Below are 57671 nucleotides of genomic sequence, written 5' to 3' on the forward strand. Positions count from 1 at the left end.
TCTGGCAGACAAGAGACTCTCCCTTGGGCGTCGTTTGTGCAAGATGCCTGAGGGAGATCCCCTCCGCTACATCACGCAAGCTGCTCAAAACGCCCCGAATTCCCATCGATTTACGTGCTCACGCTCAACGATGATCCACATCGGTGAAATCCTGAAGCTGACCGTTACCGCCGAAGGCGTGGAAACGCATGCCCAGCGCGATTTTCTGGGCACACACGGCTGCCATCTGTATCAAGGGTTTCTGTTCTCGCCGCCGCTCGCACCTCGCGACTTCGCGCGCTGGGTGCAAAAGCATCGGCCATGCTCATCGCCTCGCGAGGCGGACACGAAAGCCACCCCATTTGGAGCCACCCCTGCCTAGAAAACGACGCGAGACAACCATATCCGGGCCATGCCGATTCGACGTGACGTCATTCCGCCGATTGGGTTTCGGAATAAGGCGGCCACCCGACCGGCCGCTTACAGTAGCTTTCTAGCCGCCCGTGGCTTCAGCGACTTCACCAAGCAACGGATAGTCGTTGTAGCCCGCTTCATCGTCCGTATAGATGGTTTCCGGGTTGATCGCATTCAGCGTTGCGCCGACTCGAAACCGCTCGACCAGATCAGGATTGGCGACGAACGGACGCCCAAATGCCGCAGCGTCGCCTTCTCCGCGTTCGATGGCCTGCTCGGCGCTTTCCTTTGTCAAGCCTTCGTTGAGGATATACGCGCCATTGAAGATGCGACGCACGTCGCGCCCGATGCGCTCATCGCCGCGATCCAGCGATTCGCGCGCAAAGATGAACGCGATGTGACGCGCGTTCAATTGTTCCGCGACGTAGCGAAACAGCGCACGGGGATTCGAGTCGTGCATCGAATACGAACTTGACATCAGGTTCAGATGCACGCCGATGCGTTTGGCGGGCCATACGGTGAGCAGCGCATCAATTGCTTCGAGCAGAAAGCGTGCGCGGTTTTCAATCGAGCCGCCATAGCGATCCGTCCGTTTGTTCGAGCCGTCATGAAGGAACTGGTCGAACAGATAGCCATTCGCCGCATGCAGTTCGACGCTGTCGAAACCGCCACGTCTCGCGTTCTCCGCGCCACGCCGGAAATCTTCGACGATGCCGGGAACCTCATCCGTCTCCAGTGCGCGCGGCACCGTGTAACCGCGCATCGGGCGAATGCGCGTCACGTGACCTTCCGGTGCGATCGCGCTCGGCGCGACGGGCGCTTGCCCGTCATGGTAGACCGGGTCGGAGACACGACCGACGTGCCACAACTGCGACACGATCAGGCCGCCGTTCGCGTGAACGGCCGACGTGACCTTCTTCCAACCTTCAATCTGCTTCTCGCTCCAGATGCCCGGTGTGTTCGGATAGCCAACGCCCTGTGGTGTCACCGACGTGGCTTCCGTGATGATCAGTCCCGCGCTCGCGCGCAGCGCGTAATGCTGCGCGTTGAGCGGGCTGGGCGCGCGTTCGTCGAAAGCACGCATGCGGGTGAGCGGCGCCATGATGATGCGGTTCGGCAACTTCAGTGCGCCGATCTGGATCGGATCGAAGAGTGTGGACATTGCGTGAACCTTGTCTGGATTTTCAATGAGCGGTGGCACCGCGCGTTTGATGTGCACTACAACCTCACATGATGTAACTACATTTGTTACATCGTAGTCGAGTCGTATCGTAACGACAAGATTCAAATTTCGCAATAGAGCGATGTTCGATTGCTTGAGGGCGCCGCGAGTCCTTACCGCCAGACCAAAGTACGGAGGCGATTTCCGTTCGGAAGCAATTTGACAGGTTTGGATGTAACTAATATAGTTATATCTGAACGGATCATTGGGTTGTGATATGAGCGCGAATAGCCGCCTTACGGTGGCAACCCACATTCTGGCCTGGATGGCGCTTGCCGCACGCAATCATCCTGACGATCCTGTCACCTCAGAGCGGATCGCCGCGAGCGTGAAGACCAATCCTGTTGTTATCCGGCGGACACTTGGTGTGCTGTCCAAAGCCGGGCTCGTACAAAGCTATCGCGGCATCAATGCGGGCTGGCGTCTCGCCAGGTCAGCCGAACTGATCTCGCTGCTCGATGTCTTCGATGCGCTCGAAGAGGGCAGCCAGTTCGCGTTGCATCCAACACAACCTAGTCAGATTTGCCCCGTCGGGCGAGGTATCGGCTCGACGTTGAGCCACGTCTACGATTCGATTCAGGACACCGTGAGAACGACGCTGGCATCGAAAACGGTTGCAGCGGTACTTGAAGAGATTCTTGAATCGCAACGATCGGACGCGCGTCAAACTCACCCGTAGACCAGACTTATCAACCGCCCGCGCGTCGCGTTGCGGCAACCAGCACGTCGAGCCATTCCTGACGGCCGTTGATCATCGGATTCGGCCGCGTTTGCGCCAGTTCTTTCGCAGGCGTGCCGTTCTGCGTCTCTCGTGTGAGGATGTGCACGCGGCCGCCCGGCAGATCTTCGAACAGCCACGCGTGATGCGGGTCGAGACGCGACTGCGCGTCGCCTTCCACCCAGCCATGCCACGCCACGCGCGCGGGTGCACCGTCAGCAGGCGGTACATTTCCGGTGACTTCCGCTTCAACGGGAAAGCGAAGGTCGTGAAGCGGAAGCGCGCGCCCTCGCTGAGCTTCGGGCCTTGTGAGTTGTGAACCGCCATGCCGCCATGGAAAGCATCGCCCCCCATCGCCGAACGTCCGCAATCGCCGAGTTCTACGCAAATTTCCGGCGACGTGGATGGACGCGTACTCCCGGCCAGAAACGGTCAGTCGACATCGCAGTGTAGATAGTCGACAATCGAAGCTCAATACGTGCCGGAAGGCGGCAAATCCCTGTTATGAACCAGAGCGCTGGACGGCCGGACGAGAGGTTTAACGGCGACGATGGGGATCGCTGAAAACCGAACTCACTATCGCCATGTAATACCGAGGGGAGCATGCAAGCAGACCACGCATTTCCGATTAAAACCGCATTGCATGACTATTTAACTGCGATAGGCCTTCCTTGGAATTGCTCACGTAGTTCGTTGGAGGAGAAATTCGGAACACGACAACACGCCGCTTACAGTTGGAACGTGATTGAGATTCCCACGCCACTCCCGTTTGTGCGCGGCTTGCTTTGGCCACTTTCAGCTCAGGTTTTTCCTCAATTTTCTGCAGCGATGCCTGCTACCGAATTTTCGGGCAATACCTATTTCGGGGACGATGCTCGAGACAACCTCCAACATACCGTAGAACAACTGGTGCCAGTCCTTGGAGGGGGCAAAGCAACACGAACATCGAACACCCTGGGTCATGAGTGGAGGTTTGGTCCCGCCTCGGTGGAACTGTATGTCTGGCCGCCCGAGATGCAGCAGTTTCCCGCTACGAATCCGACCCACGTAAGGGAGCCGAGGCTAAAGGTAGCGTGCCATGTAGGCATCAAAACTGGCTATCGTCGTCCGTGCAGCGCTGAGGATAAAGTCGCGATCGAAAGCTTTGTGCCGGTAGCCCCTATCCCTGTTGATTTGTCAGAGATGACGCGCGCCCCGTGTCGACCCGCTCCTCAGAGTGAACTGGAGTTCATTCGATTACTCGATGGGGATATCGGGACCAAGCATAGATGGATCGGCCGCTCGGATGATTGTTCTGTACTGGTTTCTTTCGGTTCGGAACTCTACATAGTGCCGATGGACGATGTAGTTCAATTTGAAGTTGTGCGAGTACAACCGGCAAAAGGACCTGGTGGTTCATGGCTACAGGTGCAGTGCCGAAGTAAAACGTCGCAAAGTGAATTAAAAAATCTCACGATTTGCGAGGCGGAAGGGCCTGACGATCTGAGTGAACTCGTTGCGACGATAGCAAGCGCCGTCGGGAAGCCGTTTGCGTTGCTGCCCTACGCCTCCGACAGCTAAGCGTGCAGAAGTTACCTTCGATTGCAATTCGTGAGTGTCAGCTTTCGGGAATTGCGAACGTCTTTATGGGTCGAGAGTACGCGTTCGCTGACGCTAACTGAGTCATTCGCGGTCGTGCACGTCAGAACGACAGGAAAGCAACCTGAAGCGGACTTACAAACGGTGAGCCTGAATGTCAGCTGAGGCCGATCGGACTGATATGACTTTCCGTGTCAATCGCAATCGGTTTTCGGGTCTTGTTGCATCTGAATTTACTGAGGGCGACGTAGCAGTACGTCTCGACGGTGGGTCATACTGATATCCGCGGGTTGGTTACCGCATTACTGTGGTCCGCCCTATGAGCCTGCCGCTACCTAAAGTCGCAAGTCGCATGAGATGTGTTGCATAGTCCGATCGCGGGTTACTCGGGTGCCGGGCTACGCCGCCTTCAGGAAACTCGCCGTGTCCTGGTTCAAGTTAATGTGGTGTCAGCTTGGTCTGACATCCTTCGGTATGGCGAGGGACATCGCCAGTCTGCTGATGTCCCAGATGAACCCCGCAAGCTCTCGCGCAACGGCAACCACCCCTGTGTTCACATTCTTGCCGCGCGCTGCGAGCTTGCGATATCGCCGGCATAGTCGCAGTTGAGCATGCCATGCGCGGTCAATGATCGGCTTCGGGATTCCTTCATGGCGACGTTGTATGTCCGGGCTCACCCGAGCGGGGTATCTGTAACTCCAAGCAGCTTCCACGAGCAGCTTTCTTGCATAGCTGTTCCCGTTTTTTGTAATGCCGCCTTGACGGCGCCGGTCTCCTGAACTTTGTTCGGATGGCGTCACGCCGAGCCAGGCCATCAGCTGTCGCGGGTGCTCGAATCGCGACAGGTCGCCAAGTTCGGCGAGCATACCTACGGCCGTGGTGAACTGGATGCCGCGCATTGCCTGCAATCCCAGTACAGCCGGATAGAAGCGCCAGTTGACGACAGCCTCGCGTAGTGCCGCTTCGAGGCGGTCGCATTGTGCGAGCCTGTCTTCGATGGTACGGCGGCACTCGTCAAAGGCCAGCTGTTGCCAGTGGTTGGGGAACGCGAAGGTGCTAATCCACCTTCGATGTGCCGGCCCCCAGTTCGCGCTGCCGGTGTAACGAATACCATGAGAGAGCAGAAAGGACTTGAGCCGCTGGCGTGCGTGCTTGAGATCCGCTTTGGCGGCGGCCCATGCGCGAGCCAGGTCCCGGAACGCTTCATCTTCGACACCAGGCACGTAGACTGGCGAGAGATCACCTGCGCGCAACGAGCGCACGAGTTTGAACGCATCGCGGCGGTCGGTCTTGACACGCTCGCCCGGTTTCCTGGGAATGAGCGACGGGGCACATACCATGCAGTCGAATCCCTTCTGCACCAGTTGCCGGTATATGTTATAGCCGCATGGCCCTGCTTCGTAGACGATGCGGACGTGCGTCGCCTTGGACTGCATGCGCTGACAAAGGCGATCGATGTCCGTCTTCGAAGTGCCGATCTTGCCCAGCAATTCGACCTCGCCTATCGCAACGGCATAGGCTGCCGTGATCGATTCCTTGTCGGGTAGCAGCGACGCATCACTGCGCCGCCGCCCCCTTAGAACCGGACGTGCGGGTCGCCCCGCATCCGGCTCAAGCCATTGCTTCAGCACCATGGGGTGGCACCGGGCAACCTGGCGGAGCGTTTCGCGATTCGACGGCGGGCAAAGTAGGTATCCCATGCTGGATCAAACGGATTGGCCAGCCCGCGGATTTTGACGTGCCGCTGAATCACAACCGTCGCTGCACGGAAGAGCTGCAGACCGCAGGTGTCACCCTCGGCTGAACCCTTTGTCGCAAAATCCCAGAACCGGTATCCGTCACGCCGGAAGTACCGTTGTCTGACCCACCGGGCTCCTTTCATGGGGTGTCGACGCTTCGCCCATTTCCAGAGCCGTTGCCAGATGTGTGAGTCGATTGAGGAGAAGGTCACTTTCGACACGACGTGACAGTGATACTGGGCCCATCCCCGGATCACAGGGTTTAGCTGGCGTATCAACGCCTCCTGCGTGGCGCTCGCGTTGTCCTTGATGATGCCCCGGACCTTGTCAAGCAGCGACTTGATGCTCTTGGTCGCGGGCTTGATCAGCAGCTTACCGTCGTACTTGCGGACGTTCTGGCCGAGGAAATCGAAACCCGCCGCTATGTTCGTGATCCGGGTTTTCTCTTCCGAGAGCTCCAGACCCCGAGCCGCCATGAACTGCCTGACTGCCGGAAGCACCCGGGATTCCAGCACATCTTTCGACACGCCAGTCACCACGAGTCGAGTCACCCGAGGGAACTGCCCCCTCGGGTGCTCACGGAACCGGACGTGAACGTCTCCGCTCATCCGGCTCTTCCCACCGAAGCCTGTCCCCACAACAGCGGCCAGTGTGCAAAGAGCCGCGTGTGCTTGCGTGCAATCCGTTCGAGCCAATGGCTCGCCCGACGACGGTGCCCACGCAGCCGTTTGAATTTACGGGTCGCCCACAATACCAGCTTGCGATCGATCTGTCGTAGGGTCGGATATAGCGCCGACTTGTAGAAGGCACCATAGTAGTTGACCCACCCCCGGATCGCCGCATTGAACATGCGCGCCAGGTCATCCAAGGCCTTGTCACTGCGTAGTTGCAGGTTCCAGCTTCGGACTTCCTGACGAATCGACTTTGCAGCTTTGGCGCTAACCGCCGGACTGAAGTTGACGAAAGTCTTGCCGTGTCGATTCTTCGATAACCGTGGCCTGAACGTAAAGCCAAGGAAGTCAAAGCTCGTGTCCGGGTAATCTCCTCGTCGGTCCGCATCCTTGCAGTAAACAACCCGCGTCTTCTGCGGATGCAGTTCCAGCCCGCATTGCGCAAAGCGGTCCCGCAGCTGGTCAACAAGCATTTGGGCCCGGGCGAGGCTGTGACAGTGGCACACCGCGTCGTCGGCATACCGTTCAAATGGTATATCCTCATGATGCCGCTGCATCCACTTGTCGAAGGCATAGTGCAGAAACAGATTGGCGAGGATTGGGCTGACCACACCACCCTGGGGTGTACCGCGTGTCCGTACCTGCACCTCTCCATCTGGCATCTGCACCGGAGCCTTCAGCCAGCGCTCGATGTACATCACAACCCAGCGTTCGCTGATGTGGTGACGTACCGCCCTGAGTAGAAGTTCCCAGTCGATGTTATCAAAGAACCCTTTGATGTCGATCTCGACTACCCATGCATATTTCCAGCAGCGCTTACGCGTCTGCGCCAGCGCTTGCCGCGCCGATTTCCTCGGCCGGTAACCATAGGAATCCTCATGAAATAACGGATCCAACCCCGGCTCCACGACCTGCTTGATCACGGTCTGCGCGATTCTGTCCGACACGGCGGGCACGCCGAGCGGGCGAATCCCGCCCCCGGATTTGGGGACTTCCACACGTTTGACCGCCGGCGGCATGTAGCTGCCTGAAGCCAGCCTGTTCCAGAGTTTGTAGAGGTTGTTTCCCACGTCCTCGTCGAACTCCTCGAGCGTCTGACCATCGACACCTGCCGCACCACCTTTGGCCTTCACCAGTTTGTAGGCTTCCCATACCTGACGCTTGCTTATGGGAAGCGGCTTTGCCGTTGCCTCCGCGATCCTCCCGTGGACGTCGCCGCCCACGGTTGTCGCCTCAGCTTCAGCTCGATAGGGCAAGCCCTTCGCTCCAGACCCGTTACGATCCTTCTTAGCTACTACGGCTTGCTCCGTCCCTGTACCCCGCATCGGTACTCTGGCGCTCATGGGGCCTCCATTTGCGCGTCTCCCTTCGCATCGGGGTGACAGGTTCCCACGTTCCACATGAGAGCCTGAATCGACTTCACGCCGCCTTCATGCCGGATGCCGCGCAGGCAGTCAACAGGCCGCCCCCTGCACTTGTCCCACAGTAATGACTCCCCCGTGGTTTCGACATCGTCTATACGCTTTCGACACATCATCAGCGGTTCACTCGCGTTCGTCTCTTCGATTCGTACCTGATCGGGTCTCGCCCGACCGTTTCCCATCTCGCGCACCACCACGTCTCTTTAACGCAGCAGCAGTGGGTGGTTTGGTGCCTGCGCCTGTACGCCGACACCGAGGGGCCAGTCCTCATCTCTCATGCAGCATGGCTGCTCAGAAGAGTTACAGCTCCTTCTTCGCGCCTTCGTGGCGCACAGTCATCGGCATAGCGGACGACGTTGATCTGAGCTTTTCTGCGGACAAGTGTGGATGTTCCCACACTTGTATGGACTGCCGCTTCAAGCCCATCCAACGCCATATTCGCGATCACGGGCGAGATGACACCCCCTTGGGGTGTACCCGCCTGCGACTCGAACAGGGTTCCCTCATCGATATATCCGGCTTGAAGCCACTTGCGCAGAACCTCCTTGTCCATCGGTATGTTCTCCAGAAACCAGGAGTGACTGAAGTTGTCGAAACAGCCTCGAATGTCACCCTCCAGAATCCATTCTGGCGAAGCACGCTTGGCCAGAACGTTGAAGCACTGTTCGATGGCATCGGCGGTCGAGCGTTCGGGCCGAAAGCCGTAGGAATTGGCGTCTGCCAGGGTCTCTGCGACGGGTTCCAGAGCTAGCTTCCACAAAGCCTGCATCGCTCGGCACCGCATACACGGGATTCCTAATGGACGCTTCTTTCCGTTACTCTTGGGAATGTAGACACGCCGCAGCGGCATCGCTCGATAGCCTCGATGTCGTAGCGACAACATTCCTTTCCATCTGGCCGCCGGTGATGACCAGATCCGTCCGTCCACCCCCGGCGTTCTCTTGCCGCGATTCTCCGTCACACGCTTGACAGCGAGCATCTTGCCGTCATGCGAGCGGGTTAGCAGACGCTGCAATGCTTTCACCTTGCCCCATCGGCCGTCCCGAACTGCCTTGGCGATACGCAACTGAAGTCGTTTCACCTCTGCTTCAATGTGCGACCAGTTTGCATGGTCCCACATCTGCGCAGCGCGCGAGGGCGCACCAGCGTCAAACGCTTTCGCGTCCATTGCCGTCATCTGCTTTCCCCCGTATAACGATTTGTCAAGGTTATCTCGCCATGAATGACCACGCGGAAGTCTGCCCGCTTTCGCGTCGGGCAATGTCTCAGCCCGTATCCCGTCCATTACAGCCGGGCATTCGCTTTCTCCGCGCTCCTCTACCCACAGCGCCAACAGCGTTCCTTGCGGTTCGCCTGCCGTTGCCGGCAGCGCTATGGGCTTACCCTGTTCCGCATGAATTTCCGAGCGGGGCGGACCCTTCCTATTCGCCGGCGGCTTGTCGTCCATGGTGGCCCAGTTCACGAGGACCACTCCACACCGCGTACCGTTTTGGTCCAAGCCCGTCAGCACGTTTGGCTTGTTTCCTGGTGACGACGTTTATCGGAAGTTCACATATGTTGGTCGTACCCGCGCGTCCCTTGCTCCTCTCCACCTTCGTGCTGGCAGATTTCGCCTCTCCTCGCGGTTCGGCGTACCGGTTACCCGGCGGCTACGTTGTCCCCAGAGCTTCATACCAAGCTGTTGCCGGCTCAGCATGTCCGGGTAGGGAACGGTTGATGGAACAACCGGTTTCATCAGGTCATACCTTCTCCAGTGAAACAGAAACTCAAGCGACTTTCAGGTCGCACGTGAACATCCAGACCGACGTACACCGTGCTATCGTGTCCCATGCTGGCCTCCCTGCTGGAAATCGCCGGGTGTCGCCCTCGTGCACACCGTGCGGCTCTGGCAGCAATGCTAACCCGCGTCTGATTCCTCACGGTGGGCCAGCCGCTGGCCACGGAAAGTCATACTGCCTAAACCGCTCGCGCGGTAGGGGGCTGCGGCCCGACTCGGGGTGCCTTTGATTTTCGAGCGATTTTCCGGTCAGGGGCACCTAAGCCTGGGGCGGGTCGGCCTTGTGGCCCTGTATAAATTGTCTTTGCAATCAAGCATCTGCTGACTACCCGTTTGAGGGGCCCATATTTGCGCGGGTGGCCGTACCAACCCGATGCTCTCCTCGAAGCGCGTGATAAAAGCCGATGATGCATGGCGGGACCCGACCGTTTAGGCTCGGCGACTCGCACTCGAGGCTGGCAGATCACTCGGCACGCTCAGTCCGTCGCTGGGCGGGCTGTTCAAGCCGGGTTCCGCGGCGTGGGCCTTTGGACCGCACGCCGCTTTTCCAGGGTGGCGAAAACCGCGCGAACCTCGATCTGGCCAACGTGCAGAAGAAGATCCAGGTCGCGCAATACGAAAGGGCGATCCAGACCGCGTTCCGCGAAGTGGCTGACGGGTTTGCGGCGCGCGGCACGTACGATCAGGAGATCGAGGCCCGGCAGCATGACACGCTAGCTGAACAGCGTCGGCTCGAACTGTCGGAGCTGCGGTACCGGTGAGGCGTCAGCCATCTGTCGGTACTGACCGCTCAAAATCACCCGTACGCTTCGCGCCAGTCATTGATCACCGCGAGGATGCAGCGGCTGACGAGCCTTGTCGATCTGTATCGTGCACTCAGGTGAAGAACAGCGGCCTGCCGACGCTCCGGGCATCGGCTAAGGAGGTCAGCGGCGCCAGCGAACGTGAGCCGTGATGCGGAGACTGGAAGCCGCGTTGTGGCTAACACCATCGTTCAATTGTGCTGTGCATCGACATCAGCCTACCCTTGCTTCCTGAAAGACATTCGATGTGGCCATTTTGAGGGATGGTTAATGGCACCGTTCAATGCATTCGCATCTTTGTAAAAGTCGCGAGCGACGGAGGCGTTGCCTCGGCGGTCTGGTTGCCAATCGCGACTACTTCCGAAAAGGTGAAGCTATGACATTTCGAAATGAGGACGACATCGTGCGACGAGCGCTGATTGCTCTTTTGGCTCCGGAATCATTTGCGTCGGAGTCCACGGCGAATGCATACATCCGCAAGAAGAAGTTTCGCCGGAGCGGTCCCACGGCGACGAGGACATTTGAGCCTGTCGTTGCAGAACCGGTCCCGGCTCGAGTTTCCATTGTCGAGCAGCTTACATCGCAAACGCTCAGTGTCCGCTGGAGCGATTCGCAATCCGGACACTACGCTGATCAGGTGTGGCGGAAAGGTGTTGCACGCAGTTCGTCCTTTTGCGTGTTGACTGGCATGCGCATCTATCCCGGCGATTCCGTGTTCCGACCGCGTGCCTGCGAATCGTATGTACCCGCGAATTGCGATCGTATGATTCTCGCGGCAGTAGTGCGCGAAGATTCAGTTCCCGCGGTTGACGGTTTGACGCCTGCGGCATGCGCTATTTGACGTTGGTACTGACATGTTCCGACTCAGACTCATGAGCGTACATGACATAACCTCGGCATAGCGTTTGTCCCGCCAGTTTGACGGTGCGCGTGAGTGAGAGAGTGAGTGACGTCCACATGCGCGCCCGGGGAGATGTCACGAGTGAAGATTTCTAAACTGCCCCGATGTTTCGCTATTGGCATGACCTTCGTCTCGAACGTCACCTATGCACACGAACTCGATGCCAGTCTCGATTGTCATTTCGGCTTGCATGGGTTCAGGCGCTGGAAACGAATGGCGAAAAGCAAGGCAGTTCGGGATCGCGGCGCCGATGGCGGTGATTCGGACTGGCAATCTCAACGATGAAAGGCGCGTTGATCTGCGCTCTGAATTTTAATTGCGATCGTACGTTTGTGCGGCTCCGCTGAAAACGTGGCAACAGCTTGCCGCCGTCGATGGCGGCCTGGCCGACCCGGTTGTGGCCGGCCAGATCCCGTCTCAGTCTAGTTCTTCGACCGGACCGAAGAACTCGTACCGGCTTCTATCCTCGGGTACGCCCAGTTCGCGCAGCGACCGCTTGATGAAGGCCATGAACGGCTTCGGTCCGAGGAAATAGGCGTCGAAGTTTCGGTCGGCCGGAAGCCAGTGCCGCAACTGCTCCATGGTTGGCCGGCCTACCCCGTCCGGGGCAGGCGCTTCCCGTGCTTCGGTCGCTTCATAGACGACGTACGATTGAAAACGGGGAAAACGGGCATGCCATGCCTTGAGTACATCAGCGAAGGCATGCACCAACGCATTGCGCGCGTAGTGGATAAATATGACACCCCGTTCGCTGCGGTGCAAAGCCGCTTCGGCCATCGCCAGCGTTGGAGTGATTCCCACACCTCCGCTGATTAGTACAAGTGGCTCGTCACTGTCGCGGAGGGTGAACTCGCCAGCAGGCGGAAAAAGCTCCAGGATGCTTCCTTCAACCACCTTGTCGTGAAGGAAGTTGGAAGCGACGCCATCTGGCTCGCGCTTCACGCTGATCCGGTAGCTACGTCCGTTAGGCGCGGCCGACAGCGAATAGTTTCGGCGGATTTCCGCGCCATTCACGTTCAGGCGAAGCCCAATGTACTGGCCTGGAGTGAAGTCGAGTACCGGACCGCCATCGACCGGCTCCAGGTAGAACGAAGAGATTTCCGCGCTTTCCGGGACTTTGCGGACCACCCGGAACGCACGTTCACCTCGCCATCCGCCGGGCGCGCTGGCCAGCGCGTCGTAAGCCTGACGCTCAGCGCCCATCAGGATATCGGCAAGCTGCTGGTAGGCCACACCCCAGGCCTCGATGACTGCATCGGTCGCGACGTCGGGACCCAGCACCTCTCGAATCGCACGCAGCAGACACGCGCCCACGATCGGGTAGTGCTCGGGCTGGATCTGCAGCGCAACGTGCTTGCTCACGATCCGTTTTGCAAGCGGGCCGAGCGCCTCGAGGTGATCGATGTTGCGCGCGTACGTGAGTACGGCGTTGGCAAGCGCTCGTTGCTGGGAGCCACTGGCCTGGTGAGTCTGGTTGAACAGTGGGCGCACCTGCGGATACCCGTCGAGCATCAGCTTATAGAAATGTTGGGTAAGCGCTTCGCCGTCCGTTTCCAGCACCGGAACGGTGGCCTTTATGATGTCGCGTTGAATATCGGTCAACATGGGAATCTTTCTCGTGAGCGGTTGAGATGTCGCGAATCGTCTTGCCTCCGTCAAGAAGGCAGAAGGCGTAGTCGATTGGACAGGCGTCACGTCCAACTCGACGTTGACGCCATCGGGTTCATGGCTGGTTTCATCAGAGTGCAGGTCGCGCACAATCACCGCGCCAACCATTCGGGTTCGCTACGGCATCCCGGCGCACCAGACGCCGGCATTTTGCAAATGCACTTGCTTCGTCGATGCCGGGACTGCGCTAAGCGCATCCGGCTTTACGGTGATGACGAACGCTGCGAAGTACAGTGCTGCGAGCACGGACTATTCGGCCGTCCCGTGCGTCGGGCTCTTCGTAAAGTCTGGCGGACGTTTCTCGAGGAAGGCCGAGAGCGCTTCCTTGGCCTCTGCCGAACTCACCCGCTCCATGAACTCCTGGTTTTCACTCTCTATCGCTTCTTTGAGCCGGCCAACCGAAGCCTGCTTGAGGAGCCGTCTGCTCGCCCGCAACGCGCCGCCCGGTTTTGCCGCCAGCTTCTGTGCCGTTGCGGTCGCAGTCGCCAGGAGATCTCCGTCGGGCACCACGCGAGTCGCGAGGCCCAACTCCACCGCCCGCTGAGCAGTGAAAGGCTCTCCCAGAAGAAACAATTCGGCCGCCCGGAGACGGCCCACGCGCGCCGGTATCGAAAAGCTCGATCCGAATTCCGGCACCAGCGCAAGGTTGATGAACGGCAGCTGGAATTTGGCGCTCTCGCCCGCGTAGATGAAATCGCAATGAGTCAGCATCGTGGTTCCGCCGCCGATCGCCGCGCCTTGCACGGCCACGACGATCGGCTTCTCGAACCTGACGAATGCCTCCATCAGGAGGCCCTGCGGAAACGCGCCAAGCCTCGGCGGATTGTTCAGAAAATCCCCGACGTCGTTGCCCGCGCAGAACGCGTTTCCGGCGCCGTGCCAGAGCACGACACGGATCGCGTCGTCCTTGTCCGCTTCGTTGAGGATGTCGGCCAGGCTCGTGTACATGCTGGACGTCATCGCGTTCTTCTGGGCAGGGCGATTAAGCTGGACCCGAAGGATTCCGCCCGTACGCTCGGTGATAATGTCGCTCATGGTTTGCTCCTTTCTCTCTGTCCTGTGTCAGGCTGCGTGCTCGTTGACTTTCGGCACAGCACCGCTCGCGCGCAAGTCCTCGATGCCCTTCGCGTCAAATCCCAGGTCACGGAGGATCTCGTCGGTGTGCTCGCCGAGATCGGGGCCGCGCCGCGCCGGCACCTTGTCAACGCCATGCACCTGGAACGGGCTGCTGATCGTCGAGGTCAGCTTGCCTGCGCCCTCCAGCGGGACGACGATTCCGTTCACCGCAAGTTGGGGATCGTTGATCACCTCCTGCGGTCCGCGGACCTCGCCGAACGTCACGTGCACGCCGCCAAACACCTCATGCCAGTGCGCCATCGGCTTGGAGGCGAAGAGCTCGTCGAAGATGCCTGTGAGCGTTGGCATGTTGGCGACCATCTTCGCGGGGTCGGCGAACCGCGAGTCCGTAAGCAGGTCCGCTCGGCCGATGGCGTTCGCTACCGCAGCCAGCTTGTCGGGCGTGACGACAAGGACGAACCAGGCGCCGTCGGCCGACTGATAGACGTTCATCGCGGCGTTGGCCGGATGCTTGCGGTCGTGCATCGGCGGAAACGTGGCGCCGGCGAGCGCGCCCTGGATCGACACACTCGCCGACCACACGCCTTCGGCGAGCAGCGAGGTCGTGACATACGATCCCTTGCCGGTCCGCTCGCGCCGGTAGAGCGCCGTGACGATCGCCGAATACAGGCCCATGGCCGTGGCGTTGTCGCCACTGCCGCTCACGGGCCAGGTTGGGGGCGCGCCGGCGTCGCGGGTCATCGATAGCAGGCCGCTGCGCGCCCAGTAGGCGGTGAGGTCGAAGCCCGGGAGGTTAGCGTCCGGCCCTTTTTCGCCGAAACCCGTCAGATCCGCGTAGATCAGGCGCGGGTTCCACGCTGCCACGGTCTCGTATTCGAGTCCCAGCTTCTTGCGCGCCGCGTGTGGGGTGTTGACGATGAACACATCAGCCCACTTCACGAGCTCCTGCACAACTGATTGTGCGCTCGGGGACTTCAGGTCCAGCGTGAGGCTGCGCTTGTTGCGGTTGGCCAGATGCCACGGGTAGGCCTCCTCGGAATGCGGCAGGACCGGAAGCTTGTGGCTGTACCGCCACGCGTCACCTTGCGGCGGCTCGACCTTGATCACATCGGCGCCGAAATCGCCGAGGACCACCGCGGCGCCCGGGGCGGCGACGTAGGTCGAAAAATCCAGGACCTTCAGGCCGGAGAAGATGTTGTCATTGGGCATTGGATGTCTCTGAGTGGATTGCGTTGGGGCGGCTTCAGCGGCCACAGAACTGGGGCGCGCGCTTTCCGAGGAAGGCGGACGTGCCCTCCTTCTTGTCCTCCGTCCCGGCGCACAGCCCGAAGTAGGAGGCTTCGAGGGCGAGGCCCTCGCTCTGGCCCGCGTCGAATCCCTTGTTTACCGCTTCGAGCGATAGCTTCACAGCGACAGGAGCGTTCGAAGCGATCGTCTTCAGGATGGCTTCCGCACGCGCGATCAGATCGGCTGCCGGAACGACCTCGTTGACGAGCCCGATGCGCCAGGCCTCCTGCGCGCTGATGGCCTCTGCGGACAGAATCAGCTGGAGCGCGCGGCCCTTTCCGATGAGGCGCGGCAGCCGCTGCGTTCCGCCGCCGCCGGGAAGCAATCCGAGCTTGACCTCGGGCTGACCGAGCCTCGCGTGCTCCACGGCGATACGGATGGTGCAAGCCATTGCCGTCTCGCAGCCGCCGCCGAGTGCAAAGCCGTTTATCGCCGCGACCACGGGTTTGCCAAGGTTCTCGATCAGGTCGAGCACTGCTTGACCTGAGCGGCTCGACTGCTCCGCTTCGATCGCAGTCGCGTGCGCAAGCTCGCTGATGTCGGCACCGGCGATGAAGGCCTTGTCGCCCGCGCCGGTGAGAATGACGCCGCGCACGGCAACATCCTCCCGTGCATCTTCGAAAGCAGTTCGCAGATCGTTCCATGTCTGCGTGTTCAGGGCGTTGAGCACCTTAGGCCGGTTCACGGTCACATAGGCGATCGCGCCGCGCTTCTCGTACAGGACGTTTGCCAGCGTCGGTCCTGCCGTCGATGAATCGACAAGCACTGCTGATGGCGAAGATGCGAGTGTCATGATTGTTGATGACATGGTTGATTTCTCTTTCCGGATCGTGAGCCGGCGAAAGGCGCGCCGGCGCGCTAGTGCGGTATCAGATGAACGCGCTGAACCCGGTGATCGCCTTGCCGACGATCAGGTTCTGCATCTGGTACGTGCCCTCGTAGGAATAGAGGGCCTCCGCATCGGCAAAGAAACGCGCGACGTTGTAGTCGGCGAGAATGCCATTGCCGCCGAGCAGCTCTCGCGCCCAGGAGACCGTCTCACGCGCCTTGGACGTCGTGAACGCCTTCGAAAGCGCCGCTTGCTGGTCCGTAAGCTTGCCTTCGTCCGCGAGCTGTGCCGTGCGAACCACCATGCCCTGGCAGGCAGTAATGTTGCCGAGCATCTTCGCAAGGAGGTCCTGAATGAGCTGGAACGAGCCGATCGGCTTTCCGAACTGCAATCGCTCCTGTGCGTACTTGAGCGCGTGCTCGTAGGCGCCCATCGCGCATCCTGTCGATTCCCATCCCACGTAGTACCGCGTCCCACGCAGCACGCGCGCGGTGTCGCGGAAGGACTGGGCGCCCGATGCGAGCCGGTTTGCTTCCGGCACCCGGCAGTCCTTCATCGTGATCTGACCGTTCTGGACCACCTTGAGCGCGATCTTGTTCTCCATCTTCTCGACGCTGAAGCCGGGCGTGGTCTTGTTCTCGACGATGAAGCCCTTGACCTGGTTGTCGTCGACGTCGCGCGCCCAGATGATCGAGATATCGCAGAACGGCGCATTGCCGATCCAGCGCTTCTGGCCGTTCAGGACCCAGGTGTCCCCTTCGCGCTTCGCCGTCGTGGTCAGGCCGCCGCCGGCTCCCGAGCCGACCAGTGGCTCGGTCAGCCCGAAGCAGCCGATCTTTTCCATGCGCGCCATCGGCGGCAGCCACTTCTGTTTCTGCTCCTCCGATCCAGCGAGCGCGATCGAACCCATCGACAGGAAGTTGTGGACACCGAAGAAGGTCGCGATTGATGCATCGACCCGCGCCATTTCTATTCCGATAAGGCCGACCAGCAATTGACTCCCGCCGGCGCAGCCGTACCCCTGGATGCCGAGGCCGCCGAGGTTCAACTCCTTGACGGCAGGCAGCAGCTCGAACGGAAAGGCGTCCTCGACCCAGTACTTGTTGATGATGGGCGCGACTTTGGACTCCATGAACGTGCGCACCCTCTGCAGAATCGCTCGTTCGTCTCCGTTCAAGGTGTCTGCGTAGTGATAGAAATCACTGTTCGGCGGCGGAAGCTGCTTCGCGGTGATCTTGCTTTCCGTGGCTGCGTTAGGCATTTTGCGATTCCTGTTGCTGTGGCTTGAAAGACGGAAAAAGAGGGCGCGTCAGTCGAGTGACCGACCCGGCGGTTGCGCCTAGGCTTACACTACGGGCGCGATCGATTTCGTCTGGTTCGACCTGCTAACTTCGTGGCGCAGTTCGAGCAGACCGAGCAGCAACGCGTCCCGCTCCGCCTCCAGCTCTTCGATAGAGCGCGATCCGACCTCGGCATGGACGCTGTCGATTAGCGTCTTTTGCACTTCCGGGGTCAGCACTGGCGCGCCGAGTGTCTTCCACCATGCCATCATCGGGCCGCTGAACTGCTGGAAGAAGTGCTCGATGCCGCCCGGACCGCCGCCAAGATGGTTGAGCATCATGTTGCCCATCAACCCCCAGCGCAGGCCCGGGCCCCAGCACAGGGCGGTGTCGACGTCGGCGGCGCTCACCACACCTTCGGTGACGAGGTAGTAGACCTCGCGCGCCAATGCGGCCTGCAGCCGGTTTGCGACGTGGCCGGGCATCTCCTTGTTGACCCGCACCGTCCGCTGCCCGATCGACGTATAAAACTCATCTACACGCCGGATCGTCTCCCCGGAGGTCGTGGCTCCGCCGACGATTTCGACCAGCGGGATCAGGTGCGGCGGATTGAACGGATGGGCGATGACGCAACGCTCGGGATGCGCCGCGGCGCCCTTCTGGATTTCGCTCATGGTGAGCCCCGACGAGCTCGATGCAATGATCACGTCGGCAGGCAGCAGCGCGTCGAGTTGCCCATAGAGCTTCTGCTTGAAGTCAATCCTCTCAGGCCCGTTTTCCTGGACCAGGTCCGCGCCCACGAGCGCTTGCTCGAGCACGGGCGTAAACGTCAGGTTGGTCAGCGACGCTCCGGGCGAGAGCCCCAATCTCGTGAGCGCCGGCCAGGCGGACTCCACGAATTTCCTCAATGAGGCCTCCGCGTTCGGAGCAATGTCCGTCGCAACGACGTGCAGTCCCCTGGCGAGAAACAGCGCGGCCCAGCTCGCGCCGATCACGCCCGTTCCGATAATGGCGATTCGGCGAATAGGTTTGGTGTCGGTCATGTGATGTCTCCAATGCGTTGATCAGACTTCGGCATAGGCGATGCCGGCGAGATTGCCCTGAGCGTAGAGGAAGTTGCGCACATCCTTTCCATCGAGATCTGCTGAATAAACCGAGCCGCCCAGGTCCGTGAAGAACATCCGGTTGCCGGCAACGTCGAGCGCGATGCCGATCCCTTCCAGCAGGTGCGTGATCTCGATCTCCGGTGCCGCCGTTTCGTCGATGGGGGCACGATTGACGGTGTTGCCGCGCGGGGGATCGCCACGGTCCGTCCAATAGAGGATGCGGTTATTCACGTCGAGCTCGAGGTCGATCGGTTCCGGCAGTTGGTCGAACACCACCTCGATGTCGGAGCGGGTCGCCGAAGTCTCGCCATAGGGGATATCCAGGTTTGCGCGGAAGATGCGGCCCTGGCCGCCGTTGTCCGGGCCTTTTTGCGTCCAGTAGATCTTCTTGAGCTTCGGATCGAGGGTGATCCCGACGCACCACTTGGTCTGGTCGTGCCGGTCATGGTCGCCGTGCCCGGCCTCGACCAGCGTTTCGATTCGAGAACCGTCGACGCTCGCGCGCATCACGCGCATGCCCTCGCGGTCGCACCAGTAGAGCTTGCCGCCATCCTTGTCGAGGTGGATCTGCTTCGGCGTATGCGTGATGCCTTGCGGGACAACGACCGCGCGGTTGTTGCCGTCGAGGTCGGCGCGCTCGATCGAGCCGTCATGAGCGCCTACCGAACCCATGTTGGTCCAATAGATATGACCGGCATCCGTATCGACGACGATGCCGTCGGGCATGTGACAGTCCGAGACAATCGTCTTGCGGTCGGAGCCGTCGGGATTCATCGAGTGAATGCGGCCGCCGCTCAATTCGAGGAGAAACAATCGTCCGGTGCGGATCGCTTCCTGAGAAACGTTGCTTCTGTTTGCATTGGTCAGAGTCATTGCATGTCCTTTCGTGTCGCTGCAATTAATGGGGGCACTGAACGTCAGGCAGAGGCCGAATGCCGCCGGGTTATCGGCGTCGTCGATCCCGGAGGCACGCCATGCCCCGATGACGTTGTGGGACTGGCTACGTTTGAGCGACGCCGGCGTTGGGAGACGTAGCTCATGGACAGGAACTTTAGGCGGTCAGCGGTGCGCGATTCAATTGGCCGATGGTGTAACGACACCTTCGTATCAGTGGGAAGGAATGTCGTGTCATACCTAACCCAAAGTTCAATTGCGACCGCACGGGGCGAACCGTAAATTGGTTCGGATAGGGAAGTATTTCTATCGGAAGTCGTCCATCATTCATTGAGTAACTGCCATGAAAAAGCCAACTCGTATCGTGATCGTAGGTGGCGGAATCGCCGGGATTCTGCTTGCAACCAGGCTCGGCGACCGGCTGGGCCGAACGGCTGAGGCTACCGTCACCCTGATCGACCGGAGCGCGACGCACATATGGAAGCCGATGCTGCACACGATTGCGGCCGGTACGCGCGATGTGAATCAGCAGCGCGTGATTTTTCTTTCACATGCGCGTCAACACGGCTTCACGTATCAACCGGGAGAGATGTGCGGACTAGACCGGCAACTGCGCGAAGTCCAGCTTGCTGGGATCAGCGCGTACGAGGGCGGTTTGATGCTCGAGCCCCGAACAGTTCCGTACGATGTGCTGTTGCTGTCCATAGGCAGCCGCGCGAACGATTTTGGCGTGCCTGGCGTCATGGAGCATTGCCATCTCATTGACAGCCAACAGCAGGCAGAGACGTTCAACGTCGCGTTGCGCGAACGTGCTCTTCGCTCTGTTGTCAAGGATGAGGAACTCCGGGTTGCCATTGTGGGCGCAGGTGCGACTGGGGTCGAGTTATCGGCTGAGCTAAGTCACCTTTTCGAACTCGCTGGCAGCTATGGCGATCCCACGATCAGAAAAAGGCTGAGTCTGACTCTTCTTGAGGCTGGACCACGCGTGCTTCCGGCATTCCCACCGGAGATCTCGTCAGCTAGCCAGCAACGACTCGAGAAAATCGGCTTTCGCGTCATGACCTCGACGGGTGTCTCATCCGTGGAGCCGGGAGGCTTTCGGTATGGAGACGGGAAGCTTGCCGAAGCAGATTTAATGGTATGGGCTGCTGGTGTCAAGGCACCCGATTTCATGAACGGGCTAGCTGGCCTCGCGACCAACCGGGCGAACCAGATCGTGGTGTCGGGCACGCTACAGGCTCTACACGATGAGAACATTTTTGCTCTCGGCGATTGCGCGGCCTTGACGCCAGAAGGCGCGCAGCGACCGCTTCCTCCAACCGCGCAGGTGGCTACCCAGCAGGCAGAGCATCTCGCGCGCTACCTGCCTGAATGGGTCCGTCACAACAAGCCTCTTCCTGGCTTTAAATTCCGGGATTTTGGTTCGCTTGTGTCATTGAGCGACTACGACGCGTTCGGCACACTCGGGCGCTTTGGCTTCTATCCCGGAGGGCTCATTCGCGGCAGACTCGCCCAGCTCAGTCACGCGATGTTGTACCGGCGTCATCAACAGGCGCTGCACGGGTTTCGCAGAGCAACGCTGCTCTGGACAGCGGAACAGATCAACGGGCTGGCTCAACCTGATATTCGGCTCGCTTGACAGGCTTTCTCGTGAACATCGGTCTTCGCTCACACACGCCGCGATCGACCTTGCCATCGCAATGATGGCCTTCTTCCTGGCGACGCGGCTAACTCGCTTGATGCAACCCATCCCGCCCATTGCGACGGGATGCGGTTCGCGACTGAAAGGATCCCGGTTGTTAACGCCCGAAGGTTAAATGGTCTCCATCCTTCTGCAAGTTCTTTCGCCTTTCAGAGCGTTTCACGCGTGCTATGGGTAACCGGACGCTGCTGATGCGGAATCGCATCCTGGCAGACGTCGGACAAAGTTTGAGGCGTGGAAAACGCCGGCTTGACATAGTGCCCGGCCGGCCTGGACCGACAACGTCGTATCGACGAGGGAAGAGAATGGTGTGCCAACGGCTTTGAAGGGCGGCGTTTCTAAACGCTGCCGCAGCGCGGCGTCGCCCATGTTCACGCGCGCGTCTTGTCGATCACCTTGCCGCGGAAAATCGAGTACTGGTACAGGTTGTAGCCGATCATCACCGGGAACACGAGGCCAATCCCGATCAACATGAACGCGAGTGTCAGCGTGTCTGATGCGGCTTGCAAGACCGTGAGCCGGCCCGGAATGAAGTCGGGATAGAGGCTGATCACAAGGCCCGCGAACGACACGATGAAGAGCGTCACCGCTGCCCCGAAGGGCGCGCGGTCGCTTCTCCGATAGAGCGAGGTGACGAGCCAGACATACGACAGCACGGCGAGCAACCCCAGTATCGCAAGCGGAGCGAGCACGCCCGGCTGGGACCAGCGCGCACGGACGACCACACCGTCCATCCAGGTTGCCGCGGTGAGCACGACGGCGGCAGCCACGCTCAGGTTCGCGCTCAGCAAGGCAAACTGCCGGGCCCAATGTTCGAGCGCGCCAACTGTCTTCCTTACGAGCCAGGTCGTGCCGAGCAATGTATAGCCTGTCACTACGCCGACGGCTGTCACAGTGATGAACGCCGTGCTGGACCCGCCAGGCACGAAGCCCGTTATCACCTTGCCGAGTACGACGCCCTGCGCAAGTGCCGCGATGAGGCTGCCCACGCCGAACACGGTGTCCCATAGCCTTCCATGCTGGATACCATGGCGGAACTCGATGGCAGCACCACGCATGATCAGGCCGGCGATCATCGCCATGACGGGTAGATAGAGGTCCTGCATCAGGATCGCGTAGGCCTCGGGAAACGCGCCGAACAGGCCGCCGCCGACCACGACAAGCCATGTCTCGTTCGCATCCCACACGTGACCGATCGTCTCGATCATCACGTCGTGGTCTTCGCGCTTTCTGAGCAGGGTGAGTATGCCCACCCCGAGGTCGAATCCGTCCGTCACGACGTAGAAGACCAGCATCAGGCCGATCAGCCCGAACCACGTTACGGCAAGCAAAGAGTGAGTGGTGCTGTCCATGGGATTATCTCGCTTCAGTTAAAGAAGGCGGGTCAGTAGCCGCTCACCGCCGTCTGTGACTCGACCAGCGTGGCCGCTGGCGGCATGTCAGTCAGATCGGGTCCGCGCTTGAGCCAGGTCCGCGCGAGAGCGAAAAAGGTGACGAGCAAGACGACGTCGAACGCGAAGAACATCGCCATGCTGGCCGTCACAGAAGCCGCGGGCACTGCCGACACCGCTTGACTGGTTCGCATCAGGCCATAGACGACCCATGGCTGACGTCCCACCTCGCGGACGATCCACCCGGCTTCGACAGCCAGGTAGGGCAGTGGGATGCACAACACCCATGCGAGCAGGAGCTTGCGCTGCGCGACAAGGCGCTCAAGACTGCCGCGCGCTTTGCGCAGCGCATAGGCTGTCCAGAATGCGAGCAGCATAAAAGCGAAGCCGATGCCTGCCATGAGGCGGAATGCGTAGTAGAGCAGGGGAATCATCGGCGGTTGGTCTTCACGCCTGAAGTCCGTGAGACCCTTCACCTGACCGTGCAGCGAGTGCGTACCGAGCACGCTCAGCATGCCAGGGACTTCGAGCGACCAGTCATTGCGTTGCGATTTCTGATCGGGCCATGCGAGCAGCGACCACGAAGCGCCCGTGCCCGGCGCATTGGTGTGCCAGTGGCCTTCGATCGCCGCGCCCTTGGCGGGCTGCGTTTCGAACACGCTCACGCCGCTCGAATCGCCAAGCCAGATCTGAATCGGCGCAACGAAGACAAGTACGCCGAGTGCGATCTTGAACGAACGCGCAAAGAACTCGGCATGTCGCTGGCGGAGCAGGTGATACGCTGAGATGCCCGCAATCACGAACATGCCCGTTTCGATCGCGGCCATCCACATGTGTGAGACGCCCCACGCCATGTCGGGGTTGAAGATGGCCGCCAGATAGTCCGTCACCACGATCTTGCCGTTGACGACCGCGTAGCCGGCGGGCGTCTGCATCCATGAATTCGCGACCATGATCCAGAACGCAGAAATGCTCGATCCGAGCGCCACCATCGTCGTGGCAAAAAAATGGACGCCGCGTGGCACACGTCCCCAGCCGAGCATCATCACGCCGACGAATCCGGCTTCGAGCATGAACGCCATTGCGCCTTCGAAACCAAGAATGTTGCCGACGAACTGGCCGCTGAACTGCGAGAAACCGGACCAGTTAGTGCCGAACTGAAACTCCATCGGAATGCCAGTGACTACGCCGACCGTGAAGTTGAGCACGAGCAGCTTGCTCCAGAAGCGGGCGTGACGGTAGTACATCACGTCCCCGGTGCGCATCCATAGTGCTTCGATCAGCAGCAGGAACGCCGAGAGACTGATTGTCAGGATCGGCCAAAGAATGTGAAAGATAACGGTCATCGCGAACTGTGCGCGTGAGAGGTCGAGTACGTCAGTCAGCATGATGATCATCCCATTGCGGCGGTGAGTAGTACCACTTTTGGCGGAGACCGATCTGTACAGCGTCGGCAAGCGTTGCTTATGACAGGAACTTTAGACGGGCATCGGTGCGCGATTCAATTGAACAATGGTGTCAGGGCACCTCCACAGCTAAGGGAAGAGCTGTCGACTCGTCCTTCACCCAAAGTGCAATTGCGGCTCGCTTTGGTACAGCCTAGATTGGTTCGCAAAGGGAAGCCTTTGCTGCGTTGTGAGCGCAGCCTGAGCAGCATGAACCCGCAAGTGAAGTTCGAAGCAGACGATGACGAAGGAGATCACCATGAACCCGACCGGAAAGACACTGCACTGGGCCATCGACAAATGGTTCGCGCCTACGCTGGCGCGACCCGTGCACGTACTGCGGTTCTATCGCACGCGGGTGCATCGGCACTGCGTGTGCGTCGAGGCGATGGGTTCGGGCGGTCTTCTGTCGATCTTCTTCTTTCGTCACGATGACGGTTCGTGGAATGTCTATCCGCCTGCGCAAGCACGGCCGGCAATGTCTGCGTGGAGGACTCTGTGATGAACGGCGACAACGAGGCATTCGGCTTCCGCCGTTCGCGCATCGAGCGGCTTTCGCCGTGCGGCGCGCAATCCGTCGGACGCGCTTACCGAGGCGGCGCCCCGGCACGGGCGACATTCCGGCGTTGGCAGTCCGGCGAAGCATGCTCCCGGCCGGCAGGACGCGGCGGAAGGAATCAACGAAGCCTGAGGAGATTGTGATGCGTACCAGACTTTGGTCCGTCCTTGTCGACGGACCGCTCACGCCGCCCGCTCGTGCGATTCTCGCGTCCATTGTCACCGCCATTCTTCTCACCGCGATGCTGTCAACCTGTTGGCGTCATGACGGGCTCGATAGTGTGTTGCGAGTGAGCTGGTGGTTCTTGTAAAACAGCATGAGCATCGCTCGCTTGCATGCGGAAAGCGGGATTGGCTTAGCCGCTGCGTTGTCCGCCTGTGCGGCGCGCGGTCTCCTGGATTGCGTGCACGAACGCAGCTATGACCATGCTCGTTAGCAGTACACCTTGCATGCCGAGCAATATCGAATCGATCCGGCCGAGAATTGTGGTGGGCGCAATGTCCCCGTACCCGATCGTCAGCGCAGTAATCGTGCAGAAGTAAAGAGTCTGTCCAAACGAAGATGGGATCTTGCTTCCCGGTTCGACGGGGCCACCGACGTAATACATGACGGTCGAAAGCACAAGAAATAGCACGAGCGGCACTGCGAGCGGTGCACGCAGTTGCCAAAGGGTTCTCGCAAACTCCGTGAACAGGCAGCCGGCCTTCAGAGGGACGTGCGTGGAATTCCCGACATTCGCCGCCATAGATCGATTCCGAAAACTCTCTTCCATTAAGCGAGCATAGGTTGAAGGCGGGGCAAATCGCTATTGCACGATGGTGTTAGCGACGGCTCCGTATCCGCGAGAGGGCGTGTGCTAAGCCCAAGGTGTAATTGCGGCCGCGCGATGCACGTCCTAGATTGGGCGGGGAGGAGGATGACGACCCAAAATGAGCTTATCGAACATCGTCAATCGGGCATTGATCTCGATGTCCAGTGTGCTACTCGGCGGCTGCGCATTGGCGCCGTCGATCCCGCTGCTGGGCGCAGCCTTTCCAGACTGGTTGTTCTGCATCGTGGGCGGCGTCGCCGGAACGATAGTTGTCCACCTCGCGATGAACCGAAGCGGTGCGAGTTCGACGCTCGTGCCGCTCGCCATCAGCTATCCGGCGCTGAGCGCGCTGCTTGCGATGGCGACATGGTTGATCTTTTTCCCACGTTCGTAATGCGTGGCCGCAAATGAATGACAATCCTCGCCCGATGCGGAGCACGAAATATCTCCCTGCCACAGTGATCGTGTTGATGACCGTCGCGTTGCTAGGTGTCGTCCTGTGGCGGCTCGATCGTGCGCCAGAAACAGATGATGCCTACGTCTACGCCGACACGATCAACGTCGTTCCGGAAGTCAGCGGCCGGATCATCGAACTTCCCGTTCACGACAATCAGGCTGTCAGGCAAGGCGATCTTCTGTTGCGGATCGACCCGCGTCCGTATCAGGCTGCGCTCGATCAGGCGCGCGCGCGACTCGACACGCTCAACAACCAGATCGTTTTGACGCAACGCTCGGTGAACGCGCAGCAATACAACGCGGACTCTGTGCAGGCTGTCGTCGAGCGGGCCCGCGCGGTTGCGAGCCAGGCCGCGGATACACTGCGCCGAACGAAACCCCTACTCGCGCAAGGCTATGTATCGGCGGAGGAAGTCGATCGCGCACGCACCGCACAGCGCTCCGCGCAGGCAGAGCTGAATGCCGCGATGCGCGAGGCGAAGCAAGCTAGCGCGGCCGTCAGCGGTGTCGATGCGCTGGTCGCGCAGCGCGCCGAAGTCAAGGCGCAGATTGCCATTGCGGAACTGAACCTCGAGTACACCGAGGTGCGCGCGCCCTTCGACGGCCGTGTGGTTTCACTGCGCACGACCGTTGGTCAGTTCGCGTCGGCATTAAAGCCCGTTTTTACATTGATCGATACCCGGCATTGGTACGTCGTCGCCAACTTCCGGGAAACGGAGTTGAAGGAGGTCCATGCAGGCACGCCGTCCACGGTGTACCTGATGAGCGACACCGCCAGGCGCTTCAACGGCACGGTCGATTCGGTCGGCTATGGCGTGCTGCCGGATGATGGTGGCGTGGTGAAAGAGGGACTGCCGAACGTACAGCGCACGATCAATTGGGTGCATGTGTCGCAACGCTTTCCCGTCAAGATTGCCGTGCGCAATCCCGATCCCGAACTGTTTCGCCTTGGCACGTCTGCGGTCGCTACCCTCAATCGCAGCGCCCCCGCAACCGCGAGATGACGATACTCATGCAAGCTACCGGATATTTCCCGCCGGGCGTCACGCAATTCGTCCGCTTTCTCGGCGACGAGATTCGCGTTCAGCCGGGTCGTGCGAACGTGATGCTGCGTTGCGTATCAGGGAGTGCGCTCGTCATTACGATATCGATGGCCTTGCAGGTGCCGTTTCTCGCGGTGTCGCTAATCGCCGTTTTCCTTGTCACGCAGTCGAACGTGGTGATGACCCGCCTTGTCGGGCTGGTGTTTATCATCGGCGTGACGTTGGCCGTCGGCATTGCGATTCTTGTGATCAAGCTGACGTACGACTACCCGTTGCTCAGAATACTGCTGTCGGCAGCGGTGTTCCTTTTCAGTGTCTACATGATGCGGGTCGCGAAAATTGGCGCCGCTTTCTTCCTGGTCGGCATTGTCGTCATCTACTTCCAGTCGTTCGTCGATTTGACCGATAACGCGGAAGCGCTCGTACGCCTCGCGCTCTGGATCTGGGTTGCCGTCAGTTACGCGATTGCGATCACGCTGCTGATCAACACGTTATGTCTGCCTGTCGAACCGATGCAGCAACTCCAGGACGGCATGCTCGGACAACTTGCAACCGTTGATGCAGGACTCGCATACCTTGAGCGCGGCGCGCGGGCGGTTGGCGTCCCTGACGCGCGCCAAGTCCAAAGCGGAATACTGATGCTGCAAAGATTGCTGCAGTTCTCGATGATGCGGGACGCCGATTACCGCACGCACCAGGGGTTTCATCTGGCGCTCGTCACGACCGTGTCGCGTTTGCATGCGGCGACGGCTGATCTGCCTGAAAGCACGGCGGAAATCCCGGCCGGCGTGCCGTCCGCGCTGCGTGCCGCGTGCGAGCGCCTCGGCCATGCGATCCGGACGGGCGGGCGCTTCACCGTGCCGGAACGGCTCACGAACGTTGCGGACGAGCTGATGCCCGGCGCGTTGCAGCAGATGCGAGACGCGCTTCTCGCATTCGCCAGCCGGTCGGCAGCGCCCGAGTCGAGCGAAACGAAACGGGAAAAGGGGCGTTTTCTTGTTCCCGACGCGTTCTCGAATCCGGTCTACGTGCAGTTCGCGCTGAAGACACTGCTCGCAACAATGGCCGGATATTTCTTTTACCTCGCGACAGACTGGCAAGGTATTCACACGATCATGCTGACATCGCTGATCGTTGCGCAACCGAGCCTCGGCGCGTCGAGCCGGCGCGCGGTCCTGCGGATTGGCGGCGCAGCGCTCGGCAGCGTGAGCGCGCTCGCGATGGTGGTGTGGGTAGTGCCGCGCATTGATGGCATTGTCGGCCTGCTGCTGATGTCACTGCCCGTCATCGCGGTTGGTGCATGGGTAAGCGCGGGATCGGAACGGACCAGCTATGCCGGCACGCAGCTCATGTTCACGTTCGCGATCGTCTTGCTCGAACAGTTCGGGCCCGTAACGGACCTTACCGGGATTCGGGATCGGATGGTCGGCATCCTGTTAGGGGTGTTGATATCGGTTGTCGTTCATGCTTCGCTATGGCCGGAGGCGGAAGGCGAGGCGCTCCGCCAACGTGTCGCCCGTCTGCTGCGAAGTCTCGCGGCACGGTTGCGGCAGCCGGGCGACGCGGTTACGCCGACTGCGCTCTGGGCCGAACTCGGAGATTGTGAGGCGATGGCCGCGCGCGTCGCGCTGGAGCCCGGCTGGCAAATGGGCGAAGGGCAGCACGAAGGCTTCCAGCATTACGTCCAGACGATACTAGCGCAGACCCGCGAGATATTCCTCGCAGCGGACGCCTTCGATGCAGAACGACGCGCGCAACCGATCGGGGACAGTCGCGCGCACGGCGCCGCGATGACCGGGGCTGAGACGGCCGGCGCATTGCTTGAAGGTTACGCCAGCGATCTGACTGACCGCCCGGAGGCAGTGCGCGCACCGGCTCCCGTTCCCCCAGATCTGCTTGCGACAGATTTGGGCATCGATCATGAAGGGCCGCTCACGGATGCAGCGAGGCGCGCGTATCAGCGATTGACTGTGCGCGCGACGCGTCTGATCGGGCAGGTTCAGACCTTGCCGTCGTGGCGCGTTCATCAGGCCGATACCGGGACCGTCGAATGAGCGCGGCAATGACGAAAGGGTCTTCAGACCCGCTCGCGTATCGCTGTCTGCGCTGCTGTGTGACGGCCGCGTTGGCGTTCGCGCTGTCGGCCTGTGCGCTGATCCGGCAAGATGATAAGCCCTATTCGACGATCGCACCCGAGCAGATCCGTATCGCCGACGACATTCATCTCGGGCGAGAGGACTGGCCAGCGAAGCCGTGGTGGAGCGCGTACGGCGATCCGCAGCTCGATTCCCTGATCGCGCGCGCCCTCGCCACCTCGCCGACGATCGTGATCGCGCATACGCGTGTCGCGCAGGCGAAGTCGGATATCGATCTGGTGCGCGCCGGCACGAACCTGCAGGTGACGGCGCTCGCCGCCATAGACCGTGAACACGTTTCGGCCAACGGCTTCCTGGGTGCGTATTCGACCAACCAGCCGGCGATCGGTGCGACGGGGCCGTGGTACACGGAGGGCATCGTGGGACTCGGCGCGAGCCTGGACATCGATATCTGGGGCAAGCAGCACGCGGAGGTGGAGGCTGCGATCGGCGCGCACAACGCGCGGCTGGCCGAGGTCGCCGCCATCGAACTTGAAATGTCGACAGACGTTGCGCAGCTTTATTACGGGATTCAGACGACTTATCAGCTGATCGAACTGTTCATGCAGTTGCATGACGTTGCCGCGTTCAATATGGATGCGCACGCGGCTCGTGCCGCGCGCGGCCTGGAGCCGGTCACGCAGACCCAGCTTGCGCGTGCGCAACTGCTGGCGACGCAGCGGCAGATTGTTGCGGCGCGCGCCAGCGTCAAGCAGTTTCGCGAATCGTTGCGCGCGCTGCTTGGCGCGGGTCCTGACGATCTCTCCGACATCAGGCCCGTCGCGTTGCCGGTCCCGCACGTCGGGTTGCCGCCCGCACTGTCGTACGAACTGCTTGCACGTCGGCCGGACCTTCAGGCGATGCGCTGGTATGTGCAGTCGTCGTTCGACCGTATCGATGCCGCAAAGGCTGCGTTTTATCCGAGCTTCGACATCAAGGCATTTTTTGGCGTCAACGCACTGCACCTTGCGGACCTCTTTACGCATGCGAGCCAGCAGATCAATGTGATTCCCGGTCTGTATCTTCCCATCTTCGATGGCGGCCGGCTCAACGCCAACCTGAGCGGCGCGCGCACGGCCAGCAACACCTTGATCACGCAGTACAACCAGGCCGTGCTGAACGCGGTGCGTGATGTCGCCGTGACGGGTAGCAGACTTCAGGATCTTGACGAGGAAGCCGCGCTGCAGGCGAAGAAGATCGATGCCGTATCGTTCGCCCAGGCGAGTGCGCAAGCGCGCTATGAAACGGGCGTCGCGAGCCGTCTCGGGGTGATGGACGCCCGCCAGGCGGTGTTGCTCGAACGCATCTCCCTGCTGGAAGTGGACGGACAGCGCCTGAGTCAGGATATTGCGATGTCAAAGGCGCTCGGCGGCGGGTATCGCTACGACAAGCCGCTCGAGCTGAAGGTCCGGTGACATGATATCCAGACTGGCGCCGGCCATCGGCGCTTCACGTCGATGTCTTGCCCGGCTGAAGTCTTCCCGCGATGTTGACGAGTTCAGGCAGCGAGCGCGCGTCCATTTTTCGCATGACGTGTCTGCGGTGCACCTTCACTGTGATTTCGCTGATACCCAATTCGGCGCCCACCTGTTTGTTTAACAGGCCGGATACCACCAACGCCATAACTTCCTGCTCGCGTCGGCTGAGCGATGCATAGCGATCGCGGATCGATTGCATCCCGGCTACCGCGCTCAATGCCGCGCGGCTGCGCTCGATTGCGTGCTGGATGGCATCGAGCAGTACGTCGTCCTCAAAGGGTTTCGTGAGAAATTCAGCCGCTCCGGCTTTCATGGCCCGCACCGTCATCGGCACATCGCCGTAGCCGGTGATGAAGATGATCGGCATGTCTGTACGCTCGGATGCAATGAGACTCTGCAGGTCAAGACCGCTGAGGTCGGGCAAACTGACGTCGAGCACCAGACAGCTCGGGACCGTTGCACGCTTGCGGTCGAGGAAGTCCTGGGCGCAAGCGTAGGTCTCTACCCTGAGGCCGGCAAAACGGATCATCGCTTCGAGTGATTCGCGCACCGAGACGTCGTCGTCGACGACGAAAACGACGGGCGCGGCTTGCGCCGGCGGGACTTCCGATGCAAGTTCAACTGCATGAGCGGGTGTCATTGCGAACTCCATTCACAGGCATCTGGATGAATCATTCGACCTGGAGCGCGGCCTGGATCGCCCCGAGCAGGTCGGTGTCGCTGAACGGTTTGAACAGACATTCGACGGCACCTTGTTTGAGCATGCTTGGGCGGAGCGTTTCGTCCCCATGAGCGGTGATGAATACAATTGGGACAGTTTGCCGCCGCCGTTTGAGCTCGTGATGAAGGTCACGGCCGGACATGCCTGGCATGGCGATGTCGAGGATCAGGCAGTGCGCTTCGTCGATACAGCCTGACGCCAGGAATTCCTCCGCCGATGCAAACGCTCGCGCCGCAAAGCCGAACTCGCGCAACAGGTCAGGCAGCGATTCGCGCACCGACTCGTCGTCGTCGACTACCGCGATTAGCGAGCGCGTGTCCATCACAGATTCCTCCCGGTTTGCTCTTCGTCGGCTCGCCCGGACTGATCGGCTTCCAATGTGCTGTCGGCGCGACGGGGGATGGAAAATGCAAATGTGGCGCCTTGCTCTGCGTTCGGGGCAGCCCAGAGCCGCCCGCCGTGGCTCTCGATGATGTAGCGGCTCACGGAGAGGCCGATGCCCATACCTTCCCGCTCGTTCGAAAAAAACGGATCGAAGAGCTTGTTCGCATGCGGCGGGTCGAGGCCTACACCGGAATCGGTCACAGCGAGTTGCACGTGGTCGCCATCGTCGCGGTCGATCGTGACCAGCATCTGCCGTGGACGATCATCGACGTCATTCATCGCCTCCACAGCGTTGAGAAGCAGGTTCAGCACCACCTGCTGAAGCTGGACCCTGTCTCCGATGACCAGCGGCAGGTCGTCGGCAGTCTTCAGGTGCAAGACGATCCGCTTATTGCGAATTTCGCACCGCACCAGCTCGATAACCTCACGCGTGGCTTGGACCAGGTCGACCGGTTCTGCCGCCACGGCCTTCTTGCTGTATAGCGTGCGCAGGCGTGTCATCATCTCCGACGCGCGGCGCCCGTCGCGAATCGTGCGTCGAACGGTCTCGAGCGCGCCTTCAACGTTCGGTGGCTCTGCACTCAGCATGCGAAGACCGGTGCTGGCGTTGGTCACGATGCCAGCCAGCGGCTGGTTGATTTCATGCGCGATCGCGGCCGTCAACGCGCCCAGACTATTGACCCGGCTCAGGTGGGCCAATTCGGCGCGCAGCGCGAGGAGCGCCTCTTCGGACTCCCGGCGCTCCGTCATGTCCTGCGCGGCGCCGATGTAGTCCAGCCCGTCCTGCGGGTGACGCGTGGCGTGAGCCTGTATGTGCACGTACTTGATGGAGCCATCGGGAAGGAGCAGGCGGTGGTCGAGTTCCAGATCCTTGCCCTCGTGCGCCTGGTCGATCATTTCGCTCAGTAGATGGAGGTCGGAAGGGTGGAATCGAGCCGCGATCATGTCCATCGTAACGGGCACGCCTGGTTCGATCCCGAAGATGCGATAGAGCTGGTCCGACCAGGTGAACGAGCCCGTCTCGAGGCGCCAGCAAAAGCTGCCACTCGAGCTGAGCTGCTCCACTTTCGCCATCAGCGCCGCGCTGTGGCGTAACCGTTCGTCCGCCTCCTCACGCGCGGCGGCGCTGTGCGCCCGTTCTATCGCGATGCTTGCAATGTGCGTGAACTGTCCGACCAGATCGCGCTGGAAAGGGCTTGGGTTGCCGGGATCCGGCCGGAATACCGTGAACGCTCCCAGCAGCTCGCCGGTGCGCGACAGAATCGGCGTGGTCCGGCACGAATATGGCTCACACGCGAGGCTGCGTTCGCGCGATGCGTCGGTCCAGCGTTCGTCCGACCCGGCATCCGGCGCGATCGCCTGAGGCTGGTTGGACGCCGTCATGCCGTGCGGGCCGGTGTCAAGGAAATCGGCGTCGGCAGCGGAAGAGGAAAGGAAGCTCGGCGGGAGGCCTGGCGATCCCACGTGACGGTACCCCGTATCCAGCTCGTCCCGGAATGACACTCTGCAGAGGCAGTCGCTCGCAAGCTCCTCAACCAGCCGGCACAGGTCATTGAGTACGGTTGGCAAAGGCAGTCCCCTGGCAATCATTTCGAGCAGGCGATTCTCACCTGCAAGCAGTGCCTCGGCGCGCTTGCGATCATCGATATCCGTCTGAAGAAAATACCAGAGCGCGATTTGGCCTTCGTCATCGCGCAATGGGAAGCCCTGTACGCGGAACCATCGGTAGACGCCGTCGGCACGTCGATGGCGCGACTCTGCATCATAGGGCTCGCCCGCGCTGATCGATGCACGGAACCGGGCGATCACCGCTTCCCGGTCATCCGGATGCGTCAGGTCGTTCGTTTTCCATTCTTTCAGCTCATCGAGGGTCGACCCGGCGTAAGCGAGCGTGTAGCGGTTGGCGTGCAACACGTCACCGTTCGGCGCGAAAAGGATGACCCGGGTGGGAAGGCTATTGACGATCAGCTCGAAGCGCTGTTCCTGCGAGCGCAGGGCAGCTTCCGTCTGTTTACGGTCCTCGATGTCCGAATTTATCCCACACCACTTCACGATTTCACCGGCCGCATCGACAATCGGGCTGGCCCGGCATGCAAACCAGCGATACGCGCCATCGAAGCGGCGCATTCGCGCTTCCGCCTCGCCTCGATCGCCGGAGGCAACGACGGTCCGCCAGGCTTCGAGCAACGCGCTGCGGTCTTCGGGGTGGAACGCCGCCTGCCAGCCCTCGCCCGACGCTTGCTCGACCGAAAGCCCCGTGTATTCGCACCAGCGCCGATTGACGAACTCGATGCGGCCGTCCGGAAAGGCAGTCCATACCAATCCGGGGAGCGCATCCACAGTACGACTGAGTTCGCTTTCCATCGCTGTCCCTTCCTGCAGCGCTCCTCACGCTACAACAATCGGCTTTTGCGAACCGGGAGTCAATATACCTTGGTGTCGATCCCGGACTGATTCGGTATTCCGCAGTGTCAATTCCCTTCCTGGCCGGCGCGGGCGAATGTTGACAGCCAGCTCATGCTGAATCAGCCGGATGGACGGGCACGGTAAATTGGAAGGTGGCGCCACGGGGGAAGTTCGCGCTCGCCCACAATCGGCCGCCGTGTGCGGTGACGATCGAGTGGCAGATCGAGAGCCCCATACCCATCCCGCTAGCTTTCGTCGTGTAAAACGGATCGAAGAGGCGCTTGATGTCTTCCGCAGCGATGCCCGGGCCGGAATCGCGCACCGCCACAAGAACGATGCCCGGCTCGTTCACGGCCGTGCTGATCGTCAATTCGCGCGGTCCGGCGTCAATCGCGCTTAGCGCATCGATGGCGTTGATGACGAGGTTCAACATCACCTGCTGGAGTTGCACGCGGTCGCCTTCGATGAGCGGCAAGTTCTCTGCAAGTTCCATTCGAACGGAAACGCCGTTCCTGTTTGCTTCGCTATATGTAAGTGCATGGATCTCGCGAATCGCGTCGTTGATCTGCAGGCTCTCTTGGCAACTCTGAGTCTTCCTGACGAGGCCGTGAATGCGTGTCATCACCTCGCCGGCGCGCCTCGCATCGCGGACAATCCGATCGAGCGCCTGACGTGCCTCCGCTACATCGGGCGGTTCGCGCCCGAGCGAGCGCAGAGCGGTCGAAGCATTCAGCGTGATGCCCGCGATCGGCTGCTTGATTTCGTGGTTGATCGATGCCGTGAGCTGTCCGATCGCCGTGACGCGGTTGGCATGCGCAAGCTCGAGCTGCATCCGGCTTGCGTCCGCTTCGGCTCGCTTTTGCTCGCTCAGATCGAGCACAAACGCGATAGCTTGAGTCGCTTTCTCGTCCAGCATTGCGATACCGATCAGCACCGGGACGCGGCTGCCGTCCTTCCTGAAGTACTCTTTCTCGTAGGGCTGTAGTATCCCCGTATTCTCCAACTTCTCCCACTCCATTCTGCTGCGCTCAAGCCACTCAGGGGGCGTGAGGTCCTTCCACCGAGGACATCCCGCCAGGAGATCGTCGCGGTCGTATCCCAACATACGAAGAAACGCGTCATTGGCTTCCAGGATCCGACCTTCGAGATCCCCGATCAGGATTCCCACGATGTTGGCGTCCACGAGGCGCCGGATCTTCGCTTCACGTTCTGCGACATCGCGGTATAGGCAAGCGTTTTCCAATGCGATTGCCGCCTGTGAAGCAAGCAGCTTCAACAGCGCGATGCGCATCGGAGCGAAGACGCAGGGCGCGAGATTGTTTTCGAGGTAAAGCACGCCGATCAGCTTCGCCTGTTTGAGTAACGGCAGGCAAAGGACGGACCGTACGCTTTTCTGGCGGATGTAGGGATCGTCGGAAAAGCGGTTTTCGACTGACGCATCGTCGATGATTACAGATTCATGCGTGCTTGCGACGAAGTGGAACAGCGATTTCGGCAGCGCTGTGGGGTTCAGCGGCTGTTGCGGCAATTGCACGATGACCTTGCCATCCTGAATGGTGGCTTCGGCCTCGATGCGCTGCTGGTCGCCCTGGGGAAGAATCAGCAGTCCGCGTTCGGCGCCGGCGTGCTGGACGGCGATCATCATCAAGGACTTGATCAGGTTTTCAAGCACCATCTCACCCGAGATGATCTGAGCCGTCTTCACGATTGTCGCGACATCGAGTTGCCCGGCGTATTCGTCGATCGTCACGCGTGAGACAAGCACCGCTTCGGGTTTGACAAACGGATATCGACGATCAAGCTGTTCGATCTTGCCGTGCGCACCCCAGCGGAAATAGCAATCCCGCGCCTCGCGGAAATAAGCGAGCGCGGCGCGTTCGAGGCCAGAGGCCAGACTGCATTGCCCAGCCAGTTCGTTGGCTAAAGCCTCGTCCTGGACAAATCCGTGTTGGCTTGCCAGATGGCCGGCATCCTCGTAAAGCCGCATGGCCGTCATGAGGTGTCCGTCCAGACGGGCCAATTCCGCGCGCAGCAGCAGATGCTTGTGCGCAAACGTGACCGGGCAGCTTTGCGCCCACCTTTCGAACGCTTGAACGTTCGCGGCGATGTCCGCCTGGATTCCAGCTTGTCGATCGGTCGAAGCAGTGCTGTGAACCGCGGCGAGCGCGAGTGAATAGTAGAAACAGTAGTTCGCGAACTGGATGTGGCAGCGCGCGGACCAGAGAAGCGGCGTGGCTTTGGCGGCGCATGCCAGCGCCTTCTCCGGCTCGCCCCACAGATAGTGCTGTTGAACCTGCAAAATCCAATGGAAGCAGTTGACGACGGCGATGCCATGTTCCGTGATCTGTGCCTCGATCGTTGCTTCCCCGGGGACTGCCTGGTCGCCGGGGCGCCCACGCAGCCTCTGGACGAACGACTGTATGCTCGAAAGAATATCGTGTACGTGACGGAAGTTGATGCGCTTCACGAACTCGATTGCCTTGACCGATTCGAGCCACGTCTCGTCGAGATGATCGCCGCGCGCCAGGATATCCGTCAGCCGATGCTCGAGACTGAAGCTGGCATAGATGACCTCGCCCGTCTCATGCGCATATCGGGTGGCGGTATCGACGCACCGTACTGCGATCTCGATCGGCTGCGTCCAGAGAACCGCCATCTGCAAGAAGAAGTGCGCGGCCACGCGTTGAGCCGCGAAGCGGTGTTTCTCCGCCACAGCGACCGCCAGCCGGGCGAATGCCTCGCCGTCCCGGTAGCGTTGGAAGTACGGACCAAGAAGAATCGAGATGGACGCATAGGCGAAGACAGCCGAATCGGTTGTGCCGTATTGCTGCGTCACGGTAACCATTCGGCAGGCAATCGTCTGGGCGAGATTGATATCGGTGAAATAGGCTGTCTGCGCTAGCATGTGGAAGATGTTCATGACCTCCCGCATCTCCGGCTCCTCCATCATCGGCAGGCCAAGGAGGCTTTCGATCGGACACGTGCCGAGTAGCGCCCAGACGGAATCGTAAGCTGCCGACACTTCGTCATCCGTAGGATGCTCCGGTAATTCGATGTCGAACATGCGCAGGCATTCGCGTGCGGTTCTGACAGCGGGTGCATTGTCGCCGCTCATCAACTGCAGGACCATTCTGAGCCGGTAGGCTTCGGCGCGGTGGATATTCGATCGCGCTCGAAGCAACATCTCGTCGATCCATCGGGTGGCTTCGCTGAAGTGAGAGAGGAGAAACTCACAGTCGGCCCGCTCGAACCACACGCCGAAGGTCAACTCATAACAGTCGTCCCAACCTTGTTGTGAGAGCAGCGACGCGGCCGCCGCGAGATAGTTGCAGGCCGAACGGTAAGCGGTTGAGGCCTTCGCCTTTTTTGCGGCGTCGAGGTTGAGGGCCGCAGCGCGATGCGCTTCGGCGCGCTCGACGATGAGCTCGCCTCCGAGATTCAACTGGTTCACGAGGTCGAATATCCTGGCTGCAATGTCCGCGTCAGCGAGCCGCGACAAGAGCAGGCGGCCAATGCGCAAGTGATGTTCCGCGCGGGATTCGACAGGGATCAGCGCATACGCGGCTTCTTGCACGCGGTCATGCAGGAACTTGAAACCGCCGTCCATCGAGATGATCGCGCCGGCTCGGACGGCGTCGGCGAAATCCGCATGCGCGATTGCCTCGGCGCCGCCCCAGACGCTTGCCAGGGTCCCGAAGTCGGCCTGACTGCCAAGACAGGCAAGCAGCTTCAACGCGTCCTGTGCGGCAGGCGGAAGCCTCTGCAGCCTGCGGATCATCAGATCGACGACGTTTTCGGTAAAGCCTTTTGCGTCGATCTGCTCCAGATTCCAGCGCCACGTGGCCGAATTCGATTCGAACTCGAGGAGGCCTTCTTCGAAGAGATTGGTCAAAAATTGGCCCGCGAAAAAAGGATTGCCGCCCGTTTTTTGGTGAACCAGGCTAGCGAGAGGCAAGGCGCGGTCACGCTTGCATCGGAAAGCGTCGCAAAGCAATTCACTGAAGTCATTCGGCGAGAGCGGGCCGAGTACTATTTCGTGTACCGTCGTCCCCGCCTTGCGGATCGAACCGAGCGTATGCATCAGTGGATGCCCGGGTCCAACTTCGTTCTCGCGATACGCACCGATCAGTAGCAGGTGGTGTGTGTCCGGATGCGTGATCAAATGTTCGACCACGGTCAAGGTGGCGGGATCGAGCCACTGCAAATCGTCAACGAAAATGACGAGCGGATGCTCGGCACGCGCGAACGCGCTGACAAACTTTTGAAAGACCGATCGGAACCGCAGCTGCGTTTCCAGTGGCGACAGTGCGGGCACCGAAGGCTGCGGGCCGATCAGGTTTTCAAGTTCCGGGATCAAATCGGTCAGCAGTCGCCCGTGCTGACCGACCGCGTGCTCGATCGCGTCACGCCAACGCACAACGTCGGCATCCTGGCCGTTCAGAATTTGTCGGATGAGTTCCGCAAATGCCTGGGCCAGTGTGGCATAGGGGATGTCCCTCAGGCGCAGATCGAATTTTCCCGAAATGAAGAGACCCCGAGGTAGCACGATAACCTTGTGCAACTCGTTGACCACTGACGATTTCCCAACTCCCGCGTAGCCGGACACGAGGATCAGTTCCGACGCGCCCTGCGTCGCGACGCGATCGAAGGCATCCAGCAGCGTCGCGATTTCAGTGTCGCGCCCGTAGAGCTTCTCCGGAATCAAAAGCTGTCGCGTTGTATCGTGCGTTCCGAGCGGAAAAGGTTTGATCTGGTGAGTGGCGTCCCACTCTGCCAGGCATCTTCGGAGATCCCACGCCAGGCCGCTTGCAGTTTGATAGCGATCCTCGGCGGGTTTCGACAGAAGTTTCATCACGATTGCCGAGAGCGGGGCAGGGATGCCTCTGGCGCGCTCATCCGGCGCAGCGGGCTGGCGCGCGATGTGGCAGTGCACCCATTCCAGCGGATCGAGCGCAGTGAAAGGGAGCGTCCCCGTCAACATCTCGTACAGCGTGACGCCTAGCGCGTAAAGATCGCTGCGCGAATCGATCGAACGGTTCATCCGACCTGTCTGCTCGGGAGCCATGTACGCGAGCGTTCCTGCGATCAGCTCGGGATGTCCCGGCTTCTGGCGTTCGCGCGGAAGTCGCGAGGCAATGCCAAAGCCGGTGAGCCTGACATCGCCTGTTGCATCGTTCACCAGGATATGCGCCGGCTTGATGTCTTTATGGATGAGACCGCGCTGGTGGGCCTGGCTCAATGCAGTGGCGATGCCGATGGCGAGCGGCAGGCTGCGTTCCAGCTGGAGGGGCGCGCCGAGCAGCCGGTCGAGGGGCTCACCGCCCGGATCTTCGAGCACCAGCAGCGTCTCACCGCCTTTGCGTATCAGCTCCAGCGGTCGAACCGCCCACGCGCCGTCGAGTTCGTCTTTCAATGCGAATTCGTGAGCGAGCCGGTCGAGGCTCGCGGATCCCGGCTGCTCGACAGCGGGCCGCGCGATGAGCAGCGTCCTGTCCCCGTCATCGGCCGGCAATCGTACCCGGCTGAAGACGCGCTCGCCGTCCTCCCACAAGGTCCGGAGGTTGTTTCGCATTTCGCCGTAGTCATGGGTAGCCATTTGCCGCCCTCGCTGTGCCGTCAGAATACACCTTCCCGCGCCGGCGAAGCCCCGCCGACGGCCGTCGAGATGTGCGAGGCATTGCAGAATCGTTGCAAGCAAGCTTCAGGATTCAACCAGTAGCTGCAACACGATCACATGCGCGAGCAGACGAGGCGGCGCAGATGAAACAGCGATGCGGGATCAATGATCCAGAAAGCGCTGACGTGAAAGCGCTCGCACAAAGCGTATTCCTGCGGCACGTTTGCCGGTTTGAAGACATCGCCGCTTCTTCCTGCACCTAAAGGGCAATTGCGGGCAGGCTGCGCATACCCTAAATTGGTTCGCAGGTCGACGCAGATATGCGTCAAAACAAGGAACGCGATGGATTACATGAGGGTTTTTTCGCAACATGTCCCGGCCGATGTCATCGGATTGGCGCGCCTGTTCAAAGCAACTGTCGTGGTCGTCTGTGGCTGGGCATTGATTGAGGCACCGTTGGAACTCGTCGTATCGACCAATTTCACCTCGCTGCTCGCCGTGGCGACGTCGAAGGTGCTTGTGTGCCTCATTGGTGCAGCCGCCATCGCCAACTTGCGGTTTGCACGCCACGTGTTTGCCTTCCTCTGCGGAGCGAGCGTACTCGCCATAGCACCAGCGTTACCTCTTGAATACACGCTCTCCACTCCCATTGCACTCTTTTCGACCGTTGAGTGCATTAGCAAAGCTGCATGCGTTGCATCGTTCGCAGTCGCAGCCATGACGAGAGACGGTGTTGGCGATCGGCTGAGCGTGCTGAACCGAGCAGCCGACGAAGAAACATGAGCTTACCGGGCGTGATGAGCCGGCATTGCTTGCCAATGTCCAGTGCGCTACTCGTCGGTTGCGCATTTGACTCGACATATCCAGATGGGACAGACTACTTCTGAAGAGGTGAGAGTATGACTTGTCGAAATGAAAACGACATCGTTCGACGCACACTGATTGCTCTTTTGAGTCCTGAGTCATTCTCGTCAGCGTCCACGGCCGATATGTACATCCGTAAAGGAAAATTTCGCCGGAGCGGCTGCACGGCCCCACGGACATCCGAGCCGGTTGTTGCCGAACCCGTCGCCGCCCGTATATCCATTGTCGAGCAGCGTACGTCGCAAACGCTCATTGTCTGCTGGAGTGATCCGCAATCCGGACACTACGCTGATCAGGTGTGGCGCAAAGGCGTCGCCCGCAGGTCGTCCTTTTGTGCGTTGACAGGGATGCGCATTTATCCCGGCGATCGCGTATTCCAGCCGTATGCCTGCAAAGCGCATGTACCCGCGAATCGCGATCGGATGATACTTGCAGCAGTCGTGTCTGAGGATCCGGTTCTCGTTACATGACGCTGAAGGTGCGACGCCAGCGAAAAGCGCTATTCGACGTGGTGACCGACATGTTGCAGCTCGGGATGAAGAAATATATGGACTTTTGTTCCGACGGTTTGCCGTGCCATGAGTGAGATTAGATGTCGAAAGGCTCCAGATTGCTTGTATGTTTCGCTATTGGCCCGTCGTTGTAATCGACTGCGCTAGATGACGCGGCTATGGTAATCACACGATGCGCCGTACGAAGGCGTCATTGATCTATCAACGCATCAAGAACCTGCGCGCGGTGCAGTTGCTGTTAGGTCATGCCAAGCGCGATTGAAGGAAAGCGGAGGTCGGCTTACGCTGAACCAGTTGGATGGACAGGTACCGTGAACTGAAAGCTGGCGCCGCGGACTACGTTTGCGCTGGCCCATAATCGGCCGCCGTGTGCTTCGATGATTGAGCGGCAGATCGACAGCCCCATGCCCATCCCGCTAGCCTTCGTCGTAAAAAACGGCTCAAAGAGGCGCTCGATGTTCTCGGGGGCGATACCCGGCCCGGAATCCCTTACTGCCACAAGGACGGCACCCGGCTCATTCATGGCGGTGCTGATCGTCAATTCGCGAGGTCCAGCCTCAACCGAACTCATTGCATCAATGGCATTGAGAGCAAGGTTTAGCATCACCTGCTGGAGTTGCACCTGATCGCCTTTGATGACTGGCAAGTCATCCGCAAGCTGCAGCCGCACAGAGACACCCTTCCCATTGGCTTCACTCGACGTGAGCGCGATGACCTCGCGAATCGCCTCGTTGATCTGCAGGATCTCGATGCACATCGGGGCCTTTTTCACGAGGCCATGAATGCGCGTCATCACTTCGACGGCGCGCCCGGCGTCACGGACAATCCGATCGAACGCCTGGCGGAGCTCCCTCATATCGGGCGGCTCGTGGGCGAGCCAGCGCAGACCTGTCGACGCATTAAGCTTGATTCCCGCGATGGGCTGCTTCATTTCGTGACTGATCGAGGCCGCGAGCTGCCCAATTGCCGTGATGCGGTTGGCATGCGCGAGCTCGAGCTGCATCTGGCGTGCCTCCGCTTCCGCCCGTTTGCGCTCGCTCAGATCGAGCACAAACACGATACCTTGAGTCCCGCGCTCGTCCAGCATCGCCACCCCGTTCAACACTGGCACGCGGCTGCCGTCCTTCCTGAAGTACTCCTTCTCGTAGGGCTGTAACATACCCGTCATCTTCAGCTCCGGCGTCCACTCGCTTCTGTGGCGCTCGAGCCACTCCGGTGGCGTAAGGTCCGTCCAGCGTAGACGCCCCGCCAGGAAATCGTCACGGTTGTATCCGACGATGCGAAGAAACGCGTCATTGGTTTCGAGGATCCGGCCTTCGAGATCGCCAATGAAGATTCCGACGATGTTGGCGTCGACAAGGCGCCGGATCTTCGCTTCGCGCTCCGCAAGATCGCGGTACAGACGGGCGTTCTCCAGCGTCATTGCAGCCTGGGAAGCCAGTACCTTCAGGACCGCAATCCTCGCCGGGGTAAAGGCGCCGGCCGCGAGATGGTTTTCCAGATAAAGCAGTGCAATCAGCCTGCCCTGTTTGACGAATGGCAGACAGAGGATCGATCGCGCCTGCACCCTGGCAATGTACTCGTCGTTGGAGAACGCGCCCCCGGCCGAGGCGTCGTCGAGGATGACGCTCTCCTGTGTGCGCGCGCAGTACTGGAGAATCGACTCGGGCAGTTGGGCGGCAGAGATCGGTGCCTCGCGAAGCGCGACCGTGACTGCGCTGCCGTCTGTATCGGCTTGCGCCTCGATCCATAGCTCGGCAGCCCGCGGGACCACGAGCAGGCCGCGTTGCGCACCGGCGTGTTCCACTGCAGTGCGCATCAGCGCGTTCATAAGATTCTCGAGCACAATTTCGCCCGACACGATCTGCGAGACGCTCAGAACCGTAGCAAGATCTAGCTGCTCGATTGGCGTGCCGGGTGTGGCCGTCTGGCGTGGAGTGTTCGCATAGGGCTTGAGGTTGGGGTAGCACAGTTCAAGCTGGCGCGCCTTGCCATTGGCTCCCCAGCGCAGATAAGCGTCATGGGCATCCTGCAGGTAGCCGCGCGCTGCTTTCTCGGAACCGCGCGTCGAAAAGAAACGCGCAGCAAGTTCGTTCGCAAGCGCCTCGTTGTGTACGAAGCCGTTTGCCTGGGCCGAGCGAATCGCTTGATCGTAGTGACTCATGGCATCGAGCGCGCGGCCCTCGACCCGGGCGATCTCCGCCCTCACCAGGGCGACGCGGTTCTCGAAATTTTCCGGGCAAATACCGGCCCAGATCTCGAGTTGTCTTTGATGGTCAGCAAGCGCCCCCAGGTGAACCTCTCGCTCATCAGCCGTCGCCGTATCGAAACAGGCCGCGCGAGACAACGCGCCGTAGAAATGGTATTCGGCGACTTCGAAGGTTGGCGACGTCCAAAGTAGCCGTCGCGCCCGCAATGACGCATCGAGCGCCGCACCATAGTCGCCGGCGAAGAACCGCGCCTGCAGCTTGCGGATCCAGTACCAGCACTCGGCAATGGCCAGATTCGGGTTCTCCGTGAAGCGGCGTTCGATCCGAAGCTCATCAAAATCCGCATCGTCGGAGCGGCCAAAGGTCGGCGTCAGTCCCCTCAGCGTCCGTACCAGGCCGAGTTGGGCACTGATGCGGTCAATCGCCGCACCGAATCGTATCTTCTGCGCAAACGCGAGCCCCCGTTCGGCTTCGACTTGCACCTGGTCCAGCGGATCGCCGGCGGCAAGCAGGTTCGTATTCAGGTGGCTGCAAGTGTACGCCGCATAATTCAGGTCCCCGCTTTGGTGGGCCGCCTCGAATGCTCGACGCAACAGTTCGCGGCCAGCCCGGATGTGTCGCTTCCACGGCAGGACGCCGAAGGCGATATAGGTCAGGGCCTGGATGCACTTTAGCCCGCGCTGTTCGACGAGCTCGTAGCCGAGGTGGCCGAATCGATATCCGGTCTCGTAGTCGCCGAGGCGTATGCCAGCGATCACGCCGAGCCACGTATAGGCGAGACAGGACGCGTCAGCGTTGCCGTGCTCGAGACTCAGGTTGACCATGCGACAGGTGATCAGCAAAACCAGGTTCGCATCCGTGTACAAGGCAGGCACCGCGAGCTTGGCCAGCACATCGAGGGCCGCGAGGGATGCCGGGTCGCTCATCAAGGGCAGATCGACAAGTGCCTCAATTGGGCGGTCTCCAAGGGTCGACCAGATCCGCTGATACTCCCGGCGCACTTCCTCTTCCGTCGGATGCGGCGACCACTCGATGCCCAGGCGCCGGAGGCATTCGAGACCGACGCCGGCCGCGCGGCCGCTCTGATCGCGGGTCACGTGCAGATCCATGTGCAGACATGCGACGCGCGCGGCTTCCACCTCATCTTGCGTGCGCTCTGCCAGTGCTGCCAGACGCTCATCCGCAGCCGCCAGCGCTCCGGTCAGAAATTCGCATTCGGCCCGATGCAGCTCCAGTGCGAAGATGAGCGCCCGTTGGCGATCCCAGCCATCTTCGCCCACGAGCGCCGCGCCGGCGACCAGATATTTGAGCGCTGAGGCATAGGCGCTGGAAGCCTTGGCGCGCTTCCCGGCGATCAGGTTGAACCCGGCGAGCTGATCACGCTCCGCTCGTGACGCGATCAGCGGGATCGCGCGGTCAAGCTGGTTGACGATCTCGAAGATTGCTTCGTCGCGCTTCTCAGCCGGCGTGTGCTCCGCCAGCAGTCGGCCGATGCGAAGATGGGTTTCGCCCCGCTGCTTTTCCTCGATCAACGAATACGCGGCTTCCTGAACGCGATCGTGGGCGAACCGGTAGCCAGCCGCGCGGCGCTCGACCAGTTCCAGCCGGACGGCGGGCCAGAGCGCCCCATGGACCAGCTCTTCCGACGTCCCGAGGACCAGTGAGAGCGTCGCCGTCCCGGCGCTATTGCCAAGACATGCCAGTTGCTGCAGCGCATGCTGTGTTTCGCCTGGCATGCGCGTGAGTTTCGCGACCATGAGATCGACGACGTTATCGGTATAGCCCTTGGAGTGAATGTGATCGAGATCCCAGCCCCAGCGGGCAGCATCGTGGTCAAAGACGAGCATGCCCTCGTCGGCGAGTGACGACAGGAACTGGATGGCAAAGAACGGATTACCGCCGGTTTTCTGGTAGACCAGTTGCGCGAGCGGTGCGGCGTATTCGGTCTTACAGCGAAGCGAGTCTGCAAGCAACTGCTGCAGATGCGCTTGCGCAAGCGGCGCAAGGGCGATCTGCGTGACCTTGCCACCGGCGGCCTTCACGGCTTCGAGTTTGCGCCTCAGAGGATGGTCTGCTGTCACCTCGTTATCGCGATAGGCACCGATCAACATGAGGTGCTGCAGTTCCGACCGGGTCAACAGGTCCTCGAGCATATCGAGCGTGGCCGAGTCGAGCCATTGCAGGTCGTCGAGAAAGAGCGCCAGTGGATGGTCCGCCCGGGCAAAGACGCCGATAAAACGCTGCAACACCAACTGGAAGCGCCGTTGCGCGTCCTGCGGCGGAAGCTCGGGGACAGGTGGCTGTTCACCGATGATGAGCCTGAGCTCGGGGACGACGTCAATCATCAGCCGTGCGTTCGGCCCGAGCGCGTCCAGAAAGGCGTCGCGCCAGCCGGAGAGCTCGACGTCGCGCTTGCCGAGCAGCGGCCGCACCAGGCTCTGAAAAGCCTGAGCGAGCGTCGAATAGGGGATGTCGCGCTTGTACTGGTCAAACTTGCCCGCGGCGAAGAGCCCGCGCGGTGGCACCAGCACACGGTGCAGTTCATTGACCACTGCGGACTTGCCAATGCCCGAATAGCCGGAAACCAGCACCAGCTCCGGCGCGCCGCTTTTGACGATGCGATCGAAGCAGGCGAGCAGGGTCTCGACTTCGTCTGCGCGCCCGTAGAGCCTTTCCGGGATGAGCAGCCGGTCGGGTGTGTCCTGCTCACCGGGTGCAAAGTCGTTGATGTAACCTTGGGTTTCCCACTCGGTGAGGCATCGCCGCAGGTCGCGCTCGACGCCGCCTGCGGTCTGGTAGCGCTCCTCGGCCGTCTTCGCCATCAGCTTCATGATAATGGCCGACAGCGGGGCGGGGACACCGTCCAGGCGCTCGCTGGGCGGCACCGGCTGTCGCGCGATATGGCAGTGCACCCATTCCATCGGATCGCCCGCGGTGAACGGCAGAGAACCGGTGAGCATCTGGTAGAGCGTGACGCCGAGCGCATAGAGATCGCTGCGGGCGTCGATCGAGCGGTTCATGCGCCCGGTCTGTTCGGGGGCCATGTAGGCAAACGTGCCGGCGAGGGTCTCTGGCGGCTCGGGCGCCTGTCGCTCGCGTCGCAGCTGCGACGCAATGCCGAAGCCGGTCAGCCTCGGCTGTCCGTCCGTGCAGTTCACAAGGATATGGGCTGGCTTGAGGTCCTTATGGATGAGGCCGCGCTGGTGAAGCTTGCCCAGCGCTGCGGCGATCCCAACGGCGAGGCGCACCACATTGCCCACCGCCATGGGCGCGCCGATCAGCCGCTCAAGCGGCTCACCGCCCGGATCCTCAAGCACAAGCAGCGTCCCACCGCCTTCCCGCACTAACTCAAGCGGCCGCACCGCCCACGCGCCGTCAAGTTCGTTCTTCAGTTCAAATTCGTGCGTGAGCCGATCGAGGCTGGCAGGTGATGGCTGCTCAACAGTGGGCCGCGCAATGAGCAGGGTCCCGTAACCGCCATCGGCCGGCAGTCGTGCGCGGTTGAACATGCGCTCGCCATCCTCCCACAACGTCTGCAAGCCGTTGCACATCGCGCCGTAACCACGGGTAGCCATTTGCCACACTCCGTTATGGCGTCAGCATACACCCGACGACTTATGAAGACCGAGCCCACTCTTTGACGCGGAAGTGTTCCGGCTCCCGCAGATCGCCTGTGAACAGGACGCATGATCTGGCGTCAACGACCGCAGGCGGATCACCGCCGTCCCCGCCGCTATCCGGAACTCCTCGCGTCCTCGCCGTGCGTTGCGAACACCGGCGCTTCCGACGCCGGTGAACGAACTATCGATGCCATCGTGCAATAGAACGCCACAGCGCGGTCGGCCTGTGCTGGCGTCATGGCGGGCTGACACCAGGCCGCTGGAAATTTCATTAAGCAGGAGACCGCCGTGGATCGGAACACCCCGAAGATCATCGATATCGCGCTGGGCGCGGAGATCAACTGCTACCCTTGCGCCGACCTCGAAGTATGCGGTTACTTGACCGGCTCCTCCCGGCAGAACACCGGTACTGCAGACGCGTGCACCGTGACCGCTGCGCCGCTATGTGAATCCGGGTACTGGGGCACGCGCGGCGTCTCAAGTGCGGTGCTGTGGGCGCAGCTAGACGCGCTGTGGTTATGAGCTCACTCCCGACGAGCCATCCGCGGACTGTGCCATAGCCAGATGGCGCCAGTCACGGCGCTGCACGCGAGACCTCACGATCAAAAAAGAGACGCCATGGGGACGAAGGCGTCTTCGCATGGGTAACCAGATACGCCTTGCCATATTGCTCATAGACCATCGGTGTAGGCTGGCCGCCGCCAGGGAGTACGTCACTCCACACCATCTCGCCGGTCCGGATATCGATCGCCTTCATCGGGTCGTCGTTCGCTGCCTAGATGAAAATCAGTCTACTCGACGTCACGACCGATCTTACATTGTTAGTTATGCAAATTTAAAGCGCAGCAAATGTGTGGGCATGTCGAACGGACCGTTGAGGCGGACCGACCCCGAATGGACGATCCCAAAGCGTTTTGCCAGTGGCGATCGATCGCACGGATGCCGCCATAAATCCCGCGATGTCATTCTGACCGTGATCCCGCGACTAAAAAATATCGCGCCGGCGTGAAGGTAATACCAGCTTCCCTTGGGTATCGACATGCGCGTGGCAGTGAGACCGAACACGACACCCGCAAGGAGGACGCGGAAACCCGTCGACGGCCACGATTTCTACATTTCCGTGTCATTGAAAACGTCCGGAAGTTGTCGTTCAGGAACTGAGGGTAGGTCGGAGGCGATGTCAGAGGCCATTGCACGATGGTGTTAACGACGCCCTCGTATGCGTGGAAAGTGGCCTTTTAAACCCAAAGTGCAATTGCGGTCGCTCTGGGCACACCCTAAATTGGTTCGCAGACGGATACCAATGAGGTCACTCCATGAACCGCAACTTCGGACGATCAAGCGGTAAGCAAGGCGCAAACCGCACAGTCGCCGAAGCATCGGCGGACGTTGCGCTCTGCGGTTTCAATGATGAGCCCGCCCTCGGTTCTCACCTGGTCACGCAACGCTGCGGCTACGAACATCACGGCGTTTATGTCGGTCGCGGCAAGGTCATTCACTACGCTGGTTTCGCCAAGTCCGCGCATCGCGCCCCGGTCGAAGAGGTTTCGCTCGAACAGTTCGCCGACGGTCACGTCGTGGTCGTGCGTCCGCATCCGTTCCCGAAGTATTCCGGCGCAGAGACCGTGGTGCGCGCGCGCTCGCGCCTCGGCGAAAATCGCTATCGCCTGCTGACGAACAATTGCGAGCACTTCTGCGCATGGTGCCTGCTCGGTGAAAGCCGCAGCGAACAGATTCATGTATGCCTCACGCATCCGCGCAAGGGCATCCATACGTTGCTCTGCCTCGTGAGCACTTTCATCGGCAACCGGATGAAAATCGGCCGCACCGTTGTTGGCCCAGCATGAACGGCATGAACGCCGTAATTGAAACTGCACTGGGCCATCGCCCGCAAACGCCGACGATTCGTCAATTGGCGAACATGGAAGGAGCGTTTCCACTCTGATACCTGCCGCTGCTACTCCGACGGTTCGACCGGCAGCAACGGGTCGGTATGGTGCGTTCGCCGTCGGCCAGGGAGTGCCGGTCGCCGCCGTCAGGCAACGCCCGTTCGGGCCGTGCCCACCGAGCAATTGATAGTCACATGTCGACAGAACCCTCAATCAGGCAAACGGTCGCACTGTCGCACGCATGGGCGATTCATGGAATAGGGGGCGACGGGCTGACGAGGGCAGTGCGGAATACGCTTCAATGTTATGTGTTTAGGATATCTACGCGATTGTACATAAATCAAATTAGCGATGTCGCTTCTGACGATAAGGAATACATATCAATCGTCGATTGGCCTAGAAATCGAGCGAACTGCGCGCACGGGCGCTTCTCGGGATTTCTGAATATGTTAGAGAGCCGCATCGCCAGTCCTCCGTCGCTCGGTTACGGCGCGCTGCACGCTTTGCGCGGTGACATCGCTACTGACGCAGACCTGGTCAAGCGTGCCATCCGCGAATGGGTGGATATTGAATTGGGCGCGGAGCTGCGGTGGAATTACCGATATTCACCGGAACTCGTTAGGCGTGTCTTCGCAGAGACATGCCTGAATCCCGCGTGCTTTCAGGAGCAGGGGTTTGGGTTGCCGCCGATGAGGCCCCCGGTCTCACGCTGTAGTTGGTGTTCAAATCGAGTCCGGGGCGGGTATCCCTGATTTCGCCGCTATGTGCCCGCCGACATGCGCCGTTTGCGAGCTCCCTGCATGCGATCCTCGCACCGCCGACGCTCGCCAGTTTCGACCAATTGGGATCACTTGCGCGCAGACCGCGGGCCGCCGCGTGGACGGCCCGCAATTTTACGCGACTTACATTTCCCCAAAACCGCCACCGCCGGGCGTCTCCACGACGAACACATCGCCTTCTGTCATCTCGACGCTCGCAATATGACCCAGTGCGACAATTTCGCCGTCGGCGCGCTCGACGCGATTGCTGCCCGGCTTTCCCGCGCATCCGCCCGCCGCGCCGAACGGTCCATGAATGCGGTTGTTCGAGAGAACCGAGGCGGTCATCGGCGAGAGAAAGCGGATGCGTCGGATTGCACCATTACCGCCTCGCCAGCGTCCCGCGCCACCCGACTCCGCGCGGATCACGTGCGATTCCAGTCGCACCGGATAGCGCCATTCGAGCACTTCGGGATCGGTCAGGCGCGAGTTGGTCATGTGCGTCTGCACCGCGTCAACCCCGCTGAAGCCTTCGCCGGCGCCACTGCCGCCCGCGATCGTCTCGTAGTATTGATATCGCGCGTCGCCGAACGTGAAGTTGTTCATCGTGCCTTGACTCGACGCCACGATGCCGAGCGCACCATATAGCGCATTGGTGATGGCCGAGGACGTCTCCACATTGCCCGAGACCACGGCGGCCGGATAGACGGGATTGAGCATCGAGCGCTCCGGGACGATCACGGAGAGCGGCTTCAGGCAACCTGCGTTGAGAGGTATCTCGTCGCCCACAAGCGTGCGGAACACGTACAACACGGCGGCCATGCAAACCGCCTTCGGCGCGTTGAAGTTGTTCGGCAGTTGCGCGGACGTGCCGCTGAAATCGATGGTCGCGCTGCGCGTCGTGACATCGACCCGAATGGCGACTTCGATCATCGCGCCGTTATCGAGTTCGTAACGGTAGCTGCCGTCCTTGAGCGCGCCGATCACGCGGCGCACCGCTTCTTCGGCGTTGTCCTGCACGTGCTGCATGAAGGCGAGCACCACATCGCGGCCGAATTGCGCGACCATGCGGCGCAACTCGTCTACGCCTTTCTGGTTTGCGGCGATCTGGGCGCGCAGGTCGGCCATGTTCTGCGCGACGTTGCGCGCCGGATAGCGGCCCGACGCAAGCAGCGCGCGCGTTTCGACGTCGCGCAGCACACCCGCTGACACGAGCTGCCAGTTGTCGATCAACACGCCTTCTTCTTCGATATGCGACGAAGCAGCCGGCATCGACCCGGGCGTGATTCCGCCGATATCCGCATGATGCCCGCGCGAGCCGACGTAGAAGAGCGGCTCGGCTGAATCGTCGGCGAACACGGGCGTAATGACGGTCACGTCGGGCAAGTGTGTGCCGCCGTGATATGGATCGTTGAGCATGAACACATCGCCGTCGCGCATCACGCCGCGATTGCGCTCGATGACGGTCTTGATGCTCTCGCCCATCGATCCCAGGTGCACGGGCATATGCGGCGCGTTCGCAATCAGGTTGCCCGCGGCATCGAAGATCGCGCACGAAAAGTCAAGACGCTCCTTGATGTTCACTGAATACGCCGTGTTTTGCAGGCGCAGTCCCATCTGCTCCGCAATCGACATGAACAGGTTGTTGAAGATCTCGAGGCGCACCGGGTCGGCTTCGGTGCCGATCGAGCGGCGTGTCGGCAGCGGCTGTACGCGCGTCATGATGACGTTGCCTTGCTCTGTCAGCGCCGCCTGCCAGCCCGGTTCCACCACGGTCGTGCCGTTCTTTTCAGCAATGATCGCCGGGCCGTCGAGCGCGTCGCCCGCACACAGCGTTTCGCGCTGATAAAGCGACGCGTCGTGCCAGTGACCGCCCGAATACATGCGCACGACCGTCTGCGCGCGCGGCGCGTCGCCGGCTGCGCGCTGCGGCACATTGCCGGCGTCGACGGGCGCGTTCGAGTGGCCAACCGCTTCGACGGAGGCGAGTTCAGCGATGAGCGGCGTTCCGGGCATCAGGAACGCGTACCGCTGCCGATACGCGGCTTCAAAAGCGGCGCGCATGGCATCGATGCTGCCAGCCGGCACCGCCAGCGCCGAATCGGTGCCCTCATAGCGCAGATGGACCCGGCGTGTCGTCGTGATGCGCGGGGCGTCGACGCCCTGTTCGAGCAGGACGCTGGCGGCATCGGCTGCGAGCGCATCGAGCGCGCCTTCGAGTGTCGCAAGCGAGGCCTCGTCGAGCGCAATTTCGAGCGCGCGCTCGCGCATCGCCGTCTGGTCCGCGAGCCCCATGCCGTAAGCGGAGAGCACGCCCGCGAGCGGATGGGCGAACACGCGCGTCATGCCGAGCGCGTCGGCCACACCGCACGCGTGTTGCCCGCCCGCGCCGCCGAACGTCGTCAGCACATACCGCGAGACGTCGTGGCCGCGTTGCACCGAGATCTTCTTGATGGCATTGGCCATGCTGCCAATGGCGATCTCGAGATAACCTTCCGCGAGCTCTTCTGGCGTGCGGCGCCGTCCCGTAGCCACGTAGATTTCATCGGCAAGTGCCCGAAAGCGTTCGGCGACGACCTCGCGGTCGAGCGGCTCGTTCGCGTGCGGACCAAAGACGCGCGGGAAATAATTGGGCTGAATCTTACCGAGCATCACGTTGCAGTCGGTGACCGCGAGCGGGCCACCGCGCCGGTACGCCGCCGGGCCGGGGTTCGCGCCCGCCGAGTCGGGACCCACGCGCAGCCGCGCGCCGTCGAACCCGAGGATGGAGCCGCCGCCTGCCGCCACGGTATGGATACTCATCATCGGCGCACGCATGCGTACGCCCGCTACCTGGGTTTCGAATACGCGCTCGAACTCGCCGTTGAAGTGCGAGACGTCCGTCGACGTGCCGCCCATGTCGAAGCCGATCATACGCTCAAAACCTGCTGCCTGTGCCGCGCGCACCATGCCAACGATGCCGCCCGCCGGACCGGAGAGGATTGCGTCCTTGCCCTGAAAGACATCGGCGCGCGTCAGTCCGCCGCTGCTCTGCATGAACTGCAGGTTCACGCCGGGCATTTCGCCGGCGACCTGATCCACATAACGGCGGAGGATGGGTGAGAGATACGCATCAACGACGGTCGTATCGCCGCGCGAGACGATCTTCATCAGCGGCGACACTTCGTGGGAAACCGAGATCTGCGTAAAGCCTATCCGAAGCGCGAGATCGGCGAGTTCGCTTTCATGGCACGTATGGCGATAACCGTGTATTAGCACGATCGCGAGCGAGCGGATGCCGGCGTCGAAGACCTCGCGTAGTGCACGTTCCGCTGCACCACGATCGAGCGGGGCGACCACTTCGCCCCGCGCGCTTACACGTTCGTCGATTTCTACCACACGCTCGTAGAGCGCTTCCGGCAACGCGATGTCGAGATCAAACAGGCGCGGTCGGTTCTGATAGGCGATGCGCAACACGTCTCGAAAGCCGCGCGTGGTGACGAGCGCCACGGGCTCGCCCTTGCGTTCGAGCAGCGCGTTGGTCGCCACCGTCGTGCCCATCTTGACCATCTCGACGTCGCGCGGCGTGATGGGTTCACCGGCTCGCAGGCCGAGCAGGTGGCGAATGCCGGCGACCGCCGCGTCGCGATACTGCTCCGGATTTTCGGAGAGGAGCTTGTGCGTGGTGAGCGTGCCGTCCGGGCGGCGCGCGACGACGTCGGTGAACGTGCCGCCGCGGTCGATCCAGAACTGCCAGCGGGACGGTGTGCAAACATCGGAGGCGTGATCGTGATTCATTGTGTGGTGGTCGTGATGCGAAAGTGGTAATGGAATGCGCACGGTGCCAATCGGGTGCCAATCGGGTGCCAATCAGGCCGATTCCAGCTCGCGGCCGCGCGTTTCGGGCAGCGTGAGCGCGGCGATGACCAGCACGCCATACGCTGCGACGGCGAAAATCCCGATGCTCGTGCCCAGACCGAACCGGCTCGACAGCGCGCCGATCAGCACCGGAAACAGCGCACCGATCGCGCGGCCGACGTTGTAGCAGAACCCCTGGCCCGAGCCGCGCACACGCGTCGGAAAGAGTTCGGTGAGGAACGCGCCCATGCCGGAGAAGATGCCCGACGCGAAAAAGCCGAGCGGAAAGCCGAGCCACAGCATCGACGTATTCGTGAGCGGCAGCGAGGTGTACGCGAATGCAACCGCCATCGAGCCCACCGCGAACAGAATGAAGTTCGGCTTGCGGCCGAGGCGGTCCGTGAGCCACGCGCTACACAGATAGCCTGCGTAAGAGCCTGCGATGATCGTTGCCAGATAGCCACCCGTGCCCATCACCGTCAGATGACGTTCCGTCTTGAGGAACGTCGGCAGCCAGGTCGTGATTGCGTAGTAGCCGCCCTGTGCGCCCGTCGTGAGAAGGGCGGCGCGCAGTGTCGTCGAGAGCAGCTTCGGCGAGAAGATTTCAGTGAAGCGCGGCTTGTCTTGCGTGTCCCGCTGCTGGGCCTTTGCGTGTTCGAATACTTCGGGTTCCTTGACGTAGCGACGGATCACGAGCACGAGCAGGGCAGGGATCAGCCCGATCAGGAACAATGCGCGCCAGGCGATTTCGGGTGCCATCGCGGAGAACAGCAACGCGTAGAGGAGGGCCGCCATGCCCCAGCCGAGCGCCCAGCCCGACTGCACAAGACCGACCGCCTTGCCGCGATCGCGTGCGCGGATCACTTCGCCAATCAGCACCGCGCCTGCCGTCCACTCGCCGCCGAAACCGAAGCCCATCAGCGCACGCGCCGCGAGCAACTGGCCATAGTTTTGCGCGAGGCCGCACAGACCCGTGAACACCGCAAACCACAACACGGTGAGTTGCAACGTGCGCACGCGGCCGATGCGATCGGAAAGAATCCCCGCGATCCAGCCGCCGAGCGCGGACGACAGCAGCGTCAACGTGCCGATGAAGCCCGCGTCCGCGAGCGAGATGCCCCAGGTGGCAACGAGCGTCGGGATGACGAAGGAAAGCATCTGCGTGTCCATGCCGTCGAGCATGTAGCCGACCTTGCAGCTCCAGAACGCGCGGCGCGCGCGCGGACCGGCTTCGGCGTACCACGAAAGTCGCGGACTTCCCGTCGTCGCTGTCATGTCGGCGGCTTCGCCGGCGCTCGCCGTGAGTGTCTTGCTGTCCATCTGTTGCTCCTGTGGATAGACGCATGGGTAACGATTGAAGCCACGCACGACGGCAGGGATGCGTCATCCCCCCGGGCAGTGCGGCCGGATGGCTTCAAGGTGCTGTGAATCGCTGCAAGGCGGCGCGCTGCCGCGACGATCAGAAAATGGCCAGCGACGCGTTCGTGATATCCGTCATCAGCATGTGGCCCGGCGCGTGCGCAATCGCAAGCGGCAGTTTCGCGGCCATCAGTGCCGTTTGCGGCGTCACGCCGCAAGCCCAGTAGACGGGTAGTTCGCCCGCGCGGATCGTGACCGCGTCGCCGAACTCGGGGCGCGCGAGATCGGCGATGCCGAGTTCCGCGGGATCGCCGATATGCACGGGCGCGCCGTGCACGCCCGGAAAGCGGCTCGTGATCTGTACGGCGCGGATCGCGTCGGCGCCGCGTAGCGGCCGCATCGACACGACGAGTTCGCCACCGAACACGCCCGCGCGCCGGTTCGGGATATTGGTGCGGTACATCGGCACATTGCGGCCCTCTTCGACGTGGCGCAGGCCGATGCCTTCCTTCGCGAGCATGTGCTCGAACGAGAACGAGCAGCCAATCGCGAACACGACGAAATCGTTTTGCCAGAGAGCTTCGATCGATTCGACGCGCTCGCTCAGGTTGCCGTCGCGATAGACGTTGTACGCGGGCACGTCGGTGCGGATATCGATGTCGCGCCCGAGCACCGGCACGTGAAACTCGCCCGGCTCGCCCACGCCGAGCAGCGGACACGGCTTCGGGTTCGCATGGCAAAAGCGCAGGAAATCGTGCGCGTGTGCGGCGGGCAGGATCGCGAGATTCGCTTGCGCGTAGTCGCCGCAATGGCCGGCAGTCGGGCCTCGGAAGTCGCGATGGCGTACAGCCTGGCGGAATTCAGATGGAGTCATGGTGTCAGCGGTGCTCTGGCGGATTGCGTGGGTTTGCGTCGGTTTGTCTGCGGCGGGCGATGCGTTTTGCCTACCGTCAGGCGAAGCATAGAAAAGAAGAAAATTTGACGCCAACTAGTTTTCTTTGCGCCAGATGAATAGAATTTCTTAACAGAACTGCGGGTTTGCCCGAGTAACGTTCATTTTTTGGAGCGGCTTGATTCCGCCTGCGTCCCATCCTTGGGCTATGAATACGCGCTTTCTCGAAACCTTCGTCACACTTGCCAAGCTGCGGAGTTTCCGCACCACGGCGGCCGCGCTGCACGCCACGCCCGCCGCGATCTCGCAGCGCCTGAAGGCACTGGAAGACGAATTGAAGACCGTGCTCGTCGATCGCGAGAGTCGCGAGTTCCGGCTCACGCCGAACGGCGAATATCTGCTCGGCTACGCAAAGGCCGTGGTCGAGGCGACGCGCCAGTTGCAGGCCGCCGCGTCACATGAGGGCGCGATGCGTGGCAAGCTGCGGCTCGGGGTCATCGAAACGGTGGTGCACAGCTGGCTCGCCGATTACATGCGACGGCTCTCGAACGACTTTCCGCAGCTCGAAGTGGAACTTGCGGTGGATGTGAGCGTGGTGTTGCAGCGGCGACTGATGGCGGGCGAACTCGATCTCATCGTTCGCGTGGAAGGCAGCGACGAGGAATCTGTCGTTTGCGATGCGCTCGCGAACTATCCGGTGCACTGGATCGCGCGCGCGGGGCTGCTACCGCTGTCGCGCAGCGGACTCGCGAAACGTGTGCTAGGTCATCCCATTCTCACCTTCGGGCGCGGCACGGCTCCCCATCGCGCGCTGGAAGACATTGTCAGCAAGCTCGCGCTTGCCAACGGGGTTCCGCTCGCGGATACGCGCATCACCGGTTCTCCATCGATTTCGGTGATCGTGCAGCTCGTGCGCGACGGCTTTGGGGTGGCGGCGATTCCGCGGCTGTTCGTCGATGATCTGATCGCGCGCGGTGAGGTGGTCGAATTACCGCTCCAGCCCTCGCCGCCGTCGATCGTGGTGTCGATGTCGCGTCGCGCCGATGCGCCGCTTTTCGTGCACGGCGCGGCGAACGCGGCACGTGCGGCATGTCACGAATACTGCGAGAACGGCGACCGGCGTCTGATCGAGCAGTTGTAGCGCGAAGAGCGAGAGCGCACTGGGTAACTTCACGCGCGTCCACCACCGATTAAATCAGAGGACGGCACCTCGTTTATGCCGCAGCGCTCGACAGATTCTTCTGTTCGCCGGGTAGCTCTATGTTCAGTCAGCGGTTGTCCTCCAGCCACGGTTCACGGTTTCGCTGAGCGGCAACCCTGATCACAATCGGCGTGGCGGCGGGCACGCGGCCCTGACACGCAAGGCGAAGGCGCGGTTGCGTCCATGACAGGCATCGATCAGTTCGTGTCCATGTCAATGGGACGCAGGCCTTCGCGCAAGCGACTTTATGCGGTGACGCGCGGCACGTGAAGCTGTCGAGGCGCGATGCGCGAACCAAACAGTTCCGCAAATCTTGTCTGCATCTGCAACTAACCGTCAGCGAAGTTCTTCTTCATGGCCGGCTTCGCCAGCAATCCGTCAGCAGTGCGAGGAGCGTGCGAGGTGCACGGCGCACGGTTACCGATTCACCAACCGTGCCGGAATCGAAAGCACGAGCATCGCGCCGACGACCAGCACCGCGGCCATCAGCCAGATCGACGCCTCGCTGCTGCCGCTCCACTGCTTGACGAAGCCAACGATACGGTCCGAGAAATCCCGACAGATTGGCGAGACAGTTGATGAGCGCAATACCGGCCGCGGCGGCGGCACCGCCGAGCACCGCCGTCGGCAGCGCCCAGAACAGCGCAGGGATGGCGAGGATGCCGAAGTTAGCGATGCAGAGCCCCACGATGCCGAGCATCACACTGTGCTGTCCAACGACGGTCAGCGACAGCCCGAGCGCGCCGAGCAGATACAGTGTCGCCAGATGCCAGCGCCGTTCGCGGTGCCGATCCGCGCTGCGACCGAAACACAGCATCGCCGGAATCGCGCACAAGCTCGGCAGTGCCGACAGCAATCCGATCGACAGGTCGCTTGCGACGCCCATGTTTTTGATCAGCGTCGGCATCCAGAAGCCGAGGCCGTAAATCGCAAAGATGTCCGCAAAGAAGATCAGGCACATTGCCATCAGATGACGCTTCACGCCCATGTCGCGCAGCGACAGATGTGCCTTCTGCT

At 61.2% G+C, this 57671-nt stretch carries 40 protein-coding genes and 4 pseudogenes (1 of these 44 running past the window's edge); 18 read left to right on the plus strand and 26 right to left on the minus strand.

Annotated features, from left to right (window positions below):
- The coding region (locus AB4Y32_RS32085; protein ID WP_368725173.1) for an EAL domain-containing protein at window positions 1-361 on the plus strand (361 nt) is incomplete at its 5' end.
- A gap of 111 nt (window positions 362-472) precedes the next feature.
- On the opposite strand, the gene AB4Y32_RS32090 is transcribed toward AB4Y32_RS32085, so the two are convergent.
- Window positions 473-1555, minus strand: a complete 1083-nt coding sequence (locus tag AB4Y32_RS32090) for an alkene reductase (RefSeq protein ID WP_368725174.1) — start codon at window positions 1553-1555, stop codon at window positions 473-475.
- A 277-nt stretch (window positions 1556-1832) separates the two neighbouring features.
- Here AB4Y32_RS32090 and AB4Y32_RS32095 point away from each other — a divergent pair, with 277 nt between their 5' ends.
- Window positions 1833-2294 carry an Rrf2 family transcriptional regulator gene (locus AB4Y32_RS32095; RefSeq protein WP_368725175.1) on the plus strand — a complete coding sequence of 154 codons (462 nt, stop codon included), beginning with the start codon at window positions 1833-1835 and terminating at the stop codon, window positions 2292-2294.
- Between the two features lie 10 nt (window positions 2295-2304).
- Here the strand turns inward: AB4Y32_RS32095 and AB4Y32_RS32100 are convergent, their stop codons facing one another.
- Window positions 2305-2532, minus strand: coding sequence for a hypothetical protein (locus tag AB4Y32_RS32100; RefSeq protein WP_368725176.1), 228 nt, complete (start codon window positions 2530-2532; stop codon window positions 2305-2307).
- Window positions 2533-2936: 404 nt separating this feature from the next.
- Between AB4Y32_RS32100 and AB4Y32_RS32105 the strand changes: the two genes are divergently transcribed.
- Window positions 2937-3893 (plus strand): hypothetical protein, encoded by a 957-nt coding sequence (locus tag AB4Y32_RS32105; RefSeq protein ID WP_368725177.1) that lies wholly within the window; start codon window positions 2937-2939, stop codon window positions 3891-3893.
- Window positions 3894-4360: 467 nt separating this feature from the next.
- On the opposite strand, the gene AB4Y32_RS32110 is transcribed toward AB4Y32_RS32105, so the two are convergent.
- From AB4Y32_RS32110 to AB4Y32_RS32125, 4 genes are all read right to left on the minus strand, one after another.
- Window positions 4361-5545 carry an IS110 family transposase gene (locus AB4Y32_RS32110; RefSeq protein WP_368725178.1) on the minus strand — a complete coding sequence of 395 codons (1185 nt, stop codon included), beginning with the start codon at window positions 5543-5545 and terminating at the stop codon, window positions 4361-4363.
- On the minus strand, window positions 5536-6177 hold the full coding sequence (locus AB4Y32_RS32115) for a group II intron maturase-specific domain-containing protein (RefSeq protein ID WP_368725179.1): 642 nt from the start codon (window positions 6175-6177) through the stop codon (window positions 5536-5538). Before AB4Y32_RS32115 ends, AB4Y32_RS32110 begins: the two co-directional genes overlap by 10 nt.
- Before the next feature lie 77 nt (window positions 6178-6254).
- A complete protein-coding gene (gene ltrA, locus AB4Y32_RS32120; RefSeq protein WP_368725180.1) occupies window positions 6255-7664 on the minus strand; it encodes a group II intron reverse transcriptase/maturase in 1410 nt (469 codons plus the stop codon).
- 352 nt (window positions 7665-8016) lie between these two features.
- Complete coding sequence (locus AB4Y32_RS32125; protein WP_439899871.1) at window positions 8017-9204, minus strand: reverse transcriptase N-terminal domain-containing protein; 1188 nt, start codon at window positions 9202-9204, stop codon at window positions 8017-8019.
- A gap of 778 nt (window positions 9205-9982) precedes the next feature.
- Between AB4Y32_RS32125 and AB4Y32_RS32130 the strand changes: the two are divergent.
- The 3 genes and pseudogenes from AB4Y32_RS32130 to AB4Y32_RS32140 all read left to right on the plus strand — a co-directional run.
- Window positions 9983-10440, plus strand: a pseudogene (locus tag AB4Y32_RS32130) (TolC family protein); the annotation flags it as partial.
- Between the two features lie 258 nt (window positions 10441-10698).
- The gene (locus AB4Y32_RS32135) at window positions 10699-11163 is read left to right on the plus strand and encodes a DUF3331 domain-containing protein (RefSeq protein WP_368725181.1); all 465 of its coding nucleotides are present in this window, start codon (window positions 10699-10701) and stop codon (window positions 11161-11163) included.
- Between the two features lie 141 nt (window positions 11164-11304).
- Window positions 11305-11508, plus strand: a complete 204-nt coding sequence (locus AB4Y32_RS32140; RefSeq protein WP_368725182.1) for a hypothetical protein — start codon at window positions 11305-11307, stop codon at window positions 11506-11508.
- Between the two features lie 132 nt (window positions 11509-11640).
- On the opposite strand, the gene hmpA is transcribed toward AB4Y32_RS32140, so the two are convergent.
- From hmpA to AB4Y32_RS32175, 7 genes are all read right to left on the minus strand, one after another.
- Window positions 11641-12828, minus strand: coding sequence for an NO-inducible flavohemoprotein (gene hmpA, locus AB4Y32_RS32145; protein WP_368725221.1), 1188 nt, complete (start codon window positions 12826-12828; stop codon window positions 11641-11643).
- A 312-nt stretch (window positions 12829-13140) separates the two neighbouring features.
- Entirely contained in the window at window positions 13141-13926 is a 786-nt protein-coding gene (locus AB4Y32_RS32150; RefSeq protein ID WP_368725183.1) for an enoyl-CoA hydratase, read from the minus strand.
- Between the two features lie 27 nt (window positions 13927-13953).
- Window positions 13954-15177 (minus strand): CaiB/BaiF CoA transferase family protein, encoded by a 1224-nt coding sequence (locus AB4Y32_RS32155; RefSeq protein ID WP_368725184.1) that lies wholly within the window; start codon window positions 15175-15177, stop codon window positions 13954-13956.
- A 34-nt stretch (window positions 15178-15211) separates the two neighbouring features.
- Window positions 15212-16063 (minus strand): enoyl-CoA hydratase-related protein, encoded by an 852-nt coding sequence (locus tag AB4Y32_RS32160; RefSeq protein WP_368725185.1) that lies wholly within the window; start codon window positions 16061-16063, stop codon window positions 15212-15214.
- A gap of 61 nt (window positions 16064-16124) precedes the next feature.
- The gene (locus AB4Y32_RS32165) at window positions 16125-17345 is read right to left on the minus strand and encodes an acyl-CoA dehydrogenase family protein (RefSeq protein WP_368725186.1); all 1221 of its coding nucleotides are present in this window, start codon (window positions 17343-17345) and stop codon (window positions 16125-16127) included.
- Between the two features lie 84 nt (window positions 17346-17429).
- Window positions 17430-18407, minus strand: coding sequence for a 3-hydroxyacyl-CoA dehydrogenase NAD-binding domain-containing protein (locus AB4Y32_RS32170; protein WP_368725187.1), 978 nt, complete (start codon window positions 18405-18407; stop codon window positions 17430-17432).
- 21 nt (window positions 18408-18428) lie between these two features.
- Window positions 18429-19244: a 3-hydroxyacyl-CoA dehydrogenase gene (locus AB4Y32_RS32175; protein WP_368725188.1), complete on the minus strand. Its 816-nt coding sequence runs from the start codon at window positions 19242-19244 to the stop codon at window positions 18429-18431.
- Between the two features lie 463 nt (window positions 19245-19707).
- On the opposite strand from AB4Y32_RS32175, the gene AB4Y32_RS32180 reads away from it, so the two are divergent.
- The gene (locus AB4Y32_RS32180) at window positions 19708-21003 is read left to right on the plus strand and encodes an NAD(P)/FAD-dependent oxidoreductase (protein ID WP_368725189.1); all 1296 of its coding nucleotides are present in this window, start codon (window positions 19708-19710) and stop codon (window positions 21001-21003) included.
- Window positions 21004-21437: 434 nt separating this feature from the next.
- Here AB4Y32_RS32180 and AB4Y32_RS32185 read toward each other — a convergent pair whose 3' ends face one another.
- Both AB4Y32_RS32185 and AB4Y32_RS32190 read right to left on the minus strand, forming a co-directional pair.
- Window positions 21438-22418: a cytochrome d ubiquinol oxidase subunit II gene (locus AB4Y32_RS32185; RefSeq protein WP_368725190.1), complete on the minus strand. Its 981-nt coding sequence runs from the start codon at window positions 22416-22418 to the stop codon at window positions 21438-21440.
- Window positions 22419-22450: 32 nt separating this feature from the next.
- Window positions 22451-23845: a cytochrome ubiquinol oxidase subunit I gene (locus AB4Y32_RS32190; RefSeq protein ID WP_368725191.1), complete on the minus strand. Its 1395-nt coding sequence runs from the start codon at window positions 23843-23845 to the stop codon at window positions 22451-22453.
- Window positions 23846-24161: 316 nt separating this feature from the next.
- Here AB4Y32_RS32190 and AB4Y32_RS32195 point away from each other — a divergent pair, with 316 nt between their 5' ends.
- Window positions 24162-24404, plus strand: a complete 243-nt coding sequence (locus AB4Y32_RS32195; RefSeq protein WP_368725192.1) for a hypothetical protein — start codon at window positions 24162-24164, stop codon at window positions 24402-24404.
- A gap of 412 nt (window positions 24405-24816) precedes the next feature.
- Here AB4Y32_RS32195 and AB4Y32_RS32200 read toward each other — a convergent pair whose 3' ends face one another.
- The gene (locus tag AB4Y32_RS32200) at window positions 24817-25206 is read right to left on the minus strand and encodes a potassium channel family protein (RefSeq protein ID WP_368725193.1); all 390 of its coding nucleotides are present in this window, start codon (window positions 25204-25206) and stop codon (window positions 24817-24819) included.
- A gap of 184 nt (window positions 25207-25390) precedes the next feature.
- Between AB4Y32_RS32200 and AB4Y32_RS32205 the strand changes: the two genes are divergently transcribed.
- Genes AB4Y32_RS32205 through AB4Y32_RS32220 form a run of 4 tightly spaced genes read left to right on the plus strand, consistent with a single transcriptional unit; the run spans window position 25391 to window position 30321 of the window.
- Window positions 25391-25666 carry a YtcA family lipoprotein gene (locus AB4Y32_RS32205; RefSeq protein ID WP_368725194.1) on the plus strand — a complete coding sequence of 92 codons (276 nt, stop codon included), beginning with the start codon at window positions 25391-25393 and terminating at the stop codon, window positions 25664-25666.
- Between the two features lie 13 nt (window positions 25667-25679).
- The gene (mdtN, locus tag AB4Y32_RS32210; protein WP_368725195.1) at window positions 25680-26732 is read left to right on the plus strand and encodes a multidrug transporter subunit MdtN; all 1053 of its coding nucleotides are present in this window, start codon (window positions 25680-25682) and stop codon (window positions 26730-26732) included.
- An 8-nt stretch (window positions 26733-26740) separates the two neighbouring features.
- Window positions 26741-28825, plus strand: a complete 2085-nt coding sequence (locus tag AB4Y32_RS32215) for an FUSC family protein (protein ID WP_368725196.1) — start codon at window positions 26741-26743, stop codon at window positions 28823-28825.
- Between the two features lie 8 nt (window positions 28826-28833).
- On the plus strand, window positions 28834-30321 hold the full coding sequence (locus tag AB4Y32_RS32220) for an MdtP family multidrug efflux transporter outer membrane subunit (protein WP_368725197.1): 1488 nt from the start codon (window positions 28834-28836) through the stop codon (window positions 30319-30321).
- A 34-nt stretch (window positions 30322-30355) separates the two neighbouring features.
- Here AB4Y32_RS32220 and AB4Y32_RS32225 read toward each other — a convergent pair whose 3' ends face one another.
- The 4 genes from AB4Y32_RS32225 to AB4Y32_RS32240 form a co-directional block, all read right to left on the minus strand.
- Window positions 30356-31024: a response regulator transcription factor gene (locus tag AB4Y32_RS32225; protein ID WP_368725198.1), complete on the minus strand. Its 669-nt coding sequence runs from the start codon at window positions 31022-31024 to the stop codon at window positions 30356-30358.
- A gap of 31 nt (window positions 31025-31055) precedes the next feature.
- Window positions 31056-31427 carry a response regulator gene (locus AB4Y32_RS32230; protein ID WP_368725199.1) on the minus strand — a complete coding sequence of 124 codons (372 nt, stop codon included), beginning with the start codon at window positions 31425-31427 and terminating at the stop codon, window positions 31056-31058.
- Complete coding sequence (locus tag AB4Y32_RS32235; protein ID WP_368725200.1) at window positions 31427-33853, minus strand: PAS domain-containing protein; 2427 nt, start codon at window positions 33851-33853, stop codon at window positions 31427-31429. Before AB4Y32_RS32235 ends, AB4Y32_RS32230 begins: the two co-directional genes overlap by 1 nt.
- Before the next feature lie 151 nt (window positions 33854-34004).
- Window positions 34005-39491, minus strand: a complete 5487-nt coding sequence (locus AB4Y32_RS32240) for a trifunctional serine/threonine-protein kinase/ATP-binding protein/sensor histidine kinase (RefSeq protein WP_368725201.1) — start codon at window positions 39489-39491, stop codon at window positions 34005-34007.
- Window positions 39492-39854: 363 nt separating this feature from the next.
- Between AB4Y32_RS32240 and AB4Y32_RS32245 the strand changes: the two genes are divergently transcribed.
- The 3 genes and pseudogenes from AB4Y32_RS32245 to AB4Y32_RS32255 all read left to right on the plus strand — a co-directional run.
- On the plus strand, window positions 39855-40295 hold the full coding sequence (locus AB4Y32_RS32245) for a hypothetical protein (RefSeq protein ID WP_368725202.1): 441 nt from the start codon (window positions 39855-39857) through the stop codon (window positions 40293-40295).
- A gap of 206 nt (window positions 40296-40501) precedes the next feature.
- Entirely contained in the window at window positions 40502-40846 is a 345-nt protein-coding gene (locus tag AB4Y32_RS32250) for a DUF3331 domain-containing protein (RefSeq protein ID WP_368725222.1), read from the plus strand.
- A gap of 199 nt (window positions 40847-41045) precedes the next feature.
- Window positions 41046-41150, plus strand: a pseudogene (locus AB4Y32_RS32255) (integrase); the annotation flags it as partial.
- Window positions 41151-41168: 18 nt separating this feature from the next.
- Here the strand turns inward: AB4Y32_RS32255 and AB4Y32_RS32260 are convergent.
- Window positions 41169-46673 carry a trifunctional serine/threonine-protein kinase/ATP-binding protein/sensor histidine kinase gene (locus AB4Y32_RS32260; protein WP_368725203.1) on the minus strand — a complete coding sequence of 1835 codons (5505 nt, stop codon included), beginning with the start codon at window positions 46671-46673 and terminating at the stop codon, window positions 41169-41171.
- A gap of 333 nt (window positions 46674-47006) precedes the next feature.
- On the opposite strand from AB4Y32_RS32260, the gene pqqA reads away from it, so the two are divergent.
- Window positions 47007-47240, plus strand: coding sequence for a pyrroloquinoline quinone precursor peptide PqqA (gene pqqA, locus AB4Y32_RS32265; protein ID WP_368725204.1), 234 nt, complete (start codon window positions 47007-47009; stop codon window positions 47238-47240).
- Window positions 47241-47292: 52 nt separating this feature from the next.
- Here the strand turns inward: pqqA and AB4Y32_RS32270 are convergent.
- Window positions 47293-47478 (minus strand): annotated as a pseudogene (locus AB4Y32_RS32270) (hypothetical protein); the annotation flags it as partial.
- A 556-nt stretch (window positions 47479-48034) separates the two neighbouring features.
- Here AB4Y32_RS32270 and AB4Y32_RS32275 point away from each other — a divergent pair.
- Window positions 48035-48565 carry a lecithin retinol acyltransferase family protein gene (locus AB4Y32_RS32275; RefSeq protein WP_368725206.1) on the plus strand — a complete coding sequence of 177 codons (531 nt, stop codon included), beginning with the start codon at window positions 48035-48037 and terminating at the stop codon, window positions 48563-48565.
- A 944-nt stretch (window positions 48566-49509) separates the two neighbouring features.
- Here the strand turns inward: AB4Y32_RS32275 and AB4Y32_RS32280 are convergent.
- The 3 genes from AB4Y32_RS32280 to AB4Y32_RS32290 form a co-directional block, all read right to left on the minus strand.
- On the minus strand, window positions 49510-53142 hold the full coding sequence (locus AB4Y32_RS32280; RefSeq protein ID WP_368725207.1) for a hydantoinase B/oxoprolinase family protein: 3633 nt from the start codon (window positions 53140-53142) through the stop codon (window positions 49510-49512).
- 72 nt (window positions 53143-53214) lie between these two features.
- Window positions 53215-54522, minus strand: coding sequence for an MFS transporter (locus tag AB4Y32_RS32285; RefSeq protein ID WP_368725208.1), 1308 nt, complete (start codon window positions 54520-54522; stop codon window positions 53215-53217).
- Between the two features lie 139 nt (window positions 54523-54661).
- On the minus strand, window positions 54662-55459 hold the full coding sequence (locus tag AB4Y32_RS32290) for a putative hydro-lyase (RefSeq protein ID WP_368725223.1): 798 nt from the start codon (window positions 55457-55459) through the stop codon (window positions 54662-54664).
- A gap of 202 nt (window positions 55460-55661) precedes the next feature.
- Between AB4Y32_RS32290 and AB4Y32_RS32295 the strand changes: the two genes are divergently transcribed.
- Window positions 55662-56594: a LysR family transcriptional regulator gene (locus tag AB4Y32_RS32295; RefSeq protein ID WP_368725209.1), complete on the plus strand. Its 933-nt coding sequence runs from the start codon at window positions 55662-55664 to the stop codon at window positions 56592-56594.
- Window positions 56595-57071: 477 nt separating this feature from the next.
- Here AB4Y32_RS32295 and AB4Y32_RS32300 read toward each other — a convergent pair.
- Window positions 57072-57671: pseudogene (locus tag AB4Y32_RS32300) on the minus strand (MFS transporter) (it continues 712 nt past the right edge of the window).

Origin of the sequence: Paraburkholderia phymatum (genome assembly GCF_040965635.1) — a bacterium.
Classification (GTDB): Bacteria; Pseudomonadota; Gammaproteobacteria; order Burkholderiales; family Burkholderiaceae; genus Paraburkholderia; species Paraburkholderia phymatum_B.

Excerpts from the sequence above, each read along its gene's own strand:
- AB4Y32_RS32090 (WP_368725174.1), bottom strand. The coding sequence starts at position 1,555 with ATGTCCACACTCTTCGATCCGATCCAGATCGGCGCACTGAAGTTGCCG.
- AB4Y32_RS32095 (WP_368725175.1), top strand. The coding sequence starts at position 1,833 with ATGAGCGCGAATAGCCGCCTTACGGTGGCAACCCACATTCTGGCCTGG.
- AB4Y32_RS32105 (WP_368725177.1), top strand. The coding sequence starts at position 2,937 with ATGCAAGCAGACCACGCATTTCCGATTAAAACCGCATTGCATGACTAT.
- AB4Y32_RS32110 (WP_368725178.1), bottom strand. The coding sequence starts at position 5,545 with ATGGTGCTGAAGCAATGGCTTGAGCCGGATGCGGGGCGACCCGCACGT.
- ltrA (WP_368725180.1), bottom strand. The coding sequence starts at position 7,664 with ATGAGCGCCAGAGTACCGATGCGGGGTACAGGGACGGAGCAAGCCGTA.
- AB4Y32_RS32135 (WP_368725181.1), top strand. The coding sequence starts at position 10,699 with ATGACATTTCGAAATGAGGACGACATCGTGCGACGAGCGCTGATTGCT.
- hmpA (WP_368725221.1), bottom strand. The coding sequence starts at position 12,828 with ATGTTGACCGATATTCAACGCGACATCATAAAGGCCACCGTTCCGGTG.
- AB4Y32_RS32150 (WP_368725183.1), bottom strand. The coding sequence starts at position 13,926 with ATGAGCGACATTATCACCGAGCGTACGGGCGGAATCCTTCGGGTCCAG.
- AB4Y32_RS32155 (WP_368725184.1), bottom strand. The coding sequence starts at position 15,177 with ATGCCCAATGACAACATCTTCTCCGGCCTGAAGGTCCTGGATTTTTCG.
- AB4Y32_RS32160 (WP_368725185.1), bottom strand. The coding sequence starts at position 16,063 with ATGTCATCAACAATCATGACACTCGCATCTTCGCCATCAGCAGTGCTT.
- AB4Y32_RS32165 (WP_368725186.1), bottom strand. The coding sequence starts at position 17,345 with ATGCCTAACGCAGCCACGGAAAGCAAGATCACCGCGAAGCAGCTTCCG.
- AB4Y32_RS32170 (WP_368725187.1), bottom strand. The coding sequence starts at position 18,407 with ATGACCGACACCAAACCTATTCGCCGAATCGCCATTATCGGAACGGGC.
- AB4Y32_RS32175 (WP_368725188.1), bottom strand. The coding sequence starts at position 19,244 with ATGAATCCCGACGGCTCCGACCGCAAGACGATTGTCTCGGACTGTCAC.
- AB4Y32_RS32180 (WP_368725189.1), top strand. The coding sequence starts at position 19,708 with ATGAAAAAGCCAACTCGTATCGTGATCGTAGGTGGCGGAATCGCCGGG.
- AB4Y32_RS32185 (WP_368725190.1), bottom strand. The coding sequence starts at position 22,418 with ATGGACAGCACCACTCACTCTTTGCTTGCCGTAACGTGGTTCGGGCTG.
- AB4Y32_RS32190 (WP_368725191.1), bottom strand. The coding sequence starts at position 23,845 with ATGCTGACTGACGTACTCGACCTCTCACGCGCACAGTTCGCGATGACC.
- AB4Y32_RS32195 (WP_368725192.1), top strand. The coding sequence starts at position 24,162 with ATGAACCCGACCGGAAAGACACTGCACTGGGCCATCGACAAATGGTTC.
- AB4Y32_RS32200 (WP_368725193.1), bottom strand. The coding sequence starts at position 25,206 with ATGGCGGCGAATGTCGGGAATTCCACGCACGTCCCTCTGAAGGCCGGC.
- AB4Y32_RS32205 (WP_368725194.1), top strand. The coding sequence starts at position 25,391 with ATGAGCTTATCGAACATCGTCAATCGGGCATTGATCTCGATGTCCAGT.
- mdtN (WP_368725195.1), top strand. The coding sequence starts at position 25,680 with ATGAATGACAATCCTCGCCCGATGCGGAGCACGAAATATCTCCCTGCC.
- AB4Y32_RS32215 (WP_368725196.1), top strand. The coding sequence starts at position 26,741 with ATGCAAGCTACCGGATATTTCCCGCCGGGCGTCACGCAATTCGTCCGC.
- AB4Y32_RS32220 (WP_368725197.1), top strand. The coding sequence starts at position 28,834 with ATGACGAAAGGGTCTTCAGACCCGCTCGCGTATCGCTGTCTGCGCTGC.
- AB4Y32_RS32225 (WP_368725198.1), bottom strand. The coding sequence starts at position 31,024 with ATGACACCCGCTCATGCAGTTGAACTTGCATCGGAAGTCCCGCCGGCG.
- AB4Y32_RS32230 (WP_368725199.1), bottom strand. The coding sequence starts at position 31,427 with ATGGACACGCGCTCGCTAATCGCGGTAGTCGACGACGACGAGTCGGTG.
- AB4Y32_RS32235 (WP_368725200.1), bottom strand. The coding sequence starts at position 33,853 with ATGGAAAGCGAACTCAGTCGTACTGTGGATGCGCTCCCCGGATTGGTA.
- AB4Y32_RS32240 (WP_368725201.1), bottom strand. The coding sequence starts at position 39,491 with ATGGCTACCCATGACTACGGCGAAATGCGAAACAACCTCCGGACCTTG.
- AB4Y32_RS32245 (WP_368725202.1), top strand. The coding sequence starts at position 39,855 with ATGGATTACATGAGGGTTTTTTCGCAACATGTCCCGGCCGATGTCATC.
- AB4Y32_RS32250 (WP_368725222.1), top strand. The coding sequence starts at position 40,502 with ATGTACATCCGTAAAGGAAAATTTCGCCGGAGCGGCTGCACGGCCCCA.
- AB4Y32_RS32260 (WP_368725203.1), bottom strand. The coding sequence starts at position 46,673 with ATGGCTACCCGTGGTTACGGCGCGATGTGCAACGGCTTGCAGACGTTG.
- AB4Y32_RS32275 (WP_368725206.1), top strand. The coding sequence starts at position 48,035 with ATGAACCGCAACTTCGGACGATCAAGCGGTAAGCAAGGCGCAAACCGC.
- AB4Y32_RS32280 (WP_368725207.1), bottom strand. The coding sequence starts at position 53,142 with ATGAATCACGATCACGCCTCCGATGTTTGCACACCGTCCCGCTGGCAG.
- AB4Y32_RS32285 (WP_368725208.1), bottom strand. The coding sequence starts at position 54,522 with ATGGACAGCAAGACACTCACGGCGAGCGCCGGCGAAGCCGCCGACATG.
- AB4Y32_RS32295 (WP_368725209.1), top strand. The coding sequence starts at position 55,662 with ATGAATACGCGCTTTCTCGAAACCTTCGTCACACTTGCCAAGCTGCGG.